7 protein-coding genes are annotated in these 43,466 nt (G+C 74.3%); 6 read left to right on the top strand and 1 reads right to left on the bottom strand.

Annotated elements, in window-relative coordinates; translation table 11 throughout:
- Positions 1-169: 169 nt before the first annotated feature.
- Positions 170-937 carry a thioesterase domain-containing protein gene (locus ABZ951_RS23585; protein ID WP_344096402.1) on the bottom strand — a complete coding sequence of 256 codons (768 nt, stop codon included), beginning with the start codon at positions 935-937 and terminating at the stop codon, positions 170-172.
- Between the two features lie 312 nt (positions 938-1,249).
- Between ABZ951_RS23585 and ABZ951_RS23590 the strand changes: the two genes are divergently transcribed.
- The 6 genes from ABZ951_RS23590 (at position 1,250) to ABZ951_RS23615 (ending at position 43,310) form a co-directional block, all read left to right on the top strand.
- The gene (locus ABZ951_RS23590) at positions 1,250-19,645 is read left to right on the top strand and encodes a non-ribosomal peptide synthase/polyketide synthase (protein ID WP_361280619.1); all 18,396 of its coding nucleotides are present in this window, start codon (positions 1,250-1,252) and stop codon (positions 19,643-19,645) included.
- 4 nt (positions 19,646-19,649) lie between these two features.
- The gene (locus ABZ951_RS23595; protein ID WP_361280621.1) at positions 19,650-27,479 is read left to right on the top strand and encodes an amino acid adenylation domain-containing protein; all 7,830 of its coding nucleotides are present in this window, start codon (positions 19,650-19,652) and stop codon (positions 27,477-27,479) included.
- On the top strand, positions 27,476-37,753 hold the full coding sequence (locus tag ABZ951_RS23600) for an amino acid adenylation domain-containing protein (protein ID WP_361280623.1): 10,278 nt from the start codon (positions 27,476-27,478) through the stop codon (positions 37,751-37,753). The genes ABZ951_RS23595 and ABZ951_RS23600 overlap by 4 nt, the downstream gene beginning before the upstream one ends.
- 287 nt (positions 37,754-38,040) lie before the next feature.
- Complete coding sequence (locus ABZ951_RS23605) at positions 38,041-39,708, top strand: amidase (RefSeq protein ID WP_344089464.1); 1,668 nt, start codon at positions 38,041-38,043, stop codon at positions 39,706-39,708.
- A 273-nt stretch (positions 39,709-39,981) separates the two neighbouring features.
- Positions 39,982-40,779 (top strand): ABC transporter ATP-binding protein, encoded by a 798-nt coding sequence (locus ABZ951_RS23610; RefSeq protein WP_344089472.1) that lies wholly within the window; start codon positions 39,982-39,984, stop codon positions 40,777-40,779.
- Positions 40,776-43,310: an FtsX-like permease family protein gene (locus ABZ951_RS23615; RefSeq protein WP_344089463.1), complete on the top strand. Its 2,535-nt coding sequence runs from the start codon at positions 40,776-40,778 to the stop codon at positions 43,308-43,310. Before ABZ951_RS23610 ends, ABZ951_RS23615 begins: the two co-directional genes overlap by 4 nt.
- The last annotated feature ends 156 nt before the right edge of the window (positions 43,311-43,466 follow it).

Genomic DNA, 43,466 nt, shown 5'->3' on the forward strand with positions numbered 1-43,466 from the left:
CAAAACCCCCCCCCGCTCCGGCGGGGCGGGGCCCCGGCCGGGGCTGGAGGGGGCTGAGCTCAGCCACATCAGCCCGTCCGGCGTTTGAGGACGCGCCCGCAGGGCGCTCGCCGCCGCAGGCGGCAGCGACGGCCCGCAGCCGAAGTCCCGCCGGACAGGCCCGAGCCGCTCAGCCGAGTCGCGCCAGGCGCGAGCCGATATCGCGGACGACGGCCTCGCCGTGCGGCACCAGGAAGAAGTGGTCGCCCGGGTAGGCGACGGCGTCGCCGCCGGCCGTGGTCAGCTGTGACCAGGCGCGGACGTCGTCGGGCGTGGGCCCGGGGTCGCTCTCGCCGAGGTAGGCGACGACGGGGACGTCGAGCGCGCCGGCCTTGGGCCCGGCCGCGTAGGCGTCGACGAGCTGGTAGTCGGCGCGGATCGGCGGCAGGACGAGGTCCCGCAGCTCGGGCTCGCGCAGGGCGTCCGCGCCCGGCCCGCCGAGCTCGCTGACCTCGGTGAGGAGTTGCTCGTCGGGGAGGTCGCCGTTGCCGACGCGCCGCAGGCGGTGCGGGGCGGCGCGGCCGGAGACGAAGAGCGCGGCCGGGCCGCGGTCGCCGCGCGCCGCGAGCAGGGCGGCGACCTCGTGGGCCACGGACGCGCCCATGCTGTGCCCGAAGAAGACGGTGGTGCAGGTGGTCGTCCAGGGGGCCAGGGCGTCGGCGAGGGGCCCGGCCAGGTCGGCCATGCGGGTGGGGATGGGCTCGGCGATGCGCTCCTCGCGGCCCGGGTAGCGGACCGCGGACACCTCCACGTCCGCCGGCGCCCACTGCGGCCACGCGCGGTAGAAGCTCGCCGCACCGCCGGCGTGCGGGAAGCAGATGAGCCGTACGCGGGGCGAGGCCACCGGCTGGTACGTACGCAGCCACGGGGTGCTGGGCGGTGCGGGGAGAAGGGCCATGGGAGAGGAACCTACGGCGGCCCGGTATCGGTGCCGTATCGGCCGTCTATCCGGTCCGTTCCGCCCGCCCGGGGGCCGCCGGGGCGGTCCGGGCCTGCGAAGCGGCACCGATAACGATCCGAAAGCCGACCCCCCTAGCTTCTTGGCTGGCGTAGTGAGCTGGAACGCGTGGACCTGCCAACCCCTGGCGTGCGGTGTCCCCTTCCGTCCGCTCGCCGGTAACGAGACCCGGGCCGACCCCCTTCGACACCGCCGCGCGAGAAGCCGGCGGCCGACGGCGGCCCCTTATGGACTGCACGAGGAGTCAGCGGCATGGCTGGAGCAACGATGCACGGTTCGAACCTGCCGGGCGACGGGCTTCCCGGCATGGCCCCGGTGGCACCGCGGGAGGTCCCGGCGGGCTGGAACGCCACCGCGCGGGACTTCTCCGCCGACACCGTCCGCGAGCTGTTCCGGGCCCAGGTCGCGCTGACCCCCGACGCCACCGCCGTGATCTGCGACAACGTCCGTCTGAGCTATGCGGAGTTGAACGAGCGCGCCAACCGGATGGCCCGCCTGCTGGTGGCCCGGGGTGCCGGGCCCGAGCGCTATGTGGCCGTGGCCCTGCCGCGCACGGCCGAGCTGGCGGTCGCCCTCCTCGCCGTCGTCAAGTCCGGTGCCGCCTACCTGCCCGTCGACCCCGAGCACCCGGCCGACCGCATCGGCTACATCTTCGAGGACGCCGAGCCGGTGTGCGTGCTCGCCACCGCCGCCACCGCGCCGAGGCTGCCCGTGGCCGCCGCCGCGCTGACGTCCCTCGACGACGCCGCCGTCCGGGCCGAACTCGCCGCCCTGCCCGGCACGGATCTGACCGACGCCGACCGCCTCGCGCCCGTCTCCCCCGCCCACACCGCGTACGCGATCTTCACTTCCGGTTCGACGGGCCGCCCCAAGGGCGTGGTCATCTCGGCCGCGAACTTCGCCAACTTCCTCGTGGCGATGACCGAGTACTTCGCGCCGCGGCCCTCGGACCGGCTGCTCGCCGTCGCCACGGTCGCGTTCGACATCGCGGGCCTCGACCTGTTCATGCCGCTGGTCACCGGCGCGTCCGTCGTCATCGCCACCTCGGACGAGCGCCGGGACATCCCCCGCCTCGCCGAGCTGATCGAGACGTCGGGCATCACGTTCATGCAGGCCACGCCCTCGCTCTGGCAGGCCCTGGTCTCCCAGCGCCCCGAGGCGCTGCGCGGCCTGCGGATCCTCGTCGGCGCGGAGCCCCTGCCGCCCGCCCTGTCCCGCCGCATGACCGACCTCGCCGCCGGTGTCACCAACCTCTACGGCCCCACCGAGACGACCGTCTGGTCCACGTTCGCCGAGATCACCGGGGACGGCACCGCGCCCATCGGCCGCCCGATCGCCAACATGCGCGCCCACGTGCTCGACGCCGCACTGCGCCCGGTGCCGGTGGGCGTGCCGGGCGAGCTGTACATGGCCGGCGACGGCATGGGCCGCGGCTACCTGGGCCGCCCCGACCTGACCGCCGGCCGCTACCTCGCCGACCCCTTCGGCGCGCCCGGCTCGCGCATGTACCGCACCGGTGACCTGGCCCGGTGGCGGGAGGACGGGCAGCTGGAGTACCTGGGCCGCGTCGACTTCCAGGTGAAGGTCCGCGGCCACCGCATCGAGCTCGGCGAGATCGAGGCGGCCATCACGGCACACCCGGACGTGGCCCAGGCCGTCGTCATCGTCCGGGAGGACCGCCCCGGCGACCAGCGCATCACCGCGTACGCCGTGCCCGTCGACAAGGACCGCGCGCTGGACGTCGCCGAGCTGCGCGAGCGCACGGCCGCGGCGCTGCCCTCGTACATGGTCCCGGCCGCGTTCGTGCAGCTCGCGTCCTTCCCCATGAACCCGAACGGCAAGGTCGACCGCAAGGCGCTGCCCGTGCCGGACCCCACCGCCACGGGCACGGCCGCCTCCCGCAGGCCCCGCGACGCCCGCGAGGAGATCCTCTGCGGGTTCTTCGCGGACATCCTCGACGTGGAGCGGGCCGGGATCGACGACAACTTCTTCGACCTCGGCGGGCACTCCCTGCTCGCCATGCGCCTCATCAGCCGCATCCGCGACACCTTCGACGCGGAGCTGTCCGTCCGGGACCTGTTCGAGGCCCCCACGGCCGCCGCCATCGCCGGGCGCCTGGACGGGGCGGCGGGCGGGCGGGCGGCCCTGGCGCCCGTGGAGCGGCCCGAGCGGGTCCCGCTGTCGTTCGCCCAGCGCCGCCTGTGGTTCCTCCACCAGCTGGAGGGCCCCGGCGCCACTTACAACCTGCCCCTGCTGCTCCGCATGACCGGAGAGCTCGACGTCGCCGCCCTGCGCGGCGCCCTGGCCGACCTGGTGGGCCGGCACGAGAGCCTGCGCACCGTGTTCCCGGAGGCCGACGGCACCCCGTACCAGTGCGTCCTGGAGGGCGCGGCGGCACAGCCCGTCGTCGAGGTCGTGGAGACCTCCGCCGAGCGCCTGGACGAGGCGGTGGCCGCGGCCTCCCGGCACGCCTTCGACCTGACGGCGGAGCTCCCGGTGCGGATGTGGCTGTTCAGCACGGGTGCGGACGAGCACGCGCTGCTCGTCCTGACGCACCACATCGCCGGTGACGGCTGGTCCACGGACCCGCTGGCCCGCGACCTGTCGGTGGCGTACGCGGCGCGCTGTGCGGGCACCGCGCCCGAGTGGGCGCCGCTGCCGGTGCAGTACGCGGACTACACGCTGTGGCAGCGCGAGCTCCTGGGGGACGAGAACGACCCGCAGAGCGTCATCGCCGGGCAGATCGCGCACTGGCGGCAGGCCCTGGCCGGGCTGCCCGACCAGCTCGAACTCCCCACCGACCGGCCCCGCCCGGCCGTCGCGAGCCACCAGGGCGACACCGTGGCGTTCACGTGGGACGCGGAACTGCACGGCGCGGTCACGCGGCTGGCCCACGCGCACCGCACGACCGTCTTCATGGTCGTGCAGGCGGCGCTCGCCACGCTCCTGACCCGCCTGGGCGCGGGCACGGACGTCCCCATCGGCTCGGCCATCGCCGGCCGCACGGACAGCGCCCTGGACGACCTCGTCGGGTTCTTCGTCAACACCCTCGTGCTGCGCACCGACACCTCCGGCAACCCCACCTTCGAGGAGCTGCTCGGCCGGGTCCGCGAGACCGACCTCGCCGCCTACGCGAACCAGGACGTGCCCTTCGAGCGGCTCGTCGAGATCGTCAACCCCACCCGGTCCCTCGCGCACCACCCGCTGTTCCAGGTGATCCTCACCTTCCAGAACAACGACGCCGAGCTCGCCCTGCCGGGGCTGACGGTGCACGGGCGCGAGCTCGACACCGCCACCGCCAAGTTCGACCTCCAGTTCGACATGGAGGAGCGGCTGGGCGCCGACGGCCTGCCCGCCGGGATGGACGGGTCGGTGGTGTTCGCCACCGACCTGTTCGACCGGGAGACGGCCGTGGCGCTCGCCGGGCGGCTGGAGCGGCTGCTGCGGTCCGTTGTCACGGACGCCACCCGGCCGATCGGTGAACTGGAGATCCTGGCCGCCGACGAGCGCGAGCAGCTCATCACCGGCCACAACGCCCCCGCCGTCCCCACCGGGCAGCCCACCCGCCCCCTGGCCGCCCTCTTCGAGGCCCGGGCCGCCACGGCGCCGCAGGCCACGGCGGTGGTGTACGAGGAGACGTCCCTCAGCTACGCCGAGCTGTCGGCGCGCGCGAACCGTCTCGCGCGGTCGCTGGCCGCGCGCGGTATCGGCCCCGGTGAGATCGTGGCGCTGGCCCTGCCGCGCTCCCTGGACCTGGTCGTGGGCCTGCTGGCCGTCGCCAAGTCGGGTGCGGCGTACCTGCCGATGGACCCGGACTACCCGGCCGACCGTCTGGCGTACATGCTCCAGGACGCCGCCCCGGCCGCCGTCGTCACCGACACCGCGACCGCCGGCCGGATCCCCGCGCACGACCTGCCCACCGTCCTCGTCGACGGCCCCGACGCCACGACGCACGGCACCGGCGACCTCACCGACGCCGAGCGCACCCGTCCCCTGCGCCCCACCGATGTCGCGTACGTCATCTACACCTCGGGCTCCACCGGCCGCCCCAAGGGCGTGCCCGTCACCCACCACAACGTCGCCCGCCTCTTCTCCGCCACCGACCACTGGTTCGGCTTCGGCGACAGCGACGTGTGGACCCTCTTCCACTCCTACGCCTTCGACTTCTCGGTGTGGGAGCTGTGGGGCGCCCTGCTGCACGGCGGCCGCCTCGTGGTCGTGCCGCACGCCGTCAGCCGGGACGCCTCCGCGTTCCTTGCCCTGCTCGGGCGGGAGCGGGTGACCGTCCTGAACCAGACGCCGTCCGCCTTCTACCAGCTGATGGCCGCCGACCGCGAGCGTCCCGGCACCGAACTGGCCCTGCGGTACGTCGTGTTCGGCGGCGAGGCCCTGGAGCCGGCGCGCCTCGCCGACTGGTACGAGCGCCACGCCGACGACGCGCCCACGCTCGTCAACATGTACGGCATCACCGAGACGACCGTCCATGTCTCCCACCTCGCCCTGACCCGGGAGAGCGCCGCCGCGGCGGCGGCGAGCACCATCGGCGTCAACCTCCCCGACCTGCGGGTGTACGTCCTCGACGAGCACCTCCAGCCGGTGCCGCACGGGGTCACCGGCGAGATGTACGTCGCCGGCGAGGGCCTGGCCCACGGCTACCTCGGCCGCCACGCCCTGACCGCCGGCCGGTTCGTCGCCGACCCCTTCGCCCACCTTTTCGGCGAGCGCGGCAGCCGCATGTACCGCTCCGGCGACCTCGCCCGCCGCCGCGCCGACGGCGGCCTGGAGTACTTCGGACGTGCCGACCAGCAGGTCAAGATCCGTGGCTTCCGCATCGAGCTCGGTGAGATCGAGGCCGTGGTCGCCGGTCACCCGCAAGTCGCGGACGCGGCCGTCGTGGTGCGCGAGGACATCCCCGGTGACCAGCGGATCGTCGCCTACGTCGTCGGCGGCGCGGACCCTGCCGCGCTGCGGGCGCGGGCGGCGGAGACGCTGCCCGAGCACATGGTCCCGTCGGCGTTCGTCACCCTGGAGGCGCTGCCGCTGACCGCGAACGGCAAGCTCGACCGCCGCGCCCTGCCCGCCCCCGAGGTCACCACCGGGGGCGGCGGCCGGGGGCCGCGCACCGCGCAGGAGGAGATCCTGTGCGGCATCTTCGCCGAGGTGCTCGGCGCGGCCACCGTGGGCATCGACGACAACTTCTTCGACCTCGGCGGGCACTCCCTGCTCGCCATGCGCCTCATCAGCCGCATCCGCGACACCTTCGACGCGGAGCTGTCCGTTCGCGACCTGTTCGAGGCCCCCACGGTCGCCGGGCTCGCCACCCGGGTGAGCGGGGCGGCCGGGGCGCGGGCCGCGCTGGCACCGGTGGAGCGCCCGGAGCGGGTGCCGCTGTCGTTCGCGCAGCGCCGCCTGTGGTTCCTCCACAAGCTGGAGGGCCCCAGCGCCACCTACAACGTGCAGCAACTGCTCCACCTGTCCGGAGATCTCGACGTGGCGGCGCTGAGCGCGGCGGCGGCCGACCTGGTCGCACGACACGAGAGCCTGCGCACCGTGTTCCGGGAGACGGACGGCACCGCGTACCAGCACCTCCTGGACGGCGCGGCGGCACAGCCCGCCGTCGAGGTCGTCCGCACCGGCGCCGAGGGCCTGGACGAGGCCGTCGCGTCGGCCGCCGGGCACGCCTTCGACCTGACGGCCGAACTCCCGCTGCGCCTGCACCTGTTCACCATGGCGCCGGACGAGCACGTCCTGCTGCTCCTGGCGCACCACATCGCGTGTGACGGCTGGTCGATGGACCCGCTCGTCCGCGATCTCTCCCTCGCCTACACGGCCCGCCGCGAGGGCACGGCCCCGGTGTGGCCGTCCGCGCTGCCGGTCCAGTACGCGGACTACACGCTGTGGCAGCGTGAGGTTCTGGGTGATGAGAACGACCCGGAGAGCGTGATCGCCGGGCAGATCGCGCACTGGCGGCAGGCCCTGGCCGGCCTGCCCGACCAGCTCGAACTCCCCACCGACCGGCCCCGCCCGGCAGTGGCCAGCTACCGGGGTGAGACCTTCGCGTTCTCCTGGGACGCGGAGGTGCACGCAGGTCTGGTGCGCCTCGCGCGGGAGCACCGGTCCAGCGTCTTCATGGTCGTCCAGGCGGGTATCGCCGCGCTGCTGACGCGCCTGGGCGCGGGCACGGACGTCCCCATCGGCTCGGCCATCGCCGGCCGCACGGACGGCGCCCTGGACGACCTCGTCGGCTTCTTCGTCAACGCCCTGGTGCTGCGGACGGACACGTCGGGCGACCCGTCGTTCGAGGAGCTGCTCGGCCGGGTCCGGGAGACCGACCTCGCGGCCTACGCGAACCAGGACGTGCCCTTCGAGCGGCTCGTGGAGATCGTCAACCCGGCCCGCTCGCTGTCTCACCACCCGCTCTACCAGGTCATGTTGACCTTCCAGAAGCCCGAGGGCGTCGCCTCACCGGAACTGCCGGGGCTGGCGGTGCGGGAGCACGCGCTGGACGCCACGTCCGCGAAGTTCGACCTGTCCTTCGACTTCGAGGAGCGGCTCACCGACGGCGGGAACCCCGGGGGGATGCGGGGGCTGGTGGAGTTCGCGACGGATCTGTTCGACCGGGACTCGGCCGTGGCCATCGCCGCCCGTCTGGAGCGGCTGCTGCGCGCTGTGATCGCGGATGCGTCCCGGCCGATCGGCGAGCTGGAGATCCTCTCCGACGGTGAGCGCGAGCAGCTGACCACCGGCTGGAACGACACCGCCCGCGAGGTCACCTCCGCGACCCTGGCCGAGCTGTTCCAGGCCCAGGTCACCCGCACCCCCCACGCCCCGGCCGTCGAGCACGACGGCACGGTGCTGACCTATGCCGAGCTGAACGCCAAGGCCAACCGGCTCGCCCGCCACCTCATCGCCCAAGGCGCCGGCCCCGAGCGGTTCGTGGCCATCGCACTGCCCCGCTCCATCGAACTCACCGTCGCCATCATGGCCGTCGTCAAAACGGGTGCCGCCTATGTTCCGGTGGACCTGTCCTACCCCGCCGACCGCATCGCCTTCATGCTCGGCGACACCACGCCCGTGCTCGCCATCACCGACGACAAGGGGCGTGCGCAGCTCCCGGACGTCGACGGCATGGGCATCGTCGCTGTCGCGGACGGCGACGCGCTGTCCCCCGCCGACGTGATCGTCCCCATGGACGCCGCCCACCCGGTGTTCGTGATCTACACGTCGGGTTCCACCGGCCGCCCCAAGGGCGTCGTCGTCGAACACCGCTCGCTCAACCTCTACCTGGCCTGGGCACGGTCGGCCTACACCGCCGTGTCGGGGCGGGCTATGGTGCACTCCCCTGTCTCGTTCGACCTGACCGTCACCGGCCTCTTCGGCCCGCTCACCTCCGGCGGCTGCGTCCAGCTCATCGAGCTCACCGAGGAATCGGCCGACGAACTCGCCGAGCAGCCCACCTTCGTCAAAGCCACGCCCTCCCACCTCGGCCTGCTCATGGCCCTGCCCGAGCGGTTCTCACCCTCCGGACAGCTCGTCCTCGGCGGCGAATCCCTCCTCGGCGAAGTCCTCGACGAATGGCGCAGCCGCCACCCCGACGTCACCGTCATCAACGAATACGGCCCGACAGAAACCACCGTCGGCTGCACCGAATACCGCATCAACCCCGGCGAGAAAGCCCCCGCCGGCGTCGTCACCATCGGACGCCCCATCTGGAACACCCAGATGTACGTCCTCGACGCCGCCCTCCGGCCGGTTCCGGCGGGTGTCTCGGGTGAGCTCTACATCGCCGGTGATCTCCTCGCCCGGGGTTACCACCGGCGCCCGGACCTCACCGCCGGCCGTTTCGTCGCCAGCCCCTTCGCCGTGGGCGCGCGAATGTACCGCACGGGTGACATCGCGAAGTGGCGGGCGGACGGGCAGCTGGAGTTCGTCAGCCGCGTCGACAACCAGGTCAAGGTCCGCGGCTACCGCATCGAACTCGGCGAGATCGAGTCCGTCGTGGCCGCCCACCCCGGCGTCGTCCAGGCCGCCGTCATCGTCCGCGAGGACCAGCCCGGCGACAAACGCATCACCGCCTACGTCGTTCCCTCGACTCCGGCTGCCGATGTCCGCGAGCTGCGCGACCACGCGGCACTGTCGCTGCCCGAGTACATGGTCCCGTCCGCGTTCGTCACCCTCGACGTGCTGCCGCTGACGCCCAACGGCAAGCTGGACCACGGCGCGCTTCCCGCCCCCCAGGCCACCGGCACCACCGACGGCCGCGCCCCGCGCACCCCCCGCGAGGAGCTCCTCTGCGGCATCTTCGCCGAGATTCTGGGCGTCGAGCGGGCCGGCATCGACGACAACTTCTTCGACCTCGGCGGGCACTCCCTCCTCGCCATGCGCCTCATCAGCCGCATCCGTGCCGCTCTGGACGCGGAGCTGTCCGTCCGCGACCTGTTCGAGGCTCCGACCGTGGCCGGGCTGAGTGAGCGGCTCGGTGGCGCCACCGGCGGCCGTGCCGTCCTCGCGCGCCGGGAGCGGCCGGAGCTCGTGCCGCTGTCGTTCGCGCAGCGCCGCCTGTGGTTCCTCCACAAGTTGGAGGGCCCCAGCGCCACGTACAACGTGCCGCTTCTCCTCCGCCTGTCCGGTGAGCTCGACACGGACGCCCTGCGCGCGGCCGTCACCGACCTGGTGGACCGGCACGAGAGCCTGCGGACCGTCTTCCCCGAGACCGACGGCACCCCCCACCAGCTCGTCCTCCAGGGCGCGGCCGCCCGGCCCGTCGTGGAGATCGTCCACACGGACGCCGCCCGGCTGGACGAGTCCGTGGCCGAGGCGTCCCGCCACACCTTCGACCTGACCTCGGAACTGCCCTTCCGCGTTTGGCTGTTCCGCACCGAGGGCGATGAGCAGGCCCTGCTCATCCTGGCGCACCACATCGCCAGTGACGGCTGGTCCACGGCGCCGCTCGCCCGCGATCTGTCCACCGCCTACGCGGCCCGCCGCGCGGGCTCGGCGCCCGCCTGGGCGCCGCTGCCCGTGCAGTACGCCGACTACACCCTCTGGCAGCGCGACGTCCTCGGCGACGAGAACGACCCGCAGAGCGTCATCAGCGCGCAGGTCGCGCACTGGCGGGAGACCCTGGCCGGGCTGCCCGACCAGCTCGTCCTGCCCGCCGACCGGCCCCGGCCCGCCGAGGCCGCCTATCGCGGGGAGAGTGTCGCGTTCAGCGTCGACACCGCCCTGCACGAGGGCATCGCCGAGCTGGCGCGTGCGCACCAGGCGAGTGTGTTCATGGTCGTCCAGGCCGCCCTGGCGGCCCTGCTGACGCGGCTCGGCGCGGGCACGGACATCCCGCTCGGTTCGCCGATCGCGGGCCGCACGGACGACGCGCTCGACGGGCTCGTCGGGTTCTTCATCAACACCCTCGTGCTGCGCACCGACACCTCCGGCAACCCCACCTTCGAGGAGCTGCTCGGCCGGGTCCGCGAGACCGACCTCGCGGCCTACGCCCACCAGGACGTGCCCTTCGAGCGGCTCGTGGAGATCGTCAACCCGACGCGTTCGCTGTCCTACCACCCGCTGTTCCAGGTGATGCTGAGCTTCGAGGCGACCGGCGCCGACGTGCCGGTCGACGGCCTCGGCGGGCTCGACGGACGGCTGGAGCAGGTGGCGGCCGAGACCGCGAAGTTCGACCTCGAAATCGGCATGGAGGAGCACCTGACCGCCGAGGGCCTGCCGGCCGGCATGGCGGGCTCGGTGGACTTCGCGACGGACCTCTTCGACCGGGCGACCGCCGAGGCCGTCGCCGAGCGCCTGGTGCGCGTGCTGCGCGCGATCGTCGCGGACGCGTCGCTGCCGATCAGCGACCTGGACGTCCTCTCCGACGACGAGCGGGAGCAGCTCCTCGTCCAGTGGCCCGCCGCCGTGCGCCAGCTGCCGGACGGCCAGCCGGTGCCCGAGGGCGCCCGCGTCCTCGTCCTCGACGAGGCGCTCCGGCCCGTGCCCGCCGGGGTGAACGGCGAGATCCACCTCGCCGACACCACCGACACCACCCCGCGCCCCACCGGCACCACCGGCCGCTGGACCACCGACGGCCGCCTGATGGCTCCCCTCGAAACCGAGCGGGACACCGTCGCCGCCCCGACGCGCCGCCGCGCCCGCACCCCGCAGGAAGAGATCCTTTGCGGTCTGTTCGCCCAGACCCTCAACCTGCCGACGCTGGACGTGGACGACAACTTCTTCGACCAGGGCGGCCACTCCCTCTCCGCCGTCCGTCTCCTCAGCCGCATCCGCACCACCTTCGGCGCCGAACTCGCCGTCCGCGACCTGTTCGAAGCACCCACCGTCGCCGGCATCGCCCAGCGCATCACCGGCGCCGCCGGAGCCCGCACAGCCCTCGCCCCGATGGAGCGCCCCGAGCTCGTCCCGCTCTCCTTCGCCCAGCGCCGCTTGTGGTTCCTCCACCAGCTCGAAGGCCCCAGCGCCACGTACAACGTGCCGATGGTGCTGCACCTCACCGGCACCGTGGACGTGCCCGCTCTCCGCGCCGCGCTCGGCGACCTCACCGCGCGCCACGAGAGCCTGCGCACCGTCTTCCCCCAGACGGACGGGACCCCGCATCAGCTCGTCCTCGACGGCGACGCCGCCCGGCCCGTCATCGAGCTGGCCGACACGACCGCCGACCGCGTCGCACAGGACGTGGCCGAGGCCGCGCTCCACACGTTCGACCTGACCGGCGAGCTCCCCCTGCGCGCGTGGCTGTTCACCACCTCGCCGACGCGGCACGTCCTGCTGCTCCTGGCGCATCACATCGCCAGTGACGGCTGGTCCATGGACCCGCTCGCTCGCGACCTGTCGGCCGCCTACTCGGCGCGCTGCGAGGGCACCGCACCCGTCTGGTCCACCGCCCTGCCGGTGCAGTACGCGGACTACACGCTGTGGCAGCGCGAGCTCCTCGGCGACGAGAACGACCCGGACAGCGTCATCTCCGCGCAGGTCGAGCACTGGCGGCAGGCGCTGGCCGGCCTGCCCGATCAGCTGGCTCTGCCCACCGACCGGCCCCGGCCCGCCGTCGCCACGCACGGCGGCGACCACGTGCCGTTCCTGTGGGACGCCGAGCTGCACGAAGGCGTCGCACGGCTGGCGCGGGAGCACCGGACGAGTGTGTTCATGGTGCTCCAGGCCGCACTGGCCGCCCTGCTGACGCGGCTGGGCGCGGGGACGGACATCCCGATCGGGTCGCCCGCCGCCGGGCGCAATGACGACGCGCTGGAGGACCTCGTCGGGTTCTTCGTCAACACCCTGGTGCTGCGCACCGACACCTCCGGCAACCCCTCGTTCGCCGAGCTCCTCGGCCGGGTCCGGGAGACCGACCTCGCGGCCTACGCCTACCAGGACGTGCCCTTCGAACGGCTCGTGGAGATCGTCAACCCGGCCCGCTCGCTCGCGCACCACCCGCTGTTCCAGGTGATGCTCGTCCTGCAGAACACCGCCGGTGGCGACTTCGCCATGCGCGGCCTGCGGGTCCGCGAGGAGGACCTGTCCAACTCCGTCGCCAAGTTCGACCTCACCTTCGCCGTCGCCGAGCTGCACGGCGCCGACGGCACGGCGGCCGGTCTCGACGGCACCCTGGAGTTCGCCACCGACCTCTTCGACCGCGAGAGTGCCCAGACCATCGCCACGCGGCTGGAGCGCCTGCTGCGCTCGGCCGTCGCCGACGCGTCCCGGCCGCTCGCCGAGCTGGAGGTCCTCTCGGACGCCGAGCGCTACCGGATGCTCGTCGAGTGGAACGACACCGCCCGCGCCGTGCCCGCGGCGACGCTCCCGGACCTCTTCCGGGCCCAGGTGGCCCGCACGCCGGACGCTCCCGCGCTGGAGAGCGCGGGGACGGTCCTCTCCTACGCGGAGCTGAACGCGCGGGCCAACCGCCTCGCCCACCACCTCATCGGCCGGGGCGTCGGCCCCGAGGACGTCGTGGCGCTCGCCCTGCCGCGCTCCGCCGACCTCGTCGTGGCGGCCCTGGCCGCCCTGAAGGCCGGGGCGGCCTACCTGCCCGTCGACCCGGGCTACCCGGCCGAGCGCATCGCCTACATGATCGAGGACGCCCGGCCCGTGCTCGTCGTCACCGACGCGGCGCACGCCGGCCGGCTGCCGGCGACGGACGTGCCGGTCCTGTCCACGGCCGACGCCCCCGGGGCCGGTCCGGAGCACGACCCCTCGGACGCCGACCGCGTCGCGCCGCTCCTGCTGGGGCACGCCGCGTACGTCATCTACACGTCCGGTTCCACCGGCCGCCCCAAGGGCGTGCTGGTCGCCCACAGCGGCATGGCCTCCTTCGCCGCCGACAAGATCGCGCGGCACGGGGTGCGGCCGGGCGGCCGGGTCCTGCAGTTCGCCTCGCCCAGCTTCGACGCCTCCGTGCTGGAGGTGTGGGTGGCGTTCCTCTCCGGCGGCTGCCTGGTGATCCCGCCCGCCGGGCCGCTCGCGGGCGAGACGCTCGTGCGGGTCCTCGCGGAGCTGCGGATCAACCACGCCGTGCTGTCCCCGGCGGCGGTGGCGAGCATGCCGGCCGCCGACCTGCCCGAGCTGCGGTCGCTGGTCCTCGGGGGTGACGCGTTCACCGGCGAGCTCGTCGGCCGGTGGTCGCAGGGCCGCCGGATGATCAACGGTTACGGGCCCTCCGAGGCCAGTGTCGAGGTCACCGCCAGCGCCCCGCTGACCGAGGCCGTCGCCCCGCCGATCGGCCGGCCCGTGTGGAACACGCGGGTGTACGTCCTCGACGCGGCGCTCCGGCCCGTTCCGGCCGGGGTCCCCGGCGAGCTGTACGTCGCCGGCATCCAGCTGGCCCGGGGCTACCTGGGCCGCCCGGAGCTGACGGCCGGCCGCTTCGTCGCCAACCCCTTCGACGAGCCCGGCGGGCGCATGTACCGCACGGGCGACCTGGCCAAGTGGCGGACCGACGGGCAACTGGAGTTCGTCGGGCGCGTCGACCACCAGGTCAAGGTCCGCGGCTTCCGCATCGAACTCGGCGAGATCGAGAACGCCCTGGCGGCCCACCCGGCCGTCGGCCCGGTCGCGGTCGTCGTCCGCGAGGACCGGCCGGGCGACAAGCGCATCGTCGCCTACGTCGTCCCCGCCGGCGCCGGCGCGAACCCGGACGCGCGCGCCCTGCGCGACCACGTGGCCTCCGTGCTCCCCGAGTACATGGTCCCGTCCGCGTTCGTCCCGCTGGACGCGCTGCCGCTGGCCCCCACGGGCAAGGTGGACCGCAAGGCCCTCCCGGAGCCGAGGATCAGCGGCGCCGACGGCGGCCGGGGACCGCGGGACGCCCGGGAGGAGATCCTGTGCGGGATCTTCGCCGAGGTCCTCGGCGTGGAGCGGGCCGGGATCGACGACAACTTCTTCGACCTCGGCGGCCACTCCCTGCTCGCCACCCGCCTCACCAGCCGCATCCGCACCACCTTCGGCGCCGAACTCGCCGTCCGCGACCTCTTCGAGGCGCCGACCGTGGCCGGCATCGCCCAGCGCGTCACCGGCGCGGCCGGGGCACGGGCCGCCCTCGCCCCGATGGAGCGCCCCGAGCTCGTCCCGCTCTCCTTCGCCCAGCGCCGCCTGTGGTTCCTGGACCGGCTGGAGGGACCGAGCGCCACGTACAACGTGCCGATGGCGCTGCGGCTGACCGGTGCCCTCGACACGGACGCCCTGCGCGCGGCCGTCACCGACCTGGTGGACCGGCACGAGTCCCTGCGAACCGTCTTCCCCGAGACCGACGGCACCCCCCACCAACTCGTCCTCCAGGGCGCGGCCGCCCGGCCCGTCGTGGAGATCGTCCACACCGACGCCGCCCGGCTGGACGAGGCCGTGGCCGAGGCGTCCCGCCACACCTTCGACCTGACGGCGGAACTGCCGCTTCGCGCCTGGCTCTTCGAGACGGCGCCGGAGGAGCACGTTCTGCTGCTGCTGGCACACCACATCGCGAGCGACGGTTCGTCGATGGCGCCGCTCGCCCAGGACCTGTCCGTGGCCTACGCGGCCCGCCGCGCGGGCTCGGCGCCCGCCTGGGCGCCGCTGCCGGTGCAGTACGCGGACTACACGCTGTGGCAGCGCGAGCTCCTCGGCGACGAGGGGGACGCGGACAGCGTCATCTCCGAGCAGGTCGCCTACTGGCGGAAGGAGCTGGCCGGCCTGCCCGACCAGCTTGTCCTGCCGGCCGACCGGCCGCGTCCGGCGGTGGCGGGCTACGCCGGCGGCAACGTCGAGTTCGCCCTGGACCCGGAGCTGCACGAGGGCATCGTGCGCCTGGCGCGGGAGCACCGGGCGAGCGTCTTCATGGTCGTCCAGGCCGCCCTGGCCACGCTGTTGTCGCGGCTCGGCGGGGGGACGGACATCCCGCTCGGTTCGCCGATCGCGGGCCGCACGGACGACGCGCTCGACGGGCTCGTCGGGTTCTTCATCAACACCCTCGTGCTGCGCACCGACACCTCCGGCGACCCGACGTTCGCCGACCTGCTCCGGCGGGTGCGGGAGACGGACCTCGCGGCGTACGCCCACCAGGACGTGCCCTTCGAGCGGCTCGTGGAGATCGTCAATCCCACGCGTTCGCTGTCCTACCACCCGCTGTTCCAGGTGATGCTGACCTTCGACGCGTCGGCGGCCGCCGTGCCGCTGGCGGGGGTCGAGAGCCGGTTCGAGCCGGTGGACTCCGACATCGCGAAGTTCGACCTCGAATTCGGCATGGAGGAGCTGCGCACGGCCGAGGGCCTGCCGGCCGGCATGGCGGGCTCGGTGGACTTCGCGACGGAGCTGTTCGACCGCGAGACGGTCGAGGCGATCACGGTGCGGCTGGAGCGGGTGCTGCGCGCGGCCGTCGCGGACGCGTCGCTGCCGATCAGCGACCTGGACGTCCTCTCCGACGACGAGCGGGAGCAGCTCCTCGTCCAGTGGCCCGCCGCCGTGCGCCAGCTGCCGGACGGGCAGCCGGTGCCCGAGGGCACCCGCGTCCTCGTCCTCGACGAGGCGCTCCGGCCCGTGCCCGCCGGGGTGAACGGCGAGATCCACCTCACCGACACCACCGACACCACCCCGCGCCCCACCGGCACCACCGGCCGCTGGACCACCGACGGCCGCCTGGTCGCCGCCGTCCGGGACGAGCAGGCCGTCGTGGCCGCCCCGGCCCGGCGCCGCACCCGCACGCCCCAGGAAGAGATCCTCTGCGGCCTCTTCGCCCAGACCCTCAACCTGCCGACCCTCGACATCGACGACAACTTCTTCGACCACGGCGGCCACTCCCTCTCCGCCGTCCGCCTCCTCAGCCGCATCCGCACCACCTTCGGCGCCGAACTCGCCGTCCGCGACCTCTTCGAAGCCCCCACCGTCGCCGGCATCGCCCAGCGCATCACCAACGCCGCCGGAGCCCGCACAGCCCTGGCCCCGATGGAGCGCCCCGAGCTCGTCCCGCTCTCCTTCGCCCAGCGCCGCCTGTGGTTCCTCCACCAGCTCGAAGGCCCCAGCCCGACCTACAACGTCCCGCTGGTCCTGCACCTCACCGGCACCGTGGACGTGCCCGCTCTCCTCGCCGCGCTCGGCGACCTCACCGCGCGCCACGAGAGCCTGCGCACCGTCTTCCCGAAGACCGACGGCACCCCGTACCAGCTGCTGCTCGACGGCGACGCCGCCCGGCCCGAGCTCACGGTCGTCGGTACCACCGCCGACCGCGTCGGCCAGGACATCGCCGAGGCCGCGCGCCACGCGTTCGACCTGGCCACGGAACTTCCCCTGCGGGCCTGGCTGTTCAGCACCTCGCCGACGCGGCACGCGCTCGTCCTGCTGACGCACCACATCGCCAGCGACGGCTGGTCCATGGACCCGCTGTCCCACGACCTGGCCGCCGCCTACACGGCGCGCTGCGAGGGCGGGGCACCGCAGTGGGCGCCGCTGCCGGTGCAGTACGCGGACTACACCCTCTGGCAGCGCGAGCTCCTCGGCGACGAGAACGATCCCGGCAGCCTCATCTCCGCCCAGGCGGGCTACTGGCAGCGGACGCTGGCCGGCCTCCCCGACCGGCTGGAGCTGCCGACCGACCGGCCGCGCCCGGCGGTGGCGAGCTACCGGGGCGAGAGCATCGCCTTCTCCTGGGACACCGACCTGCACGACGGCGTGGTCCAGCTGGCCCGCCGCCACCAGGCGAGCGTGTTCATGGTGCTCCAGGCCGCTCTCGCGACCCTGCTGACGCGCCTCGGCGCGGGCACGGACATCCCCCTCGGCTCGCCGATCGCCGGGCGCAACGACGACGCGCTCGAAGACCTCGTCGGGTTCTTCGTCAACACCCTCGTCCTGCGCACCGACACCTCCGGCAACCCCACCTTCACCGAGCTCCTCGGCCGGGTCCGCGAGACCGACCTCGCGGCCTACGCCCACCAGGACGTGCCCTTCGAGCGGCTCGTGGAGATCGTCAACCCGGCCCGCTCGCTCGCGCACCACCCGCTGTTCCAGGTGATGCTCGTCCTGGCGAACGAGGCCGAGGGCGAGTTCCGGATGCGGGGTCTGGAGGTCGCGGACGAGGACATCACCTCCTTCGCCGCGAAGTTCGACCTGACGTTCGCCATCGCCGAGCTGCACGGCGCCGACGGTTCCTCCGCCGGTCTCGACGGCACCCTGGAGTTCGCCACCGACCTCTTCGACCGCGAGAGTGCCCAGAGCATCGCCGCGCGCCTGGAGCGCCTGCTGCGCTCCGCGGTCGCCGACGCCTCGCAGCCGCTCAGCGACCTGGACGTCCTCTCCGACGCCGAGCGGCACCAGCTGCTCGTCGAGTGGAACGACACCGCGCGCGAGGTCCCCGCGGCCACGCTGCCGGAGCTGTTCCAGGAGCGGGTGGCCGCGGCGCCGGACGCCCCGGCGCTGGAGTACGGCGACGCCGTCCTGACCTACGCGGAGCTGAACGCGCGGGCCAACCGCCTCGCCCACCACCTCATCGGCCTCGGCGTCGGCCCGGAGAGCGTCGTCGCGCTCGCCCTGCCGCGCTCCACCGACCTGGTCGCCTCGCTCCTGGCCGTCCTCAAGACCGGTGCCGCGTACCTGCCCGTCGACCCCGAGTACCCCGCCGACCGCGTCGCCTACATGCTGGAGAGCTCCGCCCCGGCCTGTGTCGTGACGAACGGCGCGACCGGCCGGGTCCTGCCCGGGACGGCGCCCCGCCTGGTCCTCGACGACCCCGGCACGGCGCGCGCCCTCGCGGAGGGCCCGGACACCGACCCCACCGACGCCGACCGCACCACACCCCTGCTCCCCGGGCACCCCGCGTACGTCATCTACACCTCCGGCTCCACCGGGCGCCCCAAGGGTGTCGCGATGCCCGGCGGTGCGATGGTCAACCTGCTGGCCTGGCACGCTCAGGCGGTGCCGGGCGGGCCGGGGGCGCGCACGGCGCAGTTCACGGCGATCAGCTTCGACGTGTCCGTGCAGGAGACCCTGTCGTCCCTGCTGCACGGCGGCACGCTCGTCGTCCCCGGGGACGCGGTGCGGCGGGACGCGGCGGCCTTCGCCCGCTGGCTCGCCGAGCACGAGGTGACCGAGCTGTACGCGCCGAACCTGGTGATCGACGCGGTCGCCGAGGAGGCCACCGGGCAGGGCGTGGCGCTGCCCGCCCTGACGGAGATCGCGCAGGCCGGTGAGGCCCTGGTGCTGAGCAAGCACCTGCGCGAGCTGTACCGGCGCAACGACCGGCTGCGGCTGCACAACCACTACGGGCCCACCGAGACCCACGTGGTCACCGCCTACGCGCTGCCCGCGGACCCGGCCGACTGGCCGGCGACGCCGCCGCTGGGCGCCCCGATCTGGAACACCCGGGCCTACGTCCTCGACGAGGCGCTCCGCCCGGTCCCGGCGGGCGTGCCCGGCGAGCTGTACCTGGCCGGCGCGCAACTGGCCCGCGGCTACCTCGGCCGGCCCGGCCTGACCGCCGGGCGGTTCGTCGCCAGCCCCTTCGGGGAGCCCGGGGAGCGCATGTACCGCACCGGCGACCTCGCCCGGTGGCGGGACGGGCGGCTCGACTACCTCGGGCGCGCCGACGACCAGGTCAAGGTCCGCGGCTTCCGCATCGAGCTCGGCGAGATCGAGAGCGTCCTCGCGGCGCACCCGGCCGTCGGGCAGGCCGCGGTGACCGTCCGCGAGGAAGCGCCGGGCGGCAAGCGGCTCGTGGCCTACGCGGTGCCCGCGGCCGGTGCGGCCGTGGACACGGCGGAGCTGCGCGCCCACGTCGCCGGGCTGCTGCCCGAGTACATGGTGCCGGCCGCCTTCGTGGCGCTCGCGTCCTTGCCGCTGACGCCCAACGGCAAGCTCGACCGGCGGGCGCTGCCCGCGCCGGACTTCGCGGCGGCGGCCACCTCGCGGGAGCCGCGGAACGCGAAGGAGGAGTCCCTGTGCGGGATCTTCGCGCAGGTGCTGGATCTGCCCCGGGTGGGGATCGACGACAGCTTCTTCGAGCTGGGCGGGCACTCCCTGCTGGCCACGAAGCTGATCAACCGGGTGCGCACGGAGCTGGGCGTCGAGCTGTCCATACGGGCGGTGTTCGAGGCGCCGACGGTGGCCGCGCTGGCCGAGCGGCTCGTCGGGGCGAAGAAGAGAGCACGGCCCGCGCTGCGGCCGATGAAGAGGTCTGGGGAGTAAGTTCATGATTCCGCTGTCATTCGCGCAACGACGCCTGTGGTTCCTCCAGCAGTTCGAGGGGCCCAGCGCCACGTACAACATCCCCATGCTGCTCCGGCTGAGCGGTGACCTGGACGTCGCGGCCCTCCGGGCGGCCGTGTCCGACGTCGTCGAGCGGCACGAGAGCCTGCGGACCGTCTTCCCGGAGGCCGAGGGCACCCCCCGCCAGCACATCCTGGAGCCCGCCGAGGCGCGGCCGGTCTTCGAGACCGTCCGGCCCGCCCCGGGCCGTCTGGAGGAGGCGATCCGGGAGGCCGCGGGCCACGCCTTCGACCTGCTGACGGACCTCCCCATCCGGTTCTCGCTGTTCGAGGCCGGGCCCGGGGAGCACGTGCTGCTGCTCCTGGCCCACCATGTGGCCGCCGACGGCGGCTCGCTGGCCCCGCTGACCCGCGACCTGTCCGAGGCGTACGCGGCCCGGCGCGCCGGGCGGGCCCCGCAGTGGGAGCCGCTGCCGGTCCAGTACGCGGACTACACGCTGTGGCAGCGGGAGGTGCTGGGCGAGGAGGACGACCCGGAGAGCCTGATCTCCGAGCAGGTCGCGTTCTGGACGGAGACCCTGGCCGGCCTGCCCGACCAGCTGGAGCTGCCCGCCGACCGGCCGCGCCCGGCCGTGGCCGGCTACCGCGGCGACAGCGTCGAGCTGTGCTGGGACGCCGGGCTGCACCGGGATCTGGTGCGGCTGGCGCGCGAGCACCGGTCGAGCGTGTTCATGGTGCTCCAGGCCGGTCTGGCCGCCCTGCTGACGCGGCTCGGCGCGGGCACGGACATCCCCCTCGGCTCGCCGGTCGCCGGGCGCAACGACGACGCGCTCGACGACCTCGTCGGGCTGTTCCTCAACACCCTGGTGCTGCGCACCGACACCTCCGGCGACCCGACGTTCGCCGAGCTGCTGGAGCGGGTGCGCGAGGCCGACCTGGCCGCGTTCGCCCACCAGGACGTGCCCTTCGAGCGGCTGGTGGAGGTCGTCAACCCCACCCGGTCCCTGGCCCGCCACCCGCTGTTCCAGGTCCTGCTGATCCTCCAGAACAACGACAAGGCGGCCGTGGAGCTGCCCGGCCTGCGGGTCGGCCTCGAAGGCGTCGAGACGGGCGTCGCGAAGTTCGACCTGTCCTTCGAACTGGAGGAGCGGCTGGGCGGCGCGGGCGAGCCCGAAGGCATCGACGTGAGCGTCGAGTTCGCCACGGAGCTCTTCGACCGGTCGACGGTCGAGGGGATCGTCGACCGGCTGGAGCGGCTCCTGCGGTCCGCGGTGGCGGACGCCTCGCGGCGCGTCGGCGAGCTGGACGTCCTCTCCGCCGGTGAGCTGCGGCAGTTGGCGCAGTGGAACGACACGGCGGGCGAGGTGCCCGCGGCGACGCTCGCCGGGCTGTTCGAGGCGCAGGCCGTGCGCACCCCGGACGCCGACGCCCTGGTCTGCGGCGACGTGTGCCTGTCGTACGCGGAGCTCGACGCCCGCGCCAACCGGCTGGCCCGCCTGCTGCTCACCCGGGGCGTCGGGCCGGAGAGCTACGTGGCCGTCGCGTTGCCGCGCGGGGTGGAGCTGCCGGTGGCGCTGCTGGCCGTGGCGAAGACCGGTGCGGCGTACCTGCCCGTCGACCCCGGCTACCCGGCCGACCGCATCGGCTACATCTTCGACGACGCCCGGCCGGTGTGCGTCCTCACCACCGCGGACACCGCGCCCGCTCTGCCCGTCGAGGAGCGTGCCCTGCTCGTCGTCGACGACGCCGCCACCCTGGCCGCCCTGGGGGGGCTGCCGGGCACGGACCTGACGGACGCCGAGCGCCCGGCGGGCCTGTCGGCGGCGAGCCCGGCGTACGCGATCTACACCTCCGGTTCGACGGGCCGCCCCAAGGGCGTGGTCGTCACGGCCGGCAACCTCGTGAACTTCCTGACCGCGATGGGGCTTTGCCTCGCCCCGGCGGCCTCGGACCGGCTGCTGGCCGTGACCACCGTGGCCTTCGACATCGCGGGCCTGGAGCTGTACCTGCCGCTGGTCAGCGGCGGGGCGGTCGTGCTCGCCACGCCGGAGCAGGTCCGGGACACCGCCCTGCTCGCCGACCTGGTGGCCGCCGCCGGGGTGACCGTCATGCAGGCCACGCCGTCGCTGTGGCAGGCTCTGGTCGCCCAGCGCCCGGAGGCCCTGCGGGGCCTGCGGGTCCTCGTCGGCGGGGAGGCCCTGCCGGCCCCGCTGGCCGGGCGGCTGGCGGAGCTCGGGGCGGGCGTCACCAACCTCTACGGGCCGACGGAGACGACGATCTGGTCGGCCGCCGCGGAGATCACCGGCGGCGGCACCCCGCCGATCGGCATGCCGATCCTCAACACCCAGGTGTACGTGCTGGACGCGGGCCTGCGGCCGGTGCCGGCCGGGGTCCCGGGCGAGCTGTACATAGCGGGCGCCGGTGTGGCGCGCGGCTACCGGGGGCGGCCCGGCCTGACGGCGGAGCGCTTCGTCGCCAACCCCTTCGGGGAGCCCGGGGCGCGGATGTACCGCACGGGTGACCTGGCCAAGTGGCGGGCGGACGGGCAGCTGGAGTTCGTCGGGCGCGTCGACCACCAGGTCAAGGTCCGCGGCTTCCGCATCGAACTCGGCGAGATCGAGGCGGCGGTCGCCGCGCACCCGGGCGTCGGCCAGGTGGTCGTGGCCGTCCGCGAGGACCGGCCCGGCGACAAGCGGATCGTGGCCTACGTGCTGCCCGCGGCCGGCGCCGCGCCGGACGCGGCGGAGCTGCGCGCTGCGGTGGCGCGGTCCCTGCCGGAGTACATGGTGCCCTCGGCGTTCATGGTGCTGGCGGCGTTCCCGCTGACGCCGAACGGCAAGCTGGACCGCAAGGCGCTGCCCGCGCCGGAGTTCGCGGCGGCGGGCGGCTCCCGGGGGCCGCGCGACGCGCGGGAGGAGATCCTGTGCGGGATCTTCGCCGAGGTGCTCGGCGCGGAGCAGGTGGGCATCGACGACAACTTCTTCGACCTCGGCGGGCACTCCCTGCTCGCCACCCGGCTCACCAGCCGCATCCGCACCACCTTCGCCGTGGAACTCGCCGTCCGCGACCTCTTCGAGGCGCCCACCGTGGCCGGGCTGGCCGGCCGGCTGGACGGCGCCGAGGGCGGCCGCAGGGCCCTGGCGCCGGCCGCGCGCCCGGAGCGGGTGCCGCTGTCGTTCGCGCAGCGCCGCCTGTGGTTCCTGGACCAGTTGGAGGGCCCGAGCGCCACGTACAACGTGCCGATGCTGATGCGCCTGTCCGGCGAGCTGGACGTGGCCGCGCTGCGCGAGGCGATGGCCGACCTCGCGGCCCGGCACGAGAGCCTGCGCACGGTCTTCCCCGAGGCCGGCGGCGCCCCGTACCAGCGGGTGCTGGACGGCGCCGCGGCCCGGCCCGCCGTCGAGGTCGTCGAGGTCGAAGCGGGGCGTGTCGACGAGGCGGTGGCCGAAGCGGCCCGCCGCCCCTTCGACCTGGCGGCGGAGATCCCGCTGCGGGCCTGGGTGTTCACCTCGGCGCCGGACGAGCACGCGCTGCTCGTCCTCGCCCACCACATCGCCAGCGACGGCGCCTCGCTCGCCCCGCTGGCCGGCGACCTGTCCGCCGCCTACACCGCCCGCCGGGGCGGCACGGCACCTGACTGGGCGCCGCTGCCCGTGCAGTACGCCGACTACACCCTCTGGCAGCGCGACGTCCTCGGTGACGAGAGCGACCCGGAGAGCGTCATCGCCGGGCAGGTCGCGTACTGGAAGGAGACCCTGGCCGGGGTCCCCGACCAGCTGGAGCTGCCCGCCGACCGGCCGCGCCCGGCCGTCGCCGGCTACCGCGGGTCGAGCGTGGAGTTCGCGTGGGACGCCGAGCTGCACGAGGGCGTCGCACGGCTGGCGCGCGAGCACCGGGCGAGCGTCTTCATGGTGCTCCAGGCCGGTCTCGCGACGCTCCTGACGCGGCTCGGCGCGGGCACGGACATCCCCGTGGGCACCCCGATCGCCGGGCGGACCGACGACGCGCTCGCCGACCTCGTCGGGTTCTTCGTCAACACCCTCGTCCTGCGCACCGACACCTCCGGCAACCCCTCGTTCGCCGAGCTGCTGGACCGGGTCCGGGAGACCGACCTCGCGGCGTACGCCCACCAGGACGTGCCGTTCGAGCGGCTCGTGGAGATCGTCAACCCCGTCCGGTCGCTCGCGCACCACCCGCTGTTCCAGGTGATGCTCGTCCTGCAGAACAACGACGCGGCGCGCGTGGACCTGCCGGGCCTCACGGTCGGCCTGGAGGACGTCGACACCGGCGCCGCCAAGATCGACCTGGCGTTCAACATGGAGGAGCTGCACTCCCCCGAGGGCACGCCCGCCGGGCTCGCCGGGACGGTGGAGTTCTCCACCGAGCTCTTCGACCCGGCGACGGCCGGGGAGCTCGCCGCCCGCCTCGGCAGGCTGCTGCGCGCGGCCGTCACCGACGCGACGCGGCCGCTCGCCGCCCTGGAGGTGCTCGCGCCGGAGGAACGCCACCGGGTGCTCGTCGAGTGGAACGACACCGCCCGCGACATCCCCGCGGCCACCCTCCCGGACCTCTTCCGCGCCCAGGCGGCCCGCACTCCGGACGCGCCGGCGGTCGAGGACGGCGGGACGGTCCTGACCTACGCCGGGCTCGACGCCCGGGCGAACCGCCTGGCGCACCACCTCATCGGCCTGGGCGCGGGCCCCGAGCGCGTCGTCGCGCTCGCCCTGCCCCGCTCCGCCGACCTGGTGGTCTGCGTCCTCGCCGTCCTCAAGACCGGTGCGGCGTACCTGCCCGTCGACCCCGACTACCCGGCCGACCGCATCACCTACATGCTCCAGGACGCCCGGCCCGCGCTCGTCATCACGACGCCGGAGCTCGCGGAGAGCCTGCCGCGGACGGAGGTGCCCGTCCTGCTGTCGGACGCCGTCCCCGCCGGCGGCCCGGAGCACAGCCCCTCGGACGCCGACCGCACCACGCCCCTGCTGCTGGCACACCCGGCGTACATCATCTACACCTCCGGCTCCACCGGGCGCCCCAAGGGCGTGATGGTCCCGCACACCGGCATGGCGAGCTTCGCCGCCGACAAGATCGACCGCTGTGGTGTGGTGGCGGGCGACCGGGTGCTGCAACTGTCCTCGCCCAGCTTCGACCCCTCGGTCCTGGAGATCTGGACGGCGCTGCTGTCCGGCGCCTGCCTGGTGGTCCCCCCGGCCGGGCCGCTCGCGGGCGAGGCGCTCGTCGCGGTCCTGACCGATCTGCGGATCAACCACGCGGCGGTGGCCGCGGCGGTCCTGGCGAGCATGCCGGCGGCGGACCTGCCCGAGCTGCGGTCGCTGGCCGTCGGCGGCGAGGCGTTCACCGGCGAGGTCGCCGGGCGCTGGTCACAGGGCCGCCGGATGTTCAACGGCTACGGGCCCACCGAGGCCACCGTCTGGGTCACCTCCAGCGCCCCGCTGACCGAGGCCGTCGCCCCGCCGATCGGCCGCCCGGTGTGGAACACCCGGGCGTACGTGCTCGACGGCGCGCTGTGCCCGGTGCCCGCGGGGGTGCCCGGCGAGCTGTACATCGCGGGCGTCCAGCTGGCCCGCGGTTACCTGGGCCGCCCGGACCTCACCGCGAACCGGTTCGTCGCCGACCCCTTCGGCGCTCCCGGCGAGCGCATGTACCGCACCGGCGACCTCGTCACCTGGCGGGCGGACGGCCAGCTCGACTTCGTCGGGCGCGTCGACGACCAGGTCAAGGTCCGCGGCTATCGCATCGAACTCGGCGAGATCGAGGCGGCCGTGGCCGCGCACCCGGCCGTCGGGCAGGTGACGGTGGTGGTGCGCGAGGACCGGCCCGGCGACAAGCGGATCGTCGCCTACGTCGTACCGGCCGCGGCCGGTACGGAGGTGGACACCGACGACCTGCGCGCACGGCTGTCCGGGCACCTGCCCGACTACATGGTGCCGTCCGCGTTCCTCCGGCTCGACGCGTTCCCCCTGACCCCGAACGGCAAGCTGGACGCCAAGGCCCTGCCCGCCCCGGACTTCACGGCGGCGGTCGGCTCCGAGGCGCCCCGCACCCCGCGCGAGGAGGTCCTCAGCGCGCTGTTCGCCGAGGTGCTGAACCTGCCCCGGGCCGGCGTCAGGGACAGCTTCTTCGAGCTGGGCGGCGACAGCATCCAGTCCATCCAGCTCGTCTCCAGGGCCCGCAAGGCGGGCATCGCCCTGACCGCCCGGGAGATTTTCCAGCACCAGACCGTCGAGGCGCTCGCCGCGCTGGCCGGTGACCTGCCCGCCGAGGGCGGCGCCGAGGACCCCGACGCGGGCATCGGTGAACTGCCGCTGCTGCCCGTCATGCACTGGCTGCGGGAGCTGGACGCCCCCGTCGACGGCTTCAACCAGTCGATGGTCCTCCAGGTCCCCGCGGACCTGGGACAGGAGCGGCTGGAGCGGGCCGTGCAGGCCCTCCTCGACCACCACGACGCGCTGCGCCTGCGCGTCACCGAGGAGCCCGCCGGCCCGGCCGGGGCCCCCGCCTGGCGGGCCGAGGTCGCGCCCCGGGGCGCGGTGGCCGCGGCGGGCTGCGTCCGCCGGGTCGACGCCACCGGTGCGGCCGGGGACGCCCTGGCCGCGCTCGTGGCCGCCGAGGCGGACCGTGCCCGGGCCGCCCTCGCGCCCCGCGACGGTGTCATGGTGCGGGTGGTCTGGTTCGACGCCGGGCCCACCGCCTCCGGCCGACTGCTGCTGATGCTGCACCACTTGGTGGTCGACGGCGTGTCCTGGCGGATCCTCGTCCCGGACCTGACCGCGGCCTGGCAGGCCCTGGCGGCGGGCGAGGAGCCCGCCCTGGACGGCGGCGGCACCTCGCTGCGCCAGTGGGCGCGGCAGCTCACCGAGGCCGCCCGGGCCCCGGAGCGGCTGGCCGAACTCCCGGTGTGGGCCGAGGCCCTGCGCACCGAGGAGCCGCTCTTCGGCGACCGCCCCCTGGACCCCGCGCGGGACCTCGCGGACACCGTGCGCACCCTCACCCTCACCCTTGCCACCGACACCACCCATCCCTTGCTCACCAGCGTGCCCGGCGTCTTCCACGCCGGGGTCAACGACGTGCTGCTCAGCGGCCTGGCGCTGGCCGTCGCCGAGTGGCGCCGCCGCCGCGGCGGGGCCGACAGCCAGGTCCTGATCGACCTGGAGGGGCACGGCCGCGAGGAGATCGCCCCCGGCGCGGACCTGACCCGCACGGTCGGCTGGTTCACCAGCCTCTACCCGGTCCGCCTGGACCCGGGCCGCCTCGACTGGGACACCGTGCGGGCCGCCGGCCCCGAGGTGGGCCGGGCCGTGAAGACCGTCAAGGAACAGCTGCGGGCCTTCCCCGACCACGGCATGGGCTACGGCCTGCTCCGCCACCTGAACGAGACCACCGCGCCGGAGCTGGCGGGCCTGCCCGCCACCCCGCAGATCGGCTTCAACTACCTGGGCCGATTCGCCACCTCCGACGAGACCGCCGCCCGGGACTGGGACATCGCCCCCGACGTGGCGACCCCCTCGGGCTACGACCCCGGCATGCCCGCGACGCACGCCCTGGTCATCAACGCCGTGACCGAGGACCACGCCGACGGCCCCCGGCTGTCCGCCACGTGGAACTGGCCCGGCGAGCTGCTGTCCGAGGAGGACGTGCGCGAGCTCGCCGAGGGCTGGTTCACGGCGCTGACGGCCCTGGTGGCCCACGCCGCGGACCCGGAGGCAGGCGGCCACACGCCGTCCGACCTGTTCCTGGGGTCGCTGAGCCAGGACGAAATCGACGACCTCGAAGCCGAATTGGAATACCTGTGAAGACTCAGTCCGCACTTGAGGACGTCCTGCCGCTCGCCCCGCTGCAGGAAGGGTTCCTCTTCCACGCCCTGTACGACGGCCAGGCCCCGGACCTCTACACCGTGCAGCTCGTCCTGCGCGTCGAGGGCCCGCTCGACGCGGCCGTCATGCGCGCCTCCGCCGCCGCCCTGCTCGCCCGCCACGCCAACCTGCGGGCCGGGTTCCGCACCCGCAAGAGCGGCCAGGCGATCCAGGTGATCCACCGCGAGGTGCCGCTGCCCTGGCGCGAGATCGACCTCCGGCAGGCCGGCGGCGAGGCGGAGCTGGAGGAGCTGCTCGCCGCCGACCGCGCCGCGCGCTTCGACCTCGCCCGGCCGCCGCTGCTGCGCCTGTCCCTCTTCCGGCTCGCCGACGAGGAGTACTGCCTGGCGCTCACCAGCCACCACATCCTCCTCGACGGCTGGTCCACGCCCCTGCTCCTGGACGAGCTGTTCACCCTCTACGAGCGCGGGGGCTCCCCCGCCGGGCTGCCCCGCGTCACCCCCTTCCGCGACTACCTGGCCTGGCTGGGCCGGCAGGACCGGGCCGCGGCCGAGCGGGCCTGGCAGGACGCCCTCGCGGGCCTGGACGAGCCGACCCGCGTCGCCCCCGCCGCGGCCGGCGAGCCGGCGCTGCCCGAGCGCGTCGCGCTGGAGCTCTCCCCGGAGCTCACCGGCCGGCTGACGGCCACCGCCCGCTCCCACCGCCTGACGATGAGCACCCTGGTCCAGGGCGCCTGGGCGGCCGTCCTGGGCGGCCTCACCGGCCGCGACGACGTGGTGTTCGGCACGACCGTCTCCACCCGGCCCGCCGAGCTCCCCGGCTCCGAGGCGATGGTGGGCCTGTTCATCAACACCATCCCGGTCCGGGCCCGCCTGGACCGCGAGCGGTCCCTGCTGGAGAACCTGGTCCGCTTCCAGGACGAGCAGACGTCCCTGCTGCCCCACCAGTACCTCGGGCTCGGCCGGATCCAGCAACTGGCCGGGCTGGGCGACCTCTTCGACACCACGACGGTGTTCGAGAACTACCCGATGGGCGCCGGTGACGACGACGGCACCGTGGCCGGGCTGCGGCTCACCGAGGCCGACGGCCGGGACGCCACCCACTACGCCCTCAACCTCGTCGGCGACCTCGCGGGCGACCGGCTGAACCTGCGCCTGGACTACCGGGCCGACCGATTCGACCGGCGCACGGCCCAGGACATCGCCACCCGCGTGCGGCGCCTCCTGGAGTCCGCCGTCACCGAGCCGGCGGCCCCGCTGGGCCGCGTGGACCTCGTCGGCGAGGAGGAGCGGGCCCTGCTCCTGGGCGAGGGCGACGCCACCGCGCACCCGGTGCCCGCGACGACCCTGCCCGCCCTGTTCGCGGCCCAGGCGGCCCGTACCCCGGGTGCCACGGCCGTGGTGTGCGAGGACACGACCCTCACCTACGCGGAGCTCGACGAGCGCGCCGACCGGCTCGCGGCCCTCCTGGCCGAGCGGGGCGCGGGCCCCGAGCGCCTGGTGGCCCTGGCCCTGCCCCGGTCGGCCGACATGGTCGTGGCCCTGCTGGGCGTCCTCAAGAGCGGCGCCGCCTACCTCCCGGTGGACCCCGGCCACCCCCGCGACCGCGTCGCCTTCACCCTCACCGACGCCGCGCCCCTCACCGTCCTCACCACCGCGGACACCGCCGCCGTCCTGGACGGCCTGGACGTGCCCCTGCTGGTCCTGGACTCCGAGGAGACGCGCGCGGCCCTGGCCGCCCCCCGGCCGGCCGCCCCGGCCGCGGCGCTGCCCTCCCACCCGGCCTACGCCATCTACACCTCCGGCTCCACCGGCCGCCCCAAGGGCGTCCTCGTCGAACACCGCGCCGTCGTCAACCACATGACGTGGATGGCCGCGGAGTTCCCCCTGGGCGCGGACGACACCGTCCTGGCCCGCACGGCCCTCAGCTTCGACGCCTCGGTCTGGGAGATCTGGCTGCCGCTGCTGACCGGCGCCACGCTCTGCGTCGCCCCCGCGGCCGTCACCCGCGACCCCGAGCGGCTCCTGGCGTACGCCGAGCGGCACGGGGTGACCACCGCCCAGTTCGTGCCCTCGCTGCTCACCGTCGCGCTCCGCGCGGAAGCCGCGGGCCGGGACCTGCCACTGCGGCGGCTCTTCACCGGCGGCGAACCCCTGACCCCCGCCCTGGCCGCGCGGGCGGCGGACCAGTGGGGGGTGAGCGTCCACAACCTGTACGGGCCCACCGAGTCCACCGTGCAGATGGCCACGCACACCTTCGACCCGGCGGCCGACACCGTCACCGTGCCCATCGGCCGCCCGGTGTGGAACACCCGCGCCTACGTCCTGGACACCGCCCTGCGCCCGGCCCCCGTGGGCGTCCCCGGCGAGCTGTACATCGCGGGCGACCAGCTGGCCCGCGGCTACCTGGGCCGCCCCGGCCTCACCGCGGGCCGGTTCGTCGCCGACCCCTTCGGCGCCCCCGGCGCGCGCATGTACCGCACCGGCGACCTCGTCGTCCGGCGGACGGACGGCGCCCTCGACTTCGTCGGCCGCGCCGACGACCAGGTCAAGGTCCGTGGCTTCCGCATCGAGCTCGGTGAGATCGAGGCCGTGGTCGCCGGTCACCCGCAGGTCGCGGACGCGGCCGTCGTGGTGCGCGAGGACATCCCCGGTGACCAGCGGATCGTCGCCTACGTGGCCACCGGTGGCGTGGACACCGCCGCGCTGAAGTCCCGGGCGGCGCAGATGCTGCCCGAGTACATGGTGCCGTCGGCGTTCGTCACCCTGGACGCGCTGCCGCTCACCCCGAACGGCAAGCTCGACCGCCGCGCGCTGCCCGCCCCCGACCTGGCGGGCCCGGCCGGCTCGCGCCGCCCCCGCAGCCCCCGCGAGGAGATCCTGTGCGGGCTGTTCGCCGAGGTGCTCGGCGCGGCCGTCGTGGGCATCGACGACGACTTCTTCGACCTGGGCGGGCACTCCCTGCTCGCCATGCGCCTGATCAGCCGGGTCCGTACGGTCCTCGGCGTCGAGCCGGCCGTCCGCGACCTCTTCGAGGCCCCCACGGTCGCCCGGCTCGCCGCCCGGCTGGACGGCGCGGCGGGCGCCCGGGCCGCGCTGGCACCGGTGGAGCGCCCGGAGCGGGTGCCGCTGTCGTTCGCCCAGCGCCGCCTGTGGTTCCTCCACAAGCTGGAGGGCCCCAGCGCCACCTACAACGTGCCCCTGCCGCTGCGCCTGTCCGGTGAGCTCGACGTGCCGGCGCTGAGCGCGGCGGTCGCCGACCTGGTCGCGCGGCACGAGAGCCTGCGCACGGTCTTCCCCGAGGCGGACGGCACGCCCTACCAGCGGGTGCTGGAGGGCCCGGCGGCCGTACCCGTCATCGAGGTCGTCGACCTCCCGGGCGCGAGCGAGGAGGCCGTGGCCGAGGCGGTCGACGCGGCCTCGGCCCACACCTTCGACCTGACGCACGAGATCCCCCTGCGGGCCTGGGTGTTCGCCCTGGGCCGGGACGAGCACCTCGTCCTGCTGCTGGTCCACCACATCGCCAGCGACGGCGCCTCGCTCGCCCCGCTGGCCGGCGACCTGTCCGCCGCCTACACCGCCCGCCGCGCGGGCACGGCACCCGCCTGGGCGCCGCTGCCCGTGCAGTACGCCGACTACACCCTCTGGCAGCGCGACGTCCTCGGCGACGAGAACGACCCGCACAGCATCATCGCCGGGCAGATAGCGCACTGGCGGCAGGCCCTGGCCGGCCTGCCCGACCAGCTCGAACTCCCCACCGACCGGCCCCGCCCGGCCGTGGCCGGCAACCGCGGGGAGAGCGTCACGTTCTCCTGGGACGCGGACGTGCACCACGGCCTCGTCCGCCTCGCGCGCAAGCACCAGGCGAGCGTCTTCATGGTCGTCCAGGCGGGCATCGCCGCACTGCTGACGCGCCTGGGCGCGGGCACGGACATCCCCATCGGCTCGCCGATCGCGGGGCGTTCGGACGATGCGCTGCAGAGCCTGGTCGGCTTCTTCGTGAACACGCTGGTGCTGCGGACGGACACGTCGGGCGATCCGTCGTTCGAGGAGCTGCTCGGCCGGGTCCGCGAGACCGACCTCGCGGCCTACGCGAACCAGGACGTGCCCTTCGAGCGCCTGGTGGAGATCGTCAACCCGGTCCGGTCGGTGGCGCACCACCCGCTGTTCCAGGTGATCCTCACGTTCCAGAACAGCGACGACACCGACCTCTCGCTGCCCGGTCTGTCCCTCCGCGAGCACGAGATGGCAGCCGCGTCGGCGAAGTTCGACCTGTCGTTCGCGGTCGAGGAGCAGGTGGACGAGGCGGGGCTGCCGACCGGCATGCGCGGCTTCGTGGAGTTCGCGACGGATCTGTTCGACCGGGACTCGGCCGTGGCCATCGCCGCCCGTTTGGAGCGGCTGCTGCGCGCTGTGATCGCGGATGCGTCCCGGCCGATCGGCGAGCTGGAGATCCTCTCCGATGGCGAGCGCGAGCAGCTGACCACCGGCTGGAACGACACCGCCCGCGAGGTCGCCCCCGCGACCCTGGCCGAACTGTTCCAGGCCCAGGTCACCCGCACCCCCCACGCCCCGGCTGTCGAGCACGACGGCACGGTGCTGACCTATGCCGAGCTGAACGCCAAGGCCAACCGGCTCGCCCGCCACCTCATCGCCCAAGGCGCCGGCCCCGAACGGTTCGTGGCCATCGCACTGCCCCGCTCCATCGAACTCACCGTCGCCATCATGGCCGTCGTCAAAACGGGTGCCGCCTATGTTCCGGTGGACCTGTCCTACCCCGCCGACCGCATCGCCTTCATGCTCGGCGACACCACGCCCGTCCTCGCCATCACCGATGCCGCCGGGCAGGCACAGCTCCCGCCGGTCGACGGCATGAGCGTCATCGCCGTGGACGACGCCGACTGCTGCTCCCCGGCCGACATCCAGGACAGCGACCGCGTCACCCCCGCCCAGGTGTCGAACCCGGTGTTCGTGATCTACACGTCGGGTTCCACCGGCCGCCCCAAGGGCGTCGTCGTCGAACACCGCTCGCTCAACCTCTACCTGGCCTGGGCACGCGCCACCTACACCAGCGTCGAAGGGCGGGCCCTGCTCCACTCGCCGGTCTCGTTCGACCTGACCGTCACCGGCCTCTTCGGCCCGCTCACCTCCGGCGGCTGCGTCCAGCTCATCGAGCTCACCGAGGAATCGGCCGACGAACTCGCCGAGCAGCCCACCTTCGTCAAAGCCACGCCCTCCCACCTCGGCCTGCTCATGGCCCTGCCCGAGCGGTTCTCACCCTCCGGACAGCTCGTCCTCGGCGGCGAATCCCTCCTCGGCGAGGTGCTGGACGAGTGGCGCAGCCGCCACCCCGACGTCACCGTCATCAACGAATACGGCCCGACAGAAACCACCGTCGGCTGCACCGAATACCGCATCAACCCCGGCGAGAAAGCCCCCGCCGGCGTCGTCACCATCGGACGCCCCATCTGGAACACCCAGATGTACGTCCTCGACGCCGCCCTCCGGCCCGTCCCCGCCGGGGTGACCGGCGAGCTGTACATCGCCGGGAACCTGCTCGCCCGCGGCTACCACCGGCGCCCCGACCTCACCGCGAGCCGCTTCACCGCCAACCCCTTCGGCACCGGCGGTTCGCGGATGTACCGCACCGGCGACCTGGCCAAGTGGCGGGCGGACGGGCAGCTGGAGTTCGTCAGCCGCGTCGACAACCAGGTCAAGGTCCGCGGCTACCGCATCGAACTCGGCGAGATCGAGTCCGTCGTGGCCGCCCACCCCGGCGTCGTCCAGGCCGCCGTCATCGTCCGCGAGGACCAGCCCGGCGACAAGCGCATCACCGCCTACGTCGTCCCGGCCGTGGACCCCCACAGCCTGCGCGACCACGCCGCCGCCACTCTGCCCGAGTACATGGTTCCCTCGGCGTTCGTCACCCTCGACGCCCTGCCGCTGACCCCCAACGGCAAGCTCGACACCAAGGCCCTCCCCGCACCCCGGAACACCGGCACCACCGACGGCCGCACTCCGCGCACCCCCCGCGAGGAACTCCTCTGCGGCATCTTCGCCGACATTCTGGGCGTCGAACACGCGGGCATCGACGACAACTTCTTCGACCTGGGCGGGCACTCCCTGCTCGCCATGCGCCTCATCAGCCGCATCCGCGCCGCCCTCGACGTCGAGCTGTCCGTCCGCGACCTGTTCGAAGCCCCGACCGTCGCCGGCCTCAGCGAGCGCTTCGGCGATGCCACCGGCGGCCGTGCCGTCCTCGCGCGCCGGGAGCGGCCGGAGCTCGTCCCGCTGTCGTTCACCCAGCGGCGCCTGTGGTTCCTCCACCGGCTGGAGGGCCCCAGCGCCACCTACAACGTGCCGCTGTCGCTCCGGCTCACCGGTGAGCTCGACAAGGACGCGCTGCGCGCGGCGATCGGCGACCTCGTGACGCGCCACGAGAGCCTGCGGACCCTCTTCCCCGAGACCGACGGCACCCCCCACCAGCTCGTCCTCGACGCCGAAGCGGTCCGTCCCGCCGTCGAGTTCACCGACGTCGCACCCGGCGGCCTGGACGACGCGGCCGACGCGGCGTTCCGGCACCCCTTCGACCTGACGACCGACATCCCCTTCCGGGCCTGGGTGTTCAGCGCGGGGCCGGCCGAGCACGCCCTGGTGCTCCTGACGCACCACATCGCCAGCGACGGCTCGTCGGTCGGACCTCTGGCCCGCGACCTGTCCACCGCCTACGCGGCCCGCCGCGCGGGCACGGCACCCGACTGGGCACCGCTGCCCGTGCAGTACGCCGACTACACCCTCTGGCAGCGCGAGGTCCTCGGCGACGAGAACGACCCGGCCAGCCTGATCTCCGGGCAGACCGACTACTGGCGCGAGGCCCTGGCCGGGCTGCCCGAGCAGCTGGAGCTGCCCGCCGACCGGGCCCGCCCGGCCGTCGCCGACCACCGGGGCGCGCACGTCGCCTTCTCCTGGGACGCCGGGCTCCACGACGCCGTGACCCGCCTCGCGCGGGCCCGGCAGGCGAGTGTGTTCATGGTCGTGCAGGCGGCCGTCGCCGCCCTGCTGACGCGCCTCGGCGCGGGCACGGACATCCCGCTCGGCACCCCGGTCGCCGGGCGGTCCGACGACGGGCTCGACGACCTCGTCGGCTTCTTCGTCAACACCCTCGTGCTGCGCACGGACACCTCCGGGAACCCGTCGTTCGCCGAGCTGGTCGACCGGGTCCGGGAGACCGACCTCGCGGCCTTCGCCCACCAGGACGTGCCCTTCGAGCGGCTCGTCGAGATCGTCAACCCGACGCGTTCGCTCGCCTACCACCCGCTGTTCCAGGTGGCGATCAGCCTGGACGGCGTCTCCGACGGCGAGCTCGACCTGCCGGGCCTCGCGGTCGAGGGCATGGGCGTGGACACCGGTGTCGCCAAGGTCGACCTCGCGTTCAACCTGGAGGAGCGCTTCGGGGACGACGGCGCGGCAGCCGGGGTGCACGGTGTAGTGGAGTTCGCCACCGCCCTCTTCGACCGGGCGACCGCCGAGGCCGTCTCCGCCCGGCTGGAGCGCCTGCTGCGCGCGGCCGTCGCCGACGTCTCGGTGCCCATCGGCGAGCTGGAGGTGCTGTCGGCGGACGAGCGCCACGAGCTGCTCGCCGGCTGGAACGACACCGCCCGCGAGGTGCCCGCGGCCACCTTCCCGGAGCTGTTCCAGGCACAGGCCGCCCGGACGCCGGACGCCCCGGCCCTGGAGTACGGCGACACGGTCCTGACCTACGGGGAACTCAACGCGCGGGCCAACCGCCTCGCCCACCACCTCATCGCCCAGGGCGTCGGGCCCGAGGGCGTCGTGGCCCTCGCCCTGCCCCGGTCCGCCGAGCTCGTGGTGTCGATCCTCGCGGTCCTCAAGGCGGGCGGCGCCTATCTGCCCGTCGACCCCGAGTACCCGGCCGACCGCGTCGCCCACATGCTGGACGACGCCCGGCCGGTGCACCTGGTGACGACCCTGGCGAGCCGGAACCTCCCGGCCGGCACCGTGCCGCTGGTCCTCGACGACCCCGCCACGGTGCGGACGCTCGCGGGCCGCCCCGCGGGGAACCCGGCAGACGCCGACCGCACCGCGCCGCTGGTCCCCGCGCACCCCGCGTACGTCATCTACACCTCCGGCTCCACCGGGCGCCCCAAGGGCGTCGTGGTCTCGCACCGGGGTGTGGCCAACCTGTCGGCGCACCAGAGGGTGCGCCTGGGGGCCGGGCCGGCGAGCCGGGTGTCGCAGCTGGTCTCCCCCAGCTTCGACGTGTCGGTGGCCGAGCTGTGCATGGGCCTGCTGACCGGGGCCTGCCTGGTGCTGCCCACCGCGCCGGTGACCGGTGAGGAGCTGGGCGACTTCCTGGCGAACCGGGCGATCACGCACGTCCACCTGCCGGCCGCGATGCTGATCGGCATGGAGAAGCGGGCGCTGCCCGCCCTGGAGTCGCTGATGGTGGGCGCGGAGGCGTGCCCGCCGGACGTGGTGGCCTTCTGGTCGGCCGGGCGGCGGATGGTCAACGCCTACGGGCCGACCGAGGCGACCGTCGACGCGTGCTTCGCGGTGTGCGGGCCGGACCTCGGGCCCGGTCCGGCGCCGATCGGCCGGGGCGTCTTCAACACCCGTCTGTACGTGCTGGACGGGGCCCTGCGGCCGGTCCCGGCCGGGGTGCCGGGCGAGCTGTACCTCGCCGGGCCCGGGCTGGCCCGGGGCTACCTGGGCCGCCCGGAGCTGACGGCCGGCCGCTTCGTCGCCAACCCCTTCGACGAGCCCGGCGGGCGCATGTACCGCACGGGCGACCTGGCCAAGTGGCGGACCGACGGGCAACTGGAGTTCGTCGGGCGCGTCGACCACCAGGTCAAGGTCCGCGGCTTCCGCATCGAACTCGGCGAGATCGAGGGCGTCCTGGCCGCGCACCCGGGCGTGGCCCGGGCCGCGGTGGTGGTTCGCGAGGACCGGCCGGGCGACAAGCGCGTCGTCGCCTACGTCGTCCCGGGCGGCGAGGGGGCCCGCCCGGGGACCGGGGAGCTGCGGGAGGCCGTGGCGGGCACCCTGCCCGCGTACATGTGCCCGTCGGTGTTCGTCCTGCTCGACGCGCTGCCGCTGACCCCGAACGGCAAGCTCGACCGCAAGGCGCTCCCGGCGCCGGCGTACGCGGCCGGGGGCGGGCGGGGTCCGCGCGACGCCCACGAGGAAGTCCTGTGCGGGATCTTCGCCGAGGTCCTCGGCGTGGAGCGGGCCGGCATCGACGACAACTTCTTCGACCTCGGCGGCCACTCCCTGACCGCCGTGCGCCTCCTCAGCCGGGTCCGCGCGACGTTCGGCGCCGACCTCGCCGTGCGGGACCTCTTCGCGGCCCCCACGGTCGCGGGCATCGGCGAGCTCATCGGCCGGGGCGGCGAGCAGACCGGTGCGGGGAGGGGCAGCGGGCTGGAGGTGCTGCTGCCGCTGCGCTCCACGGGCAGCGGTACCCCGCTGTTCTGCGCGCACCCGTCGGTGCCGCTGAGCTGGTGCTACACCGGTCTGCTGGGCGAGCTGGACTCCGACTACCCCCTCTACGGCCTCCAGGGCCGGGGGCTGGACGGGAGCGCGCCGCTGCCGGCGACGTTCGCGGAGATGGCCGACGACTACGCCACCGAGATCCGCCGGGTCCAGCCGGCCGGCCCCTACCGGCTCCTGGGGTACTCCCTGGGCGGCCCGATCATGCAGGCGGTCGCCACCCGGCTGCGGGAGCTCGGCGAGAGCGTGGAACTGCTGGCCGTCCTCGACGCCTACCCGGGCGGCGATCCCGGGGCGGGGCCGCTCGACGACCGTGAAGTCCTCGCCCGGTTCCACGAGTCGATGCGCGAGGGCGCGGCCGGGGAGCCGGTGGACGAAGCCCGGCAGCGCGCCGAGGTGATCGCCTCGCTGCGGGAGATGCTGCCGATGGACTTCACCGACGAACAGCTCTCGCGGGTCCTGGACTCGATGGTCAACGGCGTGGGCATCACCAGCCGCCACCGGCCGTCGGTGTTCGACGGCGACCTGCTGCTGTTCACGTCGACGGTGGACCGGGCGGACGCCGCGGCCATGCCGGAGGCGTGGCGGCAGGTCATCGGCGGGGAGGTCGAGAACCACCTGATCGCCTGCACGCACGACGAGTTGCTCGACGGGGGCCCGCTGCGCGAGATCGGCGCGGTGCTCACGGCCCGGCTGCGGGAGCTCGACGCCGGTGCCCTGGCGGGCGGGGCCCGGAAGCGCTGACCGGTCGCCTGGCGGCGGGCCTTCGTTGCCGCCTGCGGCGGCGAGCGCCCTGCGCCTGCGGCGGAGCCGTTGTTCTGCCGCCTGCGGCGGCGGGCGCCCTGCGGGCGCGTCCTCAAACGCCGGACGGGCTGATAGTGGCTGAGCTCAGCCACTATCAGCCCGTCCAACCCGTCCAACCCGTCCAACCCGCCCGACCCGCCCGACCAACCCGTCCGATAACGAAAGAGAAGCGCCTCCTCATACGGTCGCACCCGTCTGTCAACATCCGCTCACCGGAAAGCGAGAAGATGGCCGGGAATCACCGCTATGACGAAATACACCGCCGCAGACTGCTAGGGCTCGGGGCGGCCGTGGCCGCCCCCGCGCTGCTGGGCATGAGCCTCCCCCGGGCCCAGGCCGCGGCGATACCGGAGCGCCTGACCGGCTTCCGGGCCACGCGCGCCGCCGCCCGCACCCCGGGCGGCCCGGAGGAGGCGAGCCTGAGCGAGCTGCGGGCGATGCTGGCCTCCGGCAAGATCTCCGCGGTCGAGCTCACCAAGTTCTACCTGGACCGGATCGCCAAGCTGAACCTGTCCGGGCCCGAGCTGCGCGCCGTCCTGGAGACCAACCCGGACGCGCTCAAGGACGCGGCCCGGCTGGACGCCGAGCGCAAGGCCGGCAAGGTCCGCGGCGTCCTCCACGGCATCCCGCTGCTGATCAAGGACAACATCAACACCGGCGGCCGGCTGCACACCACCAATGGCCTGAACGCGCTGATGGGCGCCCGGCCCGCGGACGCCACGGTGATCGCCAAGCTGCGGGCGGCCGGCGCGATCCTGCTGGGCAAGGCCAACCTGACGTCGCTGGTCTCCGCGTCGAGCGGCTACAGCCCGCGCGGCGGCCAGACCCGCAACCCCTACAAGCTCGACCGCTCGCCCAACGGCTCCAGCGCGGGCCCGGCGGCGGCGACCGCGGCCAACCTGTGCGCGGCGGCCGTCGGCACCGAGACGATCGGCTCGATCCTGGGCCCCTCGGGCGCCAACGGCGTGGTCGGGATCCGGCCGACGGTCGGACTCACCAGCCGCACCGGCATGTTCCCCGGCTCGCGCAGCTTCGACACGATCGGGCCGATCTGCCGCACGGTCGCCGACGCGGCGCTGCTGCTCGGCGTGCTCACCGGCGAAGACCCCACCGACACGGCCACCGCCGACAGCAAGGGCAAGTTCCACACGGACTACACGCCCTTCCTCAAGCCCGGCGGCCTGAAGGGCGCCCGGATCGGCATCGTCCGGGACACGTACTTCAGTTACAACAACCACGCGGCCGCGGTGGCGGAGCACGCGATCGGGGTGCTGAAGGACGCCGGCGCGGTGATCGTCGACAACGCCGACATCCCCACCGGCGCCAAGATGGCCACGGACCTCGACCCGGCGTTCATCGTCCAGATCACGGAGATGAAGCAGGACATCGAGGCGTACCTGGCCCGGACGCCCGGCAGCCACCCGCGCAGCCTCGCCGAGCTCATCGCCTGGAACGACAAGCACGCCAAGACCGAGCAGGAGTTTTTCGGCCAGGACATGCTCCGGATCGTGGCCGACTTCCAGGGCACCACCGCCGACTCCGCGTACAAGGAGGCGCTGGCCACCGTCCGCAAGGTCGCCCGGGACGACGGCATCGACGCGGCCCTGCAGAAGAACCGGGTGGACGCGCTGATGATGCCGACGGGCGCCCCCAGCTGGAAGATCGACCTGATCAACGGCGACCCGGCGATCATGGGCAGCGCCATTCCGGTGGGGTACGCCGGCTACCCGGCGGTCAATGTGCCCGCGGGCTTCGTGCACGGCATGCCGGTGGGCATCACGTTCATGGGAACGGCCTGGTCGGAGCCGCAGCTGATCCGCTTCGCGCACGCCTTCGAGCAGGCGCACCCGGTGCGCCACGCACCGGCGTTCGGGGCCGCGAGCCCCGGCCTCTGACCGGGTTCGCCCGGTCTGTCCACCTGCCCGTGAGGTGGGGGGTGGGGTTATCCCCCGGAAGGATCCGGCGGGTCACCCCATCGCTCAATGATCTTGATCCTCATAGGTTTTTCATACACACTCCCGCGCCGCGCCCCCGTCGGCGCGGGAGGTGGCACAACCCCAAGTGGAGGAATTCTCATGTTCGGTCGGTCCCGGCCCCAAGGCCCCGGCACAGCAGCCGCGGGCGAGGCCACCCCGCCCGCCGGCGGCTACTTCGGCGGACAGGAGCCGATGCGGGCGTTCGACCGTCCGGTCACCGATGCCGCGGTGCTGCTGCGCGACGTGCACAAGAAGTACGGGCGCGGCAGCACCGCGACGCACGCCCTGCGCGGCGTGAGCATCGCCCTGCCGCGCGGCAGCTTCACCGCGATCATGGGCCCGTCCGGCTCCGGCAAGAGCACCTTCCTCCAGTGCTCGGCCGGGCTCGACCGCCCCGACTCGGGATCGGTGCTGCTCGGTGACACCGAGCTGACCCGGATGCGCGAGAACAAGCTGAGCGACGTGCGCCTGTCCCGGATGGGCTTCGTCTTCCAGCACTTCAACCTCCTCCCGGCACTGACGGTGCATCAGAACGTCGAGCTGCCGCTGAAGCTGGCCGGCAAGCGCATCGACCGGAACAAGACCGAGGAGATCCTCTCCCGGGTCGGGCTGCCCGACCGCGGCCACCGCCGCCCCGGCGAGCTCTCCGGCGGCCAGCAGCAGCGCGTGGCCATCGCCCGCGCCCTGGTCACCGAGCCGGACGTGATCTTCGCCGACGAGCCCACCGGCGCCCTGGACACCACCACCGCCTCGGAGGTGCTCGCCCTCCTGCGGGAGGCCGTGGACCAGCTCGGCTCGACCGTCGTCATGGTCACCCACGAGCCCAACGCGGCCGCCTGGGCCGACCGGGTGCTCTTCCTCGTCGACGGGGAGATCTCGGACGAGCTGACCCTCGTCGACTCCGAGGAGATCGCCTCCCGGATGCGGGAGCTGACCCGCACCGCCAACCGTTCCAAGGCCGCCGCGGCGCCGGTGCGGGGCCGGGCATGAGCAACGGACTCGCACGCGCACAGATCCGCTCCCGCCCCTCGGCGTTCATCGGCACGTTCGTCGCGCTGCTCTTCGCCGCCCTGGTGATCGTCGCCAGCGGCACCATGCTGGTGGCCGGGGCGACGGCGGAGCCGACCGCCGACCGGTACGCCTCGGCGCCCGTCGTGGTCGCCGAGGACCAGCACCTGGGCAAGGAGATGCTCACCGACCGGGCCCGCCTGGACGCGTCCCTGGCCGCGAAGCTGGGCAAGCTGCCGCAGGTCTCGGCCGTCGTCGCCGACACGCTCTTCCCCGTCACCCTCGGCGGCGGGACGTCCGGCGCCGTTCCCCTCCAGGGCCAGCCGGCCTCCGCGGCCCGCCTGGTCGCCGACCCGGCCGCGGCCCTGGCCGTCACCCCCCGCCCCGGCGAGCTCGTCCTCGACACGAAGACCGCCGCCTCCCTCGGCGTCACGGCCGGCGCGCAGGTGAAGGTCAGCAGCTCCACCGGCATCGCCGCCTACCGCGTGGCCGGCGTCCTGGACGCCCGCGCGCCGGGCGTCTGGTTCGACGACACCGAGGCCGGGCGGCTCTCCGGCCACCCCGGCAAGGTCGACGCGATCGCCGTCCTGCCCAAGCCCGGCGTCACCGCCGAGCAGCTGGCCGAGCAGGTAGAGGACGCGGCGGGCTCCGCCGAGGTCCTCACCGGCTCCGCCCGGGTCGAGGTCGAGAATCCCGGCTTCGCGGCGGCCAAGGAGACCATGGTCGGCATGTTCGGGGCGCTCGGCGGCCTGTGCGTGTACATCTCGATCTTCGTGGTGGCCAACACCATGTCGCTGTCCATCTCCCAGCGCCAGCGCGAGACCGCGCTGCTGCGCGGCATCGGCGCCCGCCCGGGCCAGATCCGCCGCATGGCCGCGACGGAAGCCGCCCTGGTGGCGGTCCTGGCGGCGGCGACCGGCAGCGTCCCGGGCTACCTGGTGGCCCGCTGGATGTTCGACGCGATGGCCTCGCGGGACCTCGTGCCGGCCGGCGCGGAGCTGAAGTTCAGCTGGATCCCGATCGCCGTGGCCCTCGTCACCGGCCTGCTCTCCGCGGTGCCCGGCAGCCTGATCGCCTCGAACCGGGCCGCGCGCAGCCGCCCGGCGGAGGCCCTCAGCGAGTCCACCCTGCCGCGCCGGGGCATCGGCCCCGTCCGGCTGGTGCTCGGCCTGGCCGCCCTGGCCGGCGCCGTGGTCCTGACCGTGAACGTGCTCGGCGCGGGCGGTCAGACGGCCGACAAGGCCACCCCGTTCGTCCTGCTGTCGTTCCTGGTCTCCGTGGGCCTGCTCGGCCCGCTGCTCGCCCGGGTCGTCACCGAGCTGCTGGCCCTGCCGCTGCGGCTGCTGGGCACCACCGGCGAGATGGCCACCCTCAACGGCCGGGCCCGCGCCCGGCGGCTGTCCTCGGCGATCGTGCCGGTGGCCCTGGTGGTGGCCTTCGGCATCACCAAGATCGGCATGCAGACCACGATGACGCACGAGTCCCGCGAGCAGAACGCCGCCGCCCTGACGGCCGACCTCGTCATCGACGCGCCGGCCGGGCTGCCCACCGGGGTCGCCGAGCGGACCGCGGCCCTCTCCGGGGTGCGGGCGGCGACCGGGCTGACCGACACCAGCGTCTTCGTCGGCAAGAACGGCAGCGCCGACGCCCGCCCGGACGACACCGCCGTCTCGGCCCGCGCCTTCACCGGCACCGGCGACGGCCTCGCGCACAACCTCGACGCCAAGGTCCTCTCCGGCGCCATGGCCGGCATCCTCCCGGCCGCCGCGGGCGGCCCGAAGGACGGCACGGTCGCGATCTCCAAGCGGGTCGCCGACCGCGCCGGGGTCAAGACCGGTCAGCCGGTCAAGCTCTGGCTCGGCGACGGCACGGTCGTCCGCCCCACCGTCGTGGCCACCTACGAGCGGGGCCTGGGCGTCGGCGAGGTGCTGCTGCCGCAGGCCACCGTCGCCGGCCACCTGACCTCGCAGCTCAGCGACCGCATCCTGGTCAAGGGCGCGGACCGGGCCCAGGTCGCCCGCCTCGACGGCGAGCTGAAGGCCGCCCTGGCCGCCACCCCCGGGGCCGAGGTCCGCACGGCCTCCGCGTTCACCGCGGCGAAGAACGAGGCCGACCCGCAGATGGCGTGGCTGGAGACGGTCGCCCTGAGCATCATCTCCGGGTTCGCCGCCATCGCCGCGGCCAACACCCTGGCGATGGTCACCTTCGAGCGGCTGCGCGAGGTCTCGATGCTCCGCCTGATCGGGATGAACGTCCGCACGGTGCGCCGCATCGTCCGCCTGGAGGCGCTCACCGTGGTGCTGGCCGGCCTGGGCATCGGTGCCGCGATCGCCCTGGTCACGCTGTCCCCGCTGATCAAGGACGCGACCGGGCGCTCGCTGCCCTACCTGCCGCCGCTGCTGGAGCTCCTCATCCTGGGCGTCACCCTGGCGATCGGCCTGCTCGCGACCGGCATCCCCCTGCGCCGGCTCCTGCGGGTCCGCCCGGTGGAGGGCCTGACCCGGCGCGCCTGACGGTTCGCCTTCCGGCGGGGCGTGGGGGTGCACCACCGCTGCGCGGCGGTGTCCTCAAACGCCGGACGGGCTGGTTTCAGCTGAGGTCAGCTGAAACCAGCCCGCTGAAAGTGGGCCCAGAGGGGCTGATGTGGCTGAGCTCAGCCACATCAGCCC

It is taken from the genome of Streptomyces sp. NPDC046215 (assembly GCF_040646215.1).
Lineage (GTDB): Bacteria > Actinomycetota > Actinomycetes > Streptomycetales > Streptomycetaceae > Streptomyces > Streptomyces stramineus.

What these genes read in the sequence shown, in the direction of transcription:
- ABZ951_RS23585 (WP_344096402.1), bottom strand. Translation starts at nt 937, where the DNA reads ATGGCCCTTCTCCCCGCACCGCCCAGCACCCCGTGGCTGCGTACGTAC.
- ABZ951_RS23590 (WP_361280619.1), top strand. Translation starts at nt 1,250, where the DNA reads ATGGCTGGAGCAACGATGCACGGTTCGAACCTGCCGGGCGACGGGCTT.
- ABZ951_RS23595 (WP_361280621.1), top strand. Translation starts at nt 19,650, where the DNA reads ATGATTCCGCTGTCATTCGCGCAACGACGCCTGTGGTTCCTCCAGCAG.
- ABZ951_RS23605 (WP_344089464.1), top strand. Translation starts at nt 38,041, where the DNA reads ATGGCCGGGAATCACCGCTATGACGAAATACACCGCCGCAGACTGCTA.
- ABZ951_RS23610 (WP_344089472.1), top strand. Translation starts at nt 39,982, where the DNA reads ATGCGGGCGTTCGACCGTCCGGTCACCGATGCCGCGGTGCTGCTGCGC.
- ABZ951_RS23615 (WP_344089463.1), top strand. Translation starts at nt 40,776, where the DNA reads ATGAGCAACGGACTCGCACGCGCACAGATCCGCTCCCGCCCCTCGGCG.